At 54.9% G+C, this 57,671-nt stretch carries 44 protein-coding genes and 1 other RNA gene (1 of these 45 running past the window's edge); 11 read left to right on the top strand and 34 right to left on the bottom strand.

The features are described 5' to 3' along the window. The 14 genes from IE105_RS12585 to rnpB all read right to left on the bottom strand — a co-directional run. Positions 1-983: the 5' portion of a D-alanine--D-alanine ligase gene (locus tag IE105_RS12585; protein ID WP_189499021.1), read on the bottom strand. It extends 7 nt beyond the left edge of the window; only the first 983 of its 990 coding nucleotides appear in the window; its start codon is at positions 981-983; the stop codon falls past the left edge of the window. Next, positions 980-1,876, bottom strand: a complete 897-nt coding sequence (murB, locus tag IE105_RS12580) for a UDP-N-acetylmuramate dehydrogenase (RefSeq protein ID WP_189499019.1) — start codon at positions 1,874-1,876, stop codon at positions 980-982. Before murB ends, IE105_RS12585 begins: the two co-directional genes overlap by 4 nt. After that, positions 1,873-3,285 (bottom strand): UDP-N-acetylmuramate--L-alanine ligase, encoded by a 1,413-nt coding sequence (gene murC, locus IE105_RS12575; RefSeq protein WP_189499086.1) that lies wholly within the window; start codon positions 3,283-3,285, stop codon positions 1,873-1,875. Before murC ends, murB begins: the two co-directional genes overlap by 4 nt. Positions 3,286-3,295: 10 nt before the next feature. After that, positions 3,296-4,366 carry an undecaprenyldiphospho-muramoylpentapeptide beta-N-acetylglucosaminyltransferase gene (gene murG / locus IE105_RS12570; protein WP_189499017.1) on the bottom strand — a complete coding sequence of 357 codons (1,071 nt, stop codon included), beginning with the start codon at positions 4,364-4,366 and terminating at the stop codon, positions 3,296-3,298. A gap of 2 nt (positions 4,367-4,368) precedes the next feature. Then, positions 4,369-5,517: an FtsW/RodA/SpoVE family cell cycle protein gene (locus tag IE105_RS12565; protein WP_233354142.1), complete on the bottom strand. Its 1,149-nt coding sequence runs from the start codon at positions 5,515-5,517 to the stop codon at positions 4,369-4,371. After that, a complete protein-coding gene (murD, locus tag IE105_RS12560) occupies positions 5,514-6,968 on the bottom strand; it encodes a UDP-N-acetylmuramoyl-L-alanine--D-glutamate ligase (protein ID WP_189499015.1) in 1,455 nt (484 codons plus the stop codon). Before murD ends, IE105_RS12565 begins: the two co-directional genes overlap by 4 nt. Further along, on the bottom strand, positions 6,965-8,059 hold the full coding sequence (gene mraY / locus IE105_RS12555; protein WP_189499014.1) for a phospho-N-acetylmuramoyl-pentapeptide-transferase: 1,095 nt from the start codon (positions 8,057-8,059) through the stop codon (positions 6,965-6,967). The genes murD and mraY overlap by 4 nt, the downstream gene beginning before the upstream one ends. Positions 8,060-8,062: 3 nt before the next feature. Further along, positions 8,063-9,415 (bottom strand): UDP-N-acetylmuramoyl-tripeptide--D-alanyl-D-alanine ligase, encoded by a 1,353-nt coding sequence (locus IE105_RS12550; RefSeq protein WP_189499012.1) that lies wholly within the window; start codon positions 9,413-9,415, stop codon positions 8,063-8,065. Beyond that, positions 9,412-10,833 carry a UDP-N-acetylmuramoyl-L-alanyl-D-glutamate--2,6-diaminopimelate ligase gene (locus IE105_RS12545; RefSeq protein ID WP_189499010.1) on the bottom strand — a complete coding sequence of 474 codons (1,422 nt, stop codon included), beginning with the start codon at positions 10,831-10,833 and terminating at the stop codon, positions 9,412-9,414. Before IE105_RS12545 ends, IE105_RS12550 begins: the two co-directional genes overlap by 4 nt. Beyond that, complete coding sequence (locus IE105_RS12540; RefSeq protein ID WP_189499008.1) at positions 10,830-12,494, bottom strand: peptidoglycan D,D-transpeptidase FtsI family protein; 1,665 nt, start codon at positions 12,492-12,494, stop codon at positions 10,830-10,832. Before IE105_RS12540 ends, IE105_RS12545 begins: the two co-directional genes overlap by 4 nt. Continuing rightward, positions 12,491-12,811 carry a cell division protein FtsL gene (ftsL, locus tag IE105_RS12535; RefSeq protein WP_189499006.1) on the bottom strand — a complete coding sequence of 107 codons (321 nt, stop codon included), beginning with the start codon at positions 12,809-12,811 and terminating at the stop codon, positions 12,491-12,493. The genes IE105_RS12540 and ftsL overlap by 4 nt, the downstream gene beginning before the upstream one ends. Further along, positions 12,808-13,800 carry a 16S rRNA (cytosine(1402)-N(4))-methyltransferase RsmH gene (rsmH, locus tag IE105_RS12530; RefSeq protein WP_189499004.1) on the bottom strand — a complete coding sequence of 331 codons (993 nt, stop codon included), beginning with the start codon at positions 13,798-13,800 and terminating at the stop codon, positions 12,808-12,810. Before rsmH ends, ftsL begins: the two co-directional genes overlap by 4 nt. Then, a complete protein-coding gene (locus IE105_RS12525) occupies positions 13,797-14,252 on the bottom strand; it encodes a division/cell wall cluster transcriptional repressor MraZ (protein WP_189499002.1) in 456 nt (151 codons plus the stop codon). The genes rsmH and IE105_RS12525 overlap by 4 nt, the downstream gene beginning before the upstream one ends. A 195-nt stretch (positions 14,253-14,447) precedes the next feature. Continuing rightward, positions 14,448-14,833, bottom strand: an RNA gene (gene rnpB, locus IE105_RS12520) — RNase P RNA component class A. Positions 14,834-14,928: 95 nt separating this feature from the next. Between rnpB and IE105_RS12515 the strand changes: the two genes are divergently transcribed. Next, positions 14,929-16,623: an amidohydrolase gene (locus IE105_RS12515; RefSeq protein ID WP_189499001.1), complete on the top strand. Its 1,695-nt coding sequence runs from the start codon at positions 14,929-14,931 to the stop codon at positions 16,621-16,623. Here the strand turns inward: IE105_RS12515 and IE105_RS12510 are convergent. Next, on the bottom strand, positions 16,620-17,957 hold the full coding sequence (locus tag IE105_RS12510; RefSeq protein ID WP_189498999.1) for a CoA transferase: 1,338 nt from the start codon (positions 17,955-17,957) through the stop codon (positions 16,620-16,622). The genes IE105_RS12515 and IE105_RS12510 overlap by 4 nt on opposite strands. After that, a complete protein-coding gene (lon, locus tag IE105_RS12505; RefSeq protein ID WP_189498997.1) occupies positions 17,958-20,348 on the bottom strand; it encodes an endopeptidase La in 2,391 nt (796 codons plus the stop codon). A gap of 219 nt (positions 20,349-20,567) precedes the next feature. On the opposite strand from lon, the gene IE105_RS12500 reads away from it, so the two are divergent. Then, a complete protein-coding gene (locus IE105_RS12500) occupies positions 20,568-21,461 on the top strand; it encodes an ATP-binding cassette domain-containing protein (protein ID WP_189498995.1) in 894 nt (297 codons plus the stop codon). Next, positions 21,451-25,107, top strand: coding sequence for a hypothetical protein (locus IE105_RS12495; RefSeq protein WP_189498993.1), 3,657 nt, complete (start codon positions 21,451-21,453; stop codon positions 25,105-25,107). Before IE105_RS12500 ends, IE105_RS12495 begins: the two co-directional genes overlap by 11 nt. A 45-nt stretch (positions 25,108-25,152) precedes the next feature. Here the strand turns inward: IE105_RS12495 and IE105_RS12490 are convergent, their stop codons facing one another. Both IE105_RS12490 and IE105_RS12485 read right to left on the bottom strand, forming a co-directional pair. After that, on the bottom strand, positions 25,153-26,118 hold the full coding sequence (locus tag IE105_RS12490; RefSeq protein ID WP_189498991.1) for an NAD(P)/FAD-dependent oxidoreductase: 966 nt from the start codon (positions 26,116-26,118) through the stop codon (positions 25,153-25,155). Between the two features lie 108 nt (positions 26,119-26,226). Continuing rightward, complete coding sequence (locus tag IE105_RS12485; RefSeq protein WP_189498989.1) at positions 26,227-27,108, bottom strand: DUF4349 domain-containing protein; 882 nt, start codon at positions 27,106-27,108, stop codon at positions 26,227-26,229. A gap of 209 nt (positions 27,109-27,317) precedes the next feature. Between IE105_RS12485 and gap the strand changes: the two genes are divergently transcribed. Both gap and IE105_RS12475 read left to right on the top strand, forming a co-directional pair. Beyond that, positions 27,318-28,325 carry a type I glyceraldehyde-3-phosphate dehydrogenase gene (gene gap, locus IE105_RS12480; protein ID WP_189498987.1) on the top strand — a complete coding sequence of 336 codons (1,008 nt, stop codon included), beginning with the start codon at positions 27,318-27,320 and terminating at the stop codon, positions 28,323-28,325. A 1-nt stretch (position 28,326) separates the two neighbouring features. Continuing rightward, positions 28,327-31,125 (top strand): phosphoenolpyruvate carboxylase, encoded by a 2,799-nt coding sequence (locus IE105_RS12475; RefSeq protein WP_189498985.1) that lies wholly within the window; start codon positions 28,327-28,329, stop codon positions 31,123-31,125. Here the strand turns inward: IE105_RS12475 and IE105_RS12470 are convergent. Both IE105_RS12470 and IE105_RS12465 read right to left on the bottom strand, forming a co-directional pair. Beyond that, positions 31,122-32,306 carry a DUF8838 domain-containing protein gene (locus IE105_RS12470; RefSeq protein WP_189498983.1) on the bottom strand — a complete coding sequence of 395 codons (1,185 nt, stop codon included), beginning with the start codon at positions 32,304-32,306 and terminating at the stop codon, positions 31,122-31,124. The genes IE105_RS12475 and IE105_RS12470 overlap by 4 nt on opposite strands. Positions 32,307-32,364: 58 nt before the next feature. Beyond that, a complete protein-coding gene (locus IE105_RS12465) occupies positions 32,365-34,428 on the bottom strand; it encodes a DUF3857 domain-containing transglutaminase family protein (RefSeq protein ID WP_189498981.1) in 2,064 nt (687 codons plus the stop codon). 158 nt (positions 34,429-34,586) lie between these two features. On the opposite strand from IE105_RS12465, the gene IE105_RS12460 reads away from it, so the two are divergent. Beyond that, entirely contained in the window at positions 34,587-35,207 is a 621-nt protein-coding gene (locus IE105_RS12460; RefSeq protein WP_189498979.1) for a trimeric intracellular cation channel family protein, read from the top strand. A gap of 2 nt (positions 35,208-35,209) precedes the next feature. Here the strand turns inward: IE105_RS12460 and IE105_RS12455 are convergent, their stop codons facing one another. Beyond that, entirely contained in the window at positions 35,210-35,545 is a 336-nt protein-coding gene (locus IE105_RS12455) for a gamma-glutamylcyclotransferase family protein (RefSeq protein ID WP_189498977.1), read from the bottom strand. 28 nt (positions 35,546-35,573) lie between these two features. Between IE105_RS12455 and IE105_RS12450 the strand changes: the two genes are divergently transcribed. After that, positions 35,574-36,254 carry a glutathione S-transferase family protein gene (locus IE105_RS12450; protein ID WP_189498975.1) on the top strand — a complete coding sequence of 227 codons (681 nt, stop codon included), beginning with the start codon at positions 35,574-35,576 and terminating at the stop codon, positions 36,252-36,254. Positions 36,255-36,403: 149 nt separating this feature from the next. On the opposite strand, the gene IE105_RS12445 is transcribed toward IE105_RS12450, so the two are convergent. Beyond that, a complete protein-coding gene (locus tag IE105_RS12445) occupies positions 36,404-37,081 on the bottom strand; it encodes a hypothetical protein (RefSeq protein WP_189498973.1) in 678 nt (225 codons plus the stop codon). Between the two features lie 204 nt (positions 37,082-37,285). Here IE105_RS12445 and IE105_RS12440 point away from each other — a divergent pair, with 204 nt between their 5' ends. Continuing rightward, positions 37,286-37,672, top strand: a complete 387-nt coding sequence (locus tag IE105_RS12440) for a SpoIIAA family protein (RefSeq protein ID WP_189498971.1) — start codon at positions 37,286-37,288, stop codon at positions 37,670-37,672. Between the two features lie 48 nt (positions 37,673-37,720). Here IE105_RS12440 and yghU read toward each other — a convergent pair whose 3' ends face one another. Both yghU and IE105_RS12430 read right to left on the bottom strand, forming a co-directional pair. Next, complete coding sequence (gene yghU, locus IE105_RS12435) at positions 37,721-38,566, bottom strand: glutathione-dependent disulfide-bond oxidoreductase (protein ID WP_189498970.1); 846 nt, start codon at positions 38,564-38,566, stop codon at positions 37,721-37,723. 155 nt (positions 38,567-38,721) lie between these two features. After that, positions 38,722-39,297, bottom strand: coding sequence for a type 1 glutamine amidotransferase domain-containing protein (locus IE105_RS12430; protein ID WP_189498968.1), 576 nt, complete (start codon positions 39,295-39,297; stop codon positions 38,722-38,724). Positions 39,298-39,530: 233 nt separating this feature from the next. Here IE105_RS12430 and pepN point away from each other — a divergent pair, with 233 nt between their 5' ends. The 3 genes from pepN to IE105_RS12415 all read left to right on the top strand — a co-directional run bounded on the left by pepN (position 39,531) and on the right by IE105_RS12415 (position 45,988). Then, positions 39,531-42,140 carry an aminopeptidase N gene (gene pepN, locus IE105_RS12425; RefSeq protein ID WP_189498966.1) on the top strand — a complete coding sequence of 870 codons (2,610 nt, stop codon included), beginning with the start codon at positions 39,531-39,533 and terminating at the stop codon, positions 42,138-42,140. A gap of 109 nt (positions 42,141-42,249) precedes the next feature. Continuing rightward, positions 42,250-42,984, top strand: coding sequence for an EAL domain-containing protein (locus IE105_RS12420; RefSeq protein ID WP_189498964.1), 735 nt, complete (start codon positions 42,250-42,252; stop codon positions 42,982-42,984). A gap of 391 nt (positions 42,985-43,375) precedes the next feature. After that, a complete protein-coding gene (locus IE105_RS12415) occupies positions 43,376-45,988 on the top strand; it encodes a PAS domain-containing sensor histidine kinase (RefSeq protein WP_189498962.1) in 2,613 nt (870 codons plus the stop codon). On the opposite strand, the gene IE105_RS12410 is transcribed toward IE105_RS12415, so the two are convergent. The 10 genes from IE105_RS12410 to IE105_RS12365 form a co-directional block, all read right to left on the bottom strand. Further along, positions 45,985-47,649, bottom strand: a complete 1,665-nt coding sequence (locus tag IE105_RS12410) for a sensor histidine kinase (RefSeq protein ID WP_189498960.1) — start codon at positions 47,647-47,649, stop codon at positions 45,985-45,987. The two genes, IE105_RS12415 and IE105_RS12410, sit on opposite strands and share 4 nt — an antisense overlap. Further along, positions 47,650-48,321 (bottom strand): response regulator transcription factor, encoded by a 672-nt coding sequence (locus IE105_RS12405; protein ID WP_189498958.1) that lies wholly within the window; start codon positions 48,319-48,321, stop codon positions 47,650-47,652. It abuts the gene before it with no gap. A gap of 171 nt (positions 48,322-48,492) precedes the next feature. Next, positions 48,493-50,022 carry a trypsin-like peptidase domain-containing protein gene (locus tag IE105_RS12400; protein ID WP_189498956.1) on the bottom strand — a complete coding sequence of 510 codons (1,530 nt, stop codon included), beginning with the start codon at positions 50,020-50,022 and terminating at the stop codon, positions 48,493-48,495. A 15-nt stretch (positions 50,023-50,037) separates the two neighbouring features. Continuing rightward, on the bottom strand, positions 50,038-50,658 hold the full coding sequence (locus IE105_RS12395; RefSeq protein ID WP_189498954.1) for a DUF938 domain-containing protein: 621 nt from the start codon (positions 50,656-50,658) through the stop codon (positions 50,038-50,040). Continuing rightward, positions 50,655-52,049, bottom strand: a complete 1,395-nt coding sequence (locus tag IE105_RS12390; RefSeq protein WP_189498952.1) for a sensor histidine kinase — start codon at positions 52,047-52,049, stop codon at positions 50,655-50,657. The genes IE105_RS12395 and IE105_RS12390 overlap by 4 nt, the downstream gene beginning before the upstream one ends. 9 nt (positions 52,050-52,058) lie before the next feature. Next, positions 52,059-52,736: a response regulator transcription factor gene (locus IE105_RS12385; RefSeq protein ID WP_189498950.1), complete on the bottom strand. Its 678-nt coding sequence runs from the start codon at positions 52,734-52,736 to the stop codon at positions 52,059-52,061. Between the two features lie 57 nt (positions 52,737-52,793). Beyond that, on the bottom strand, positions 52,794-53,096 hold the full coding sequence (locus tag IE105_RS12380) for a PepSY domain-containing protein (protein ID WP_189498948.1): 303 nt from the start codon (positions 53,094-53,096) through the stop codon (positions 52,794-52,796). 73 nt (positions 53,097-53,169) lie between these two features. Continuing rightward, positions 53,170-54,126 carry a DnaJ C-terminal domain-containing protein gene (locus IE105_RS12375; protein WP_189498946.1) on the bottom strand — a complete coding sequence of 319 codons (957 nt, stop codon included), beginning with the start codon at positions 54,124-54,126 and terminating at the stop codon, positions 53,170-53,172. A 14-nt stretch (positions 54,127-54,140) separates the two neighbouring features. After that, complete coding sequence (locus tag IE105_RS12370; RefSeq protein WP_189498944.1) at positions 54,141-56,639, bottom strand: glycoside hydrolase/phage tail family protein; 2,499 nt, start codon at positions 56,637-56,639, stop codon at positions 54,141-54,143. 12 nt (positions 56,640-56,651) lie between these two features. After that, positions 56,652-57,566, bottom strand: coding sequence for a hypothetical protein (locus IE105_RS12365; protein WP_189498942.1), 915 nt, complete (start codon positions 57,564-57,566; stop codon positions 56,652-56,654). Between the last annotated feature and the right edge of the window lie 105 nt (positions 57,567-57,671).

The raw sequence follows: 57,671 nt of genomic DNA, 5'->3' as shown, positions 1-57,671 counted from the left end.
GCTAACGCGTCTAACTTTTGTTGGTTTTTTGGCGTTCTTGGCCATGTTGCATCCTCAACCATCCACCGACAGAGTGCCCCAAAGCTCATTCCGTGGCTTTGACATTGTTCGGGCACCAACGACGTCGGAGTCATTCCCGGCTGAGTATTGACCTCAAGCATTACCAATCCATTTACCACATCCATTTCTGATTGGTTTTTATCTGCGCTATTTGACCAGTTCGTATCATTCAGACGGAAGTCAGCCCGGGTAACACCGCTACATCCCAGCGCGCGGTGCGCGATTTCTGCATTGCGTAAAGCGAGTTCCGTCACACCCTCTGGCAAAGGCACATTGACGATATGGCGCGAGCCACCGGCGACATATTTCGCCTCATAATCATACCATTCTCCTTGCGGCACGATTTCAGTCACGCACAAGGCCTTACCACCGATCACGGACACGGTCAGTTCGCGGCCTGGTATGAAGGGCTCGATCACGGGCGCATCGCCCAAACCTTCATCATCTCGCATTGTCGCAAGCAGCGCCGGTGTTTCTTCAGTCACAATATAGACAGAAGCTGAACTGCCTGATCCATTTGGTTTGACCACATACGGCGTTGGCAGGATGCCTCCGGCCCCAATTCTGGCGCGTGTCTCCACCCGGCCCTGTGGCACTGTCACTCCATGCAAAGCAAAGATGTCCTTAGCCCAAGCCTTGTTCATCGCCAGCTTTGAGGCCGCAACGCCCGAATGCGTATAGGGCAGCTGTAACTGCTCTAAGATGCCTTGGACTTCACCGTCTTCGCCCCAGTCGCCGTGCAGACCATTGAACACAACATCCGGCGCAACGCGCTTTAAATCTGCCACAATCGTGTCGGGATGCGCGTCGATTTCAACGACCGTATAACCTTCCCCGCGTAAAGCCGCGGCACAGGCCGCACCACTCACAAGGCTGACCTCGCGCTCTGCAGAAATCCCACCTTTTAGAACTGCGACTTTCATCGGGACCGTCCAATCCGGCGCACTTCCCAATCAAGGGAAATGCCCTGTGTCTCAAAGACCTTCGCCCGCACAGTTTCGCCCAGTGTTTCGAGGTCCGCCGCCGTTGCATTGTCTGCATTGATCATAAAATTACAATGTTGTTCGCTCATTTGCGCGCCACCGACGCGAAAGCCGCGCATCCCGGCAGCATCAATGACTTTCCACGCCGAGTGACCGTCTGGGTTTTTAAAAGTAGACCCGCCCGTTTTGGACCGAATAGGTTGCGAACCTTCGCGTTTACTCGTGATGTCGTCCATCCGAGCTTTGATGGCCGCAGGCTTATCAGCCGTGCCTTCGAATGTCGCCGATGTGAAAATCAGGTCGGGCGACGCCCCGCTTTTGCGATAAGTATAGTGCATATCCTTATTAGACAAAACGACCCGCCGGCCCCGCCGGTCAATGGCCACGACATCGACCAAAACATCTCTCGTCTCTGTCCCGTAACAGCCCGCGTTCATCCGCAGTGCACCGCCAATCGTGCCGGGAACGCCAGCGTAAAATTCAAGCCCAGCGATGCCAGCGGCGGCGGCGGTCTTCGCGACCCGCGCGTCTAAAGCGGCTGCCCCGGCCGTGAGGCGAAGTCCCTCTGTTTCTACTGTTCCAAAAGCGGGCCCCAATCGAATAACAATGCCATCGATCCCGCCATCTCTAACTAGCGTATTCGATGCGACCCCTAAAACTGTGACAGGGATTGCGGGATCGATGGACGATAAAAACAGCGCCAAATCTGCTTCGTCCTTCGGCATGAAAAACACATCCGCCGGACCGCCCACCCGTAACCAGCTATAGGGCGCAAGCGGGACGTTGGCTTTCAAAGAGCCCCGCACACGCGGCATCTGATCAATCAGGCTCATACCGTGTCGAGCGCCGCAGCCAGACCCGCGGCCCAATAGGTAATGTCACCGGCGCCGAGACAAACGATTAAATCGCCCGGAGCAAGATCGTCTTTCAAATCCGCCGCCAGCGAGGCTTTGGTTGTCAGGGACACTTCGCGGTGCCCGTGGCTGCGAAGGCTTTCGACCAATGCAGGCGCGGAAACCCCGTCAATAGGGGCTTCTCCGGCGGCGAAAACATCGGCGATCCGAACGGTGTCGGCATCGTTGAAACAGGTTGAGAAGTCTTCGAAAAGATCGCGCAGTCGTGAATAGCGGTGCGGCTGCATCACCGCATGGACGCGCCCATCACAGACTTGCCGCGCGGCTTGGAGAACAGCGGATATCTCGACCGGGTGATGGCCATAATCATCAATAACCGTGACGCCATTCCAATTGCCGACAGGCGTAAAGCGACGTTTGACGCCCCCAAATTCAGTCAGCGCTTTGCGAACCGCGTCTTCATCCATGCCTAATTCTCGGGCCACAGCAATCGCGGACAGGACATTTTGCGTATTGTGCTTTCCGGCCATCGGCAGGAATAAATCACGCCACCGTGTTTCGCCGCCCTCACCTCTAAATACTACATCAAAGCGCGTTCCCGTTGATTCCAGTTTCAGATCAACCGCGCGCACGTCGGCCTGCGGGTTAAAACCGTAGGTAATGATCCGGCGGTCCGAGACACGGGCAACGAGCGATTGCACTTCAGGGTGATCCGTACACAGAACCGCAAAGCCATAGAACGGCAGGTTTTCGACAAATGTGTCAAAGGCGGCGCGAAGCGTGTCGAATTCACCGTAATGTTCCATATGTTCAGGATCGATATTGGTGACCACAGCGACTGTCGGCAGCAGCTTGAGGAAAGAGCCATCGCTCTCGTCCGCTTCCACCACCATCCATTTCCCCAAGCCCAATTTGGCGTTGGAACCATAAGCGTTGATGATGCCGCCGTTGATGACTGTCGGATCAAGTCCACCACCTTCGAGCAGGGCCGCAATCATCGTTGTCGTTGTCGTCTTACCGTGCGTCCCGCCGACAGCGACGGTCCATTTCAGGCGCATCAATTCCGCCAGCATTTCGGCGCGGCGCACAACTGGAATGGCACGGGCGCGGGCTTCGACTAATTCGGGATTGTCCTGTTTAATGGCGCTGCTCATGACGATGGCGCCTGCGCCAACGACTTGTTCGGCTTTTTGACCCACAAAAATTGTTGCGCCGAGGGCTTTAAGCCGCTCTGTAATCGCGCTCTCGCGCATATCGGACCCTTGCACGGCATAGCCAAGGTTAAGCATGACTTCGGCAATCCCGCTCATGCCGATCCCGCCGATTCCGACAAAATGGATCGGTCCCATATCGAAGGGGACTTTGGTCGCAAGGTTCTTAGGAGACATATCTGTCACATTATTTTCCAGCTGCTGAGACGACGAGCGCGGCCAAGTCGCGCGACGCGTCTGGACGGGCAAGCTTAGACGCATTTCGACCCGCGCGGTCAAGCCAGTCTGTGTCATTCAATATCTCCGTCAACACCTGTGTCAGTCGGTCCACGGTGAAGTCAGATTCAGGCACAATTTTGGCGGCATCGAGGCGTTCCAGCGCCTTTGCGTTGGCGGTTTGATGATCATCCATCGCAATGCCGAGCGGGACAAGGATCGAGGGCTTTCCCATCAGTGCGATTTCAGAGACAGATGACGCGCCCGCGCGCGCAATAATGAGGTCGGCTTTGGCGAGGTGAACTTCGATATCCGAGAAAAACGTGTCCAAAGTTGCCGCAACGCCCGCGTCAGCATATTGTTTTTGCGCTGCGTCGAGATGGGTTTTCGTTGTCTGTTGCGTCACAGTCATCATTTTTCGAATTTCGGCCGGGAGCGCCGCCACAGCTTGAGGCACGACGTCGGAAATGATGTTCGCCCCAAGCGATCCGCCAACAATGACGAGATTTATTCCTGGGCCTGAGACGCTCTTATTTGACGCCTTTAAAATTGCGTCCCGCATTGGATTACCAATAAACTGGTGATTTGAGCCGTCTGGGAGTTTCGCTAAATCCGCAAACCCACTCGCGACCACAGTCGCCTTCTTCGCAAACACGCGGTTCACCCGACCCAGCACGGCGTTCTGCTCATGGATTACGCGCGCAATGCCGAGTCTCTCTGCGGCGCGCAGGGCCGGGAAACTTGGATAGCCACCGAAACCGATGACTACATCCGGTTTCCACGCCCGCATAAAGGCTTTGGATTGCCGCACACCTTGAGCCAATTGCCAGGTCCCGCGGACGGCTTTGATTGGATGGCGTGGGGATATAGAGGCGGCTTTGACCTCAATAATCGGGTCTGCTTTGATCCGTCCGGCATGTTTGCGCCCGCGCGCATCGGTAATCATCGCGCACTCCCAGCCGAGGCGCGTCAGTTCCTCTGACAGTGACTGAGCAGGAAACATATGGCCGCCGGTCCCGCCGGCTGCGAGCAAGGCACGCATAATCAGTTCGTCCGATAAGCGCCGGGGCGGCGGCGCGTGAATGCGAGGATCAGCCCCGCCGTAAAGCAGAGCGATAACATCGATGACCCGCCGTAAGAGATGAACGGCAGGGTCATGCCTTTGCTTGGGGCCATGTTCAGATTGACGAACAAATTGATGATCGCCTGCATACCGATTAATGTGGCGAGGCCCGCTGTTGCCAGTTGGCAGAATTGATCATTGAGTCGCAGCGCATTGGAAAAAGCGCGCACGACAAAAGCCGCAATCAGTACAATCAGCAGAGCACTAATCAAAAACCCGAATTCCTCGACGGAGACGGCAAAGATAAAATCTGTATGCCCGTCCGGTAGCGAATATTTCACGGCGCCCTCACCCGGTCCGCGACCAAAGAACCCCCCACCCGCGATGGCCTCTAAGGCCCGGTCCGTCTGATAGGAATCGGATCGATCTGGCGACAAGAATGTCGAGACCCGCGCCCGCACATGCGGCAGGGCTAAATAGGCCCCAAACGCCCCCAGCATCGTCACGCCCAACATGACAATCAGCCAGCCTAGCGACATGCCAGCAAAGAAAAAGACCGCAGCAAAACATAGAGTCAGCAAGAACGATTGGCCAAAATCCGGTTGCGTGATGAGCAGTAAAATTAAAGCGGCATAGACACCCAGAACAATCAAAACAGCGGGAACATTTGGGTCCCGTTTTGCCGCAGAAAACATCCAAGCGGCAAAGACAATGAAGGCGGGTTTGGCGAATTCCGAGGGTTGCAAGGAGAATGGGCCAAGCTTGACCCACCGCACGGCCCCTTTCACTTCATACCCAATCGTTGGTAGCGCCATCATGACGACAATGGCACCAATCAATGCCAAAACGCCAATACGCCGCGCGCCCGTGGGGTTGAACAGCGACACGGCCACCGCGCCTGAAAATCCCACGATCGCAAAGACGGCGTGGCGAAACAGGAAGAAAAATGGCGATTGAATACCCAAGCGATGCGACGCTGCGGGGGACGCGGCCATGGACAAAACTAATCCCGCACAAAGTAAACACAGAAGCAACATCAAGGTGAGTTGGTCAATCGACCGCCACCATTCCGTCAGAAGAAAGCGCCGCGACCGGGAGGTCAGCGTTGTCGGCATGATGGCCAACTTCATGCGACCGACCCTGTGTGTCGAGGGGCGTTATTCTTAGCGGCCGCGGAGGCGAACATATCAATGAGCTGATTGACTTCATCCCGGAAGACATCTCCGCGAACCTCGAAATTCTTGAACTGGTCAAAACTGGCGCAGGCAGGTGAGAGCAGCACAATGGGATTTTTAATGCCCGATGCCAACGCATCATGAGTCGCGCAAAGCAGCGCCATCTTAAGCGCGCCCGAAACCTTGTTTTCAACCGAGACAATATCCAGCGTTGCCGCAAAATCATGGGCGGCTTCACCGATTAAGTAAGCTTTGCGAATACGATCTTTTAAATCCATCAACGGCTCGATCCCACCGTCTTTGGCCACGCCACCCGCGATCCAGAAAATATTTTCATAACTGCCCAAGGCCTGACGCACCGCTTCGGCATTGGTGGCTTTGCTATCATTGACGAAACGAACGGGCCCAATAGACCCGATGGTTTCCATCCGGTGCGCAAGTCCGGGGAAGCTCAGAATAGCTTCACCGATAAACCGCGCTTCAATGCCGAGGCTGGAGACTGCCGAATAGGCGGCGGCGGCATTCTGAGCATTATGTGCACCTTCCAGTGCTTTCGCCTGTGTTAGGTCACAGACAACCCGGCCATTCCGGCCCGTCCGGTCCACCAGCTGTCCACCCAAAGCGCAGACGCCATGACCAAGCGCGCGTTGCGCAGAAATCGGGACAATCCGACGCCCATTGCGCGCTTTCAAGTCCGTCGTCAGAGCTTTGCCGTATGCATCATCCACACCAATGACGACGGTATCATCCGATGTTTGGTTATTGAAGATAACCTGCTTGGCTTCACCGTAGGCTTCCATTGTGCCGTGACGATCAAGATGGTCGGGACTAAGGTTCAGAAAAACCGCCGCATTGGCACGCAAACTTTGTGTGCGCTCCAGTTGGTAAGATGACAGCTCAATCACATAATGCGTTCCGGCATGCATGCGATCGAGATCCAAAACGCCGCGCCCAATATTGCCACCAATCTGTGCGTCTTTACCCAAGGCTTTAAGAATATGACCGATCAATGCCGTTGTTGTTGATTTCCCATTCGTCCCGGTGATGGCAATGACTTTTGGCCGGTCACCGACTGGGCGCGCGTTAATTTCGCGCGCCATAATTTCTATATCGCAAATGATCGGCACACTGGCGGCGATGGCCGCGAGCGCTGTCCAATGCGGTTTAGGGAGAGAGTGCGGCACACCCGGCGAGAGTACGAATTCATCCACTGTCGACCAGTCAATATTCGTCAGATCGTGGATCGAGACCCCATCCGCCTTCGCGTCATTGCGCGCATCCTCGCGGTCATCCCACGCCCAGACGTCAGCCCCGCCCGCTTGCAGCGATAGCGCAGCAGACACGCCAGTTCGGCCGAGGCCGAATACGGCAACACGCCGTCCTTTAAATGTGGTGGCTTTGATCATCGCAACTTCAACGTAGATAGACCGATGAGGGCCAGAATGATCGCAATGATCCAGAAACGGATGACAATCGTCGGCTCTGCCCATCCCTTTTGTTCAAAATGGTGATGGATCGGGGCCATACGGAACACGCGTTTGCCGGTGAGCTTGAACGACGCGACTTGAACGATCACTGAGACGGCTTCGAGCACAAACAGACCGCCAATGATCGCCAGAACGACCTCGTGTTTAATGGCGACGGCCGTCGTGCCGAGCGCGCCGCCCAAAGCCAAGCTGCCCGTATCGCCCATGAAAATCATGGCCGGTGGCGCATTAAACCAGAGAAAGCCGAGTGACGCGCCGATGATGGCGCCCAAGAAAATCGTAATTTCCGCACTTCCTGGCACATTTGGAACGCCGAGATAGTTTGAGAAAATAGCGTTCCCAACGAGATAGGCAATGAAAGCCAAGGCCATCGCCGCAATCATGACTGGCACGATTGCCAATCCGTCCAACCCGTCGGTCAGGTTGACGGCATTGGCGCTCCCCACAATAACAAGGCAGCCAAACGGGATGAAAAAGACGCCCAAATTGATCCAAAAATCTTTGAAAAATGGAATAGCTAACCCGGTGTCGAACCCACCTTCAGCCGGCATCGCGCCTGACAATAGCCAGACAGCAATCGCCGCAATCGCGACTTCTAAGACCAGACGGATTTTACCTGAGAAACCGCGGTGGCTCTGACGGCTCACTTTCAAGAAATCATCGTAAAACCCAATTGCGCCAAAGCTGACCGTGACGAAAAACACGGTCCACAGAAATGGGCTTTTCAGATCGCCCCAGAGCAAGGTCGAGATCACAACAGGCAGTAGGATCATCAGACCGCCCATGGTCGGTGTTCCAGCCTTGGCGATGATATGGCTTTGCGGGCCGTCCTCACGGATGGGTTGGCCCTTACCTTGTTTGGCGCGCAACCAATCGATCATGCGCGGGCCCAAAATAAAGGCGACAATCATCGCTGTCATCAGCGCCCCGCCAACACGAAATGTGATGTAATTCAATAGGTTGAAGACCTGATAATCTTCGCTCAACGGCGCGAGCCATTCATAGAGCATATGTTAGCCCTCCCCTTTCAGCCGCTTCGCGAGCCGCCCCAGCCCGGTCGCATTTGACCCTTTGATCAGCAGGACATCGCCTGCCTGAATCTCGTCGTCTAAAGCCGCGTCGATCATATCGATTGTATCGGCTTGAATCGCGCGCAAACCCTGTGGCAGCGCCCCACGCAGCGCTCGCATACATTCACCAATCATCAGAACCCGGGCAAAACCCGCGTCCACTAATGGACCTGCGAGCGCGGCATGTTGTTCCAATTCATCCGGCCCAAGTTCATACATATCGCCCAGAATGGCGACCTTACGTCCGGCCACTAAAGACGCTGCAGAAATCGCAGCGCGCATGGACGTTGGGTTGGCGTTATAGCTTTCGTCGATTAGCGTCACTGATTGACCCGCAATCTCGACCTGCGTCACATCTCCGCGACCGTCACTCGCTGTCACATTGCGTAAGGCCCGCGCGGCTTTACGCAGATCCAGCCCCAGCGCATGGGCGACGGCGATACAAGCCGCTGCATTATGGTCCCAGTGACGTCCCGCCACTTGCAACGTTACGTCGATTTGTTGGCCTTCGACGCGAAGGCGAACATTACCGCCCTGCGCGTGATGGTTAGACGCCACAATCGCGACGTCGGACCCTTCAGCCACCCCAAACGTAAGAATGTTCAGTCCGGCTGCCTGCGCGCGTATGCGCGGCGTGTAATCATTATCCGCATTCAGGATCAGCACGCCGTCAGGCATGAGACCGTGACGGATTTCAGCCTTTGCGTCAGCGATCGCTTCGAGACTCTCGAAATTTGCCTGATGCGCGCCTGCAACCGTTGTGATGAGCGCAATATGCGGTGCGACCTGTTTGGACAGATCGGTCAACTCGCCCGTATGGTTCATCCCAGTTTCAAAAACCGCAAACTCGGCTTCTGGCGGCAGCGTTGCCAGTGTGATCGGTACGCCGAGATGGTTATTGAATGAGCGTTGGGATTTATGGGTGGCGCCATATGTTGCGAGCATAACCGCGAGCGCGTCCTTGACGCTGGTCTTACCCACGGACCCTGTCACCGCGATGCGCTTGGCTGAACTTCTGTCGCGTCCCGCCTGTCCTAAGGCTTGGAGTGCCACCTTGGTGTCAGCGACTTTCACGGCCCTTGAAAACCCGTCTTTTTCAGTCAAAGTCCCCGTTGCGCCTGCTGTCATTGCCGCATCAATAAAATCATGCCCATCGCGCGTATCTATCAACGGCACGAACAAGTCGCCCGCTTGCAATGTGCGCGTATCAATCGACAAACCTGTGACACCGAATGCCGCAGTTTCGGTTCCGCCCGTTGCGACGGCAATCTCTTTGGATGACCAAAGAATACTCATGCGAGTAACTCTTGCACGACAGTCACGTCATTAAACGGGATGACCGTGTCGCCGACAATCTGTCCTTGTTCGTGGCCCTTACCCGCGACCACGAGGCAATCACCTGCGTCGAGTCGAGCAATGCCTTCGGCAATCGCAGCGCGACGGTCGCCAATTTCAGTGGCGTCGGGGCACCCTTGCATCACCGCGGCCCGGATCATGTCCGGGACTTCGCTGCGCGGATTATCGTCTGTGACAATAACGTCGTCAGCATGGCGTGCCGCAACGGCCCCCATTTTTGCTCGTTTATCCGGGTCCCGATCACCGCCGCAGCCGAAGACGATGCGAAGTTTGCCTTCGACATGCGGGCGAACGGATCGAAGCAGTTTGCTGAGCCCGTCTTCTGTATGCGCAAAGTCGATAAAGACTGGCGCCCCATTGGCTTTACGACCCGCCATTTCCAAACGCCCGGCCACGCCATATAATTTTTCCATCGCCTTGAGCGCAACATCTTTCGGAACGCCTGTGCTCAGGGCCAGCCCGAGCGCGGTGACCGCGTTCAAGGCCTGAAATTCAGCCGCCAACGGAAGCTCAACCACAGCCCGTTCGCCATCAATGACCAGTGTTACGGTCTGGGATGCGGCGCGGGGCATAATTTCAGCAATGCGAATATCGCGCCCGGCCCAGCCGATAGATCGGCCATAAAAACCCGCCGTTTCACAGGTTGCGAACAAGTCGCGTCCGGCTTGATCATCAACCATGATCACGACTGGGCTGCGTCCGGGCAGGAGGTCCGTAAATAAGCGGGCCTTCGCATCGAAATAAGCCTCTGGGGTTTCGTGATAATCGTAATGGTCTTGCGTCAAATTGGTAAACCCCGCTGCGCTCAGCGCGACTTCGTCCATCCGACGCTGATCAAGTCCATGGGACGAGGCTTCCATCGCCGCGTGAGTCACGCCTTGAGCGTGAAGGTCGTTCAGCGTCTTATGCAAGGCGAGCGCGTCTGGGGTCGTATGGCTCATTGACAGAAGACCGCTCGGACTACGAACACCCAACGTACCAAAACACGCCGCTGCGTGGCCTGCGGATTGCCAAATTTGACGTAAAAATTCGACGGTCGAGCTTTTGCCGTTGGTTCCTGTCACCGCGATAACCGTTGCGGGTTGATTGGGGTAAAGCCGTTTGGCGAGGCGCGCATAATCCAAGCGCGGTTCATCCGACGCCAACAAAGGCACGCCATGCGTATCGGCGTCTCGTGTGCTCAGAATTGCAATTGCGCCATTATTGATGGCCTGTGGAATAAAATCCCGTCCATCCAAAGCCGTGCCCGGTAGCGCCGCAAAAACATGACCCGGCTCAACATGCCGTGAATCACAAGACAGACCCGTCACGACAGCGTCGGATTTTAGGCCTAAATCTTTGAGGGTTAGACTCATCATCGTAGCGCCTCCTTCGGGATTGCGGCCGTTTTCGGCAGGTCGCGCGCACCTGGAAGCATAGGTCCAATCCGTTCGATGATAGCGCCCGCCGTCGGTGCTGCGTTCCAGCCCGCCGTCGCGTAGTTGTAGGTCTCTGGCAACCCCTTGGGTTCGTCGAGAGTCACGATTAAAACATAACGTGGGGCAGAATGTGGAAACGCGGCGATAAAGGATGAAACCAGGCGATTCCGGTCATACCCGCCATGGGAGGGTTTCTCCGCTGTGCCCGTTTTGCCCATCACGCCGAAACCCGGAATATTAGCTTTTTTACCAGTGCCTTCGACAACTGTCAGACGCATCATGTCAGCTAAATCTTGGGAGACCTGCGACGAGAATACGCGGTGCGTCTCGGGGGGGCGTGTCGCATCGCGCTTCAAGACGGTTGGAACAACGTAAACGCCGTCATTCAGTAAGGCCCCCGTCGCCGTCGCAAGCGCGAGCGGGGTGACGGAAATCCCATGCCCATAAGACACAGTCACAGTCGCCATTTCGCCCCAAAATTCCTGAATTTGCGGATAGGCGCTCTCAGATAATTCGTAAGGCACACGCCCCATCAAACCGAGTTCACGTAAATAATGTTGCTGACGCTCTTTGCCAATCCGCTGCGCCAACATGGCTGTGCCGCGATTAGACGATTCTGCGAGCACATAATCGAGGCTCAGCGCCTCCGTCGCCGGATGGTCATCCCGGATAAATTTGTTCAAAACCTTATAGGGTTTGTGCACATCAAACATTTCATCGCGTGTCGTCAATCCATCCTCCAATGCCATCGCCATCGTCAGCGGTTTAAACACTGAACCCAAGTCATAGGTCGACATTGCGGCATGATTTTTACGACTTTCAGGCGATTCTGCGCCATATTTATTGGGATTGAAGTCAGGGACAGACACCATGGAAATGATTTCGCCGCTTTGAATGTCGAGCAAAACTGCAGCCGCAGAGAGCGCAGAAAAATGCTCAACGCTGGCTTTTAGTTCTTCGGCAATCGCGAATTGGGCGCGCCCATCCATAGCCACCGCTAACTCCGGCGCATTTTCCGCCGTCAAACGCTCGTCAAATGACCGCTCAACTCCGGCGGCTCCGATCAAATCAATATTGGTCCAGCCAATCAAATGTGCCCCTAAGGGCGCATTCGGATAGGCGCGTTTGGCTTCGCGCCGAAACCCTAGACCCGGATGGCCCAACTCGAACACGGCTTGACGTTCTTTCGGGGACAGCCCGCGATCAACCCAGACAAATGCGCGATCCGAGGCCAATTGTTCAGCGACCTCGGCAACGTCCAATCCGGGACGGAGCGCGACCAGGGCGTCTGCCGTCTCATCTGGATTCCAAATCCGCGACGGCTCAGCATAAAGAGAATAGCTCGACAGCGTGGTCGCGAGCAGCAAGCCATTGCGGTCGGTGATATCGGCGCGATGCTGGATGACCTCATCGGGGGCAAGACGCAAATGCCCATCCGGCGATAGCAAGGACACTTCCGCCAAACGCACCAAAACAATGGCGATCATCGTCAGAAACAAAACCAAACTAATCCGAATGCGAATACGCCCTTCAGAGACAGCGGCGTGATTAATATCGGCCAGCGCAACAGATTTCGTTTTCGCGAAGGGGGACAGGCTCATGGCGTCTCCTCCAACTCGGTCAGTGTTGCTGTCGTGTCCGTTGTGACAGGCGCAAGCGCAAGTCGATCCCGGGACAGTTGACGCAGACGTTCTGAATTGGACAAGACCGCGGCCTCTGCCGACAGCACCGAAATCGCTAATTCATGCTCTTCAATCTGCGCTTCGAGACGCGAGACTTCATCTCGCGCATCCTGCGCCCGCGTTTTCACGAAGAATAACATCATGGTCAGGCCCAGCCCCAACACGATCAATAAAAACAGACCGAGGCGGCGCGACGTGCGCTCGACCGGGGTGTAGACATAAGGCGCGCCGCTCACGTGAGACGCTCCAGCGTTGGTAATACGAGCTTGGCCGGGTGCCACGCCGTTGGCTCCGGGACTTGCGCCGCCGCGTTCGTTCGAACGGCGACCCGTAATTTCGCTGATCGGGAGCGCGGATTTTCTGATTCTTCTGATTTAGTCGGCTTTACAACTGATCGCCGCGGCAGAGTAAAACTGGCGTCAGGTCCGGTTTTCACGACAGCCGGCGCATAGCGTGATCCGCCCTCGACTTCGCCTGCCCGGTCCCGAAGGAATTGTTTGGCAATGCGATCTTCGAGCGAATGAAAGGTCACAACGACCAGACGGCCACCCGGTTTTAGGAGCCGTTCTGCCGCACAAAGTCCACGATAGAGCTCGCCGAGTTCATCATTGATATAGATGCGAAGCGCTTGAAATATCCGCGTTGCCGGGTGGATTTTTCCACTGCGACCGATGGCGTTTTCGATAATGGTCGCCAACTGCCCTGTCGTATTGATGTCGTCTTCGCCCCGCGCTTCGACAATGCGCTGCGCCGCACGGCGCGAATGGCGTTCTTCGCCGTAAAACTTAAACAATGTCGAAAGCTCGTCCTCATGCAGCGTCATCACAGCGTCGCGCGCCGTTGGGCCAGAGCGGCTCATCCGCATGTCGAGCGGACCATCTTTTTGAAACGAAAAGCCGCGCTCGGCCTGATCAATCTGCATCGATGACACGCCAATATCAAACACAACAACATCTGCCATCGGCAGACCATGTTGATCCATCTCTGAGAAGGGTGTTTCCACCAATTGAAACCGCCCCGGATACGCGTCTGACAGTTGCGTCGCACGGGGCTGCACGCTGGGATCACGATCAAGCCCAATCACGGAACAATCCGCGCTGTTGAGCAACGCTTCACTATAGCCGCCATTGCCGAACGTCGCGTCGACAACCACGTCGCCATCCGTGACCTTTGCTGCGGCCAGCACTTCCGCCAGCATAACGGGGATATGGGGGCGATCACTCATGATGGACGAACAATGCCCATAACGAGAGGGGTGTTTTTAACCCGCTCGCGCATTTCCGCTTTGCGATTTTCATGCGCAGCCGGATTCCAAATCTGAAAGCGATTTCCTAGTCCCACGAAGGTCGCCGCGTCGGTCAGAGCGGCATGGTCCCGAAAAGCCTCTGGCAAAACGAAGCGTCCCGTCTTGTCATAACCAAGTCGGCGCGCTTCACCGAGCAACATAACTTGCTGGGCTTCGGCCTGTTCAGGGGAGAGCGAGCCATCAGACACACGGTCGAAAATTTCGCACTGAATAGACTCCATTAACGCCTTACCCCCACCTTCAAGAAACTCGCCGCGCATACTGGGCCAAACGAAGATGGCCGCATCGTCCCCGACCGTGTCACGAAAAGCCGACGGAACAGATGTCCGGCCCTTCGCGTCAATCGTATTTGTCGATGTCGACAGGAACATGAGACTACCCCGCGCACGACTCGCCGGTCAGGGATGAGGCGAGTCGTGGCATTCCATGGGATATCGTGGGAAATCATGGTCATCAATGCCGCATAGAGGTTTTGTTAGGTATAATCTCCAAACCCTTAACAGTCTGTGAGTCCTGTGGATAAGATTGAGTTCTATAACGGATTCAACGTCCTGATTGGGGGTAAAAGTGTCAGAGGGCCTATAAGCCGGGTTTTGTCCTACGCACCCGTTAAGGTCCGCAGGGGCGGCCATTCATCTGGGGCGGCGCTTACGCGACACCTCATGCAACCGACCCGGACGACATCGACAAAGCCCGATATACGCCGTCCCTATTTGGTCTTGCTCCGGATGGGGTTTACCGTGACGGCCCCGTTTACACGCGGCCCGGTGCGCTCTTACCGCACCCTTTCAGCTTTTCCCGAACAACCCATAAATGGGCGCGCCGGGTAGTCTTCTCTCTGTGGCACTGTCCCTGAGGTCACCCTCGCCGGGCGTTATCCGGCATCCTGCTTTATTGGAGCCCGGACTTTCCTCGGCACTAAAAAAAGTGACGCGGCCGCCCGGCCCTCTGACACGCGCTCTAAATCGTGTTAGCCCCCATCTCGTCAAGGCCCATCTGCTCACGACTGATGTTGTTAGGGCCAATATATTCAGGGGATTATCCGGAATGAAGAAACTTATGTGTGCGGCCGTGATTCTCGCCAGCTGCAATGCAGCCTCGCCCGATGCGACCCCTGAGCTATCAGGTGTCACGCTCTATCAAACCACCGCCATTACCGCCGATCCGAATCAACCCGTCGCAACGGGAGTCGCTGTCTTAAACGGCGGCATCACCGCCGTCGGAGATTTTGACGCCCTAAAAGATCAACTGCGCGGCGCGGTCATCGACACACAATATGCGGACCAAGTTCTCCTCCCCGGCTTAATCGACCCGCATGTGCACATGACGCTCGGCGCAATGATGTATGGCGCAGAGATGGTTCCGCCGTGGGATGTGCCAATGGCGGATGGCGTGGTTAAAGGCCTGACCTCCCGCGAGGCGCTGCTCGCGCGGATCACTGAGATCGAAGCCGCCGCGCCGGATGGGCCGCTTGTTCTCTGGGGTTATCATGACTTGATTCAAGGTGATATTCGCCGCGCCGATCTGGACGCCATTACGACGGACCGCCCGCTTTTACTCTGGCACTGGTCCGGCCACGACTTCTATCTCAATAGTGCCGCCATTGAGATGGTCGGCGCGACACCCGCGCTGGCAGATCAATTTCACGGCATTGAGCTGGATGCGGACGGAGAGCTGACAGGACGGATTTACGAAGACGCCTTGCTCGCGATTTTTGAAAAAATCGCCGCCGTCATCATGCACCCCACCCACATTAAACGCGGCTGGGACCGTTACGAAGCCTTGCTCCAAGATGCCGGTGTTACGACGGTTGCCGAAATGGGCTACGGTATCTTTGGCCGCAATATCGAAGATGCATTCCTCGCCGCGCATCATGACGACACGGACGGTTACACGATCTACCTCGTCCCAGAACACCGGGCGTTTCTACAGGAATTCGGCGAGACGACCGTCGAGGCCATGACGACCATGGCCGCGACCCGCGACGACGTCTTGCCGCAAGTCAAACTTTTCTCCGACGCAGCTTTCTATAGCCAGACCATGAAACTCACCGCGCCCGGTTATATCGGCGGACAGAGCAAAGGCACGACCGGGCTCTTCGTCATCCAGCCAGATGACCTCCCTGACCTGATGGCATCTTATTGGGATGCGGGATTGGACATTCATATTCATTCAAACGGAGACGCCGCGCAGGACAGTACGCTTGCGGCCCTAGAACAGCAGAGCCCCGGCAAAGAAGGACAAAGACTGATCGTCGAACATGCCGCCTTGCTTACGCCCGAACAGATTGCGCGGCTCGCGAAACTGCCCGCAGGCGTCTCGGCGGCCAGCCACTATGTCCGTTATATGGGCGGCACGATGGCGGACGCGATTGGAGCCAAAGCGGACTATCTCTCGCCCATGGGCAGCACCGCGAGCCTTGGCATTCCGACAACACTTCACAGCGATGCGCCGCTTGCACCGCCCTACCCGCTGCTCGCCGCGCAAGCGCATATGTTACGCGATACGGAAACCGGAACGGTGAGCTTGCCGAATGAGCGACTGAACGCGGAACAAGCCTTACGCGCCATTACGCTGGACGCGGCATGGTCGCTTGGACTGGAAACCGAGATCGGCTCGATTGAAGCGGGAAAACGGGCCGACTTCACCATCGTTGATCGCAATCCCCTGAGCACAGCGGCGGACGATTGGGATGACATTCAAGTCCTTGGGCGCATCAAGGACGGCGTCGTTTACCCCTAGTCCCAGCGCGGAGGATCGCTGTGTAGCCGACGGGCGGGCGTGGACCAGCCCATCGGCATGTCGGCTGGAAAACGGATGCGACGCGCCGGGCCCCAATCGGTGTGTTCAATCCCCGCGGACACATCATCGTCCGTGATCGGATCAAATTCAGCGCCGTCATTATCGGCCGGGACGGAGGCTAACAGCGCGGCTGTTCCGGCCAAAGACAGACGTGCGCTCAGCGCCTCGCCTGTCTCCAATCGTACGCGCAACGCCCGCAGCACCGCCGCCGCCATCAGGTAGCCCGTCGCGAAGTCCAGCGCCTGAACGGGGAGCGGCACAGGCGTGTCGCTGTTTTTCCGGGTCATGCCCTTATGGGCGATCCCGCTACTCATTTGCATCAGGCTGTCAAAACCGCGGCGGTCCGACCACGGCCCCGTCCACCCATAGGCATTCAATGCGACATCAATCAGTCCAGGGTTCGTCGCACGCCGTACGTCTGCGCCCAGACCGAGCGCACACAGCGCGTCTTTCCGGTAACCATGAACTAGGACATCAGCCTCTTTCAGAAGCGATAAAAATATCTCGCGATCCAGTGTCGTCTTTAGATCCAAAGTCGCCAAGCGTTTCCCCGGCGTCACTTCAGTTTCGACCAACGCCTCACCCCATCCGGGCGGATCAATCCTCAAAACGTCCGCACCAAACCCGGCTAAGGTACGTGTGCAGACAGGCCCCGCGAGAACGCGCGTCAGGTCAAGAACCTTCAGCCCGGCTAACGGACGTGACTGTGGACCGGGAACCCACGTCGCATGCACGGCTGAATGACGGGTCCATGCGATCAGAGGCTCATTATTAACGGCCTGTCCTTGAGGGTGGGCGCGCCAATCGTCCAAACTCATCAACCGAGCGGCGCAGCCATGTTGCGAAACAACCGCAGTTTCTAACGCTAAGGCCGAGCAGTTTGCCACAGTCGCCTCAACAGTGGCGCGATCGGCTTTGCAATTGAGCGCGCGTAACGCCGCCGTTTTGTGATGGGGTGCATTGGTGTGCAGACGGACAAAGCCATCAGACGTGCGGTAAATGCCTGCGAGGTCATCCCAGACAGGTGGCAAGTCCCAGCCCTGCGGCTGAACCGTCATAGAAAACCAAAGCGAGGCGAGACGTCGATCAATATCAACAGGCGTTTTACGGCCCGAAAGCGCCGCCGCCTCAGCGCAGGCCGCCCCAATTGAGGCGACCGCTAAATCGGAAACAGCAAAGGCGGAGGGCCAAGACCCTTCGCCAATCTCATTAAATCGTGTCGGACCCAGACCCGCAACCGAGAGGGCTGCTGCGATCTGTTCCGTTAGACCCATTTAGTGAGCTTGTGCGCCCGGCTCGATGCCCTGCGGTCCGCCAATCATAAGACCTGAGAGTTGCGCCGCGTCGGCTTCGCTCCAGTCGATAGCCACGGGCGCTTTGGTCAGCGCATGTTTGAGAACATCATCTACTGTGCCGACCGGTATGATAAGCAGTTCGTTTTTCACATTATCCGGAATGTCGGCGAGATCTTTTTCGTTATCTTCCGGAATGAGGACGGTCTTCACGCCACCACGGAGCGCCGCGAGCAGCTTTTCTTTCAGCCCACCGATGGGCAGGACGCGACCACGCAGGGTGACTTCGCCCGTCATCGCAACTTCGGACTTCACCGGGATACCCGTCAAAACGGACACCATCGCCGTGACCATGGCGATCCCGGCGGATGGACCGTCTTTAGGAGTTGCGCCTTCCGGCACATGGACGTGAATATCACGCGAGCGGAATTCACGCGGGTTGATCCCCAGTTCTGGAGCGCGGGCTTGCACATAGCTATTCGCTGCACTGATGGATTCCTTCATGACCTCTTTGAGGTTGCCCGTAATCATCATCTTGCCGCGACCTGACATCGACACCGCTTCAATCGTTAGCAAGTCACCACCGACCGATGTCCACGCCAGACCCGTCACGACGCCGATTTGGTCTTCTGTATCCGTCCGACCAAAGCGGAAGGATTTCACACCCAAATAGTCGCCAATATTGTCCGGCGTGACAGAAACGGATTTTGTTTCGCCCTTAATGATGACGGTCAAAGCTTTGCGGGCCAAGCGCGCGATTTCGCGTTTCAAAGAGCGCACACCGGCTTCACGCGTATAGTACCGGACGATCTCGCGGACGGCCTCATCAGAGACCTCAAACTCTTCGTCTTTCAGGCCATTTTCTTTGACTTGTTCCGGGATCAAGTGACGCCGCGCGATTTCAACCTTTTCGTCTTCTGTATATCCCGGGATACGGATGACTTCCATCCGGTCGAGAAGCGGCTGCGGCATGTTCAAACTATTCGCCGTCGTGATGAACATCACGTCTGACAGGTTATAATCAACGTCCAGATAATGGTCGTTAAACGTATCGTTCTGTTCCGGATCCAGCACCTCAAGCAAAGCCGCAGACGGATCACCCCGATGATCGCTGCCCATTTTGTCGATCTCATCAAACAGGAAGAGCGGGTTGGTATATTTGCTCTTTTTCATCGATTGGATCACGCGACCCGGCATGGAGCCAATATAGGTGCGGCGGTGGCCGCGAATTTCGCTCTCGTCGCGAACGCCGCCAAGCGACACCCGCACAAACTCACGCCCTGTTGCTTTCGCGACAGATTTTCCGAGCGACGTTTTGCCGACGCCGGGAGGACCTACAAGACAGAGGATTGGACCTTTGACCTTATTGGTCCGGGTCTGAACGGCCAAATGTTCGATGATGCGTTCTTTGACCTTGTCGAGGCCATAATGATCCTGATCGAGGATTTCCTGCGCCTTTTTCAAATTCTTCTGCACGCGCTTTTTCTTGCCCCACGGCACGGACAACATCCAATCGATGTAGTTCCGGGACACGTTTGCTTCCGCGCTCATCGGGCTCATTTGACGGAGCTTCTTGATTTCTGATGTGAGTTTCTCGTGCGCTTCTTTCGTCAGCTTGGTCTTCTCGACCTTCTCAGTGAGGTCGGCAATTTCATCCGTTTCATCCCCGCCCAGCTCAGTCTTGATCGCCTTCATCTGTTCATTGAGGTAATATTCACGCTGCGTCTTTTCCATCTGGCGCTTGACGCGGCTGCGGATTTTTTTCTCAACTTTCAGCACAGACGTTTCACCGCCGATGACATCCATGATTTTGGACAGGCGTTCCGCCGGATCCGCTGTTTCCAGCAAGGTCTGTTTTGTGGCGAGGTCTGCCCCCAAGTGAACGGCGACAGTATCTGCCAGTTTTGAGGGGTCCTTCGTCTCAACGACAGAGCACACAACCTCTTCGGCGATCCGGCTATTCACTTTGCCAAAATCACCAAAGGCATCGCGCACTTCTTTGGCCAGCGCTTTTGATTTTGCTTTGTCAAATTCCGTTGGCAATGGCTCAAGGACCGCTTCCATAAAGCCGTCACGTTCAGATAATTTTTCCAACCCTGCGCGGCTCTGACCCTCGACCAAAACGCGCACTGTGCCGTCCGGCAACTTCAACAATTGCATAATTTTCGCCACGCAACCAAACATGAAGAGATCACCCTCGACGGGCTCATCGGTCTCGGAATCACGCTGTGTCAGCAGAAAAATCTGCTTGTCCGCACGCATCACCTCTTCCAGCGCCAGGATCGACTTATCCCGGCCCACAAATAGCGGCACAACCATATGCGGGAAAACGACAATGTCGCGGAGGGGAAGAACGGGCAGCGTCAGCGTCATGTAAATGGGCCTTTAATTATCAGTCTAACGCAAAGTGGGAGAGCCATCAGCCTAGCGCAAGGCCCCGACACAGATGCGAGGTGTATCAGACGCATAGACGATGAGAATTAAGGGAGTATTTGTGAATACGCACTGACGCACGAGCGATTTCACATCATAATATTTGTTGTTATTCGATAAGAACCATGCTTTTGACGCGGTGAATTCAGGAGACACCCCATGTTGGAAATTCGCAATCTCACAAAGATGTTTGGCACCTTTAAGGCTCTGGACGACGTGTCTTTGACCCTCGGTCCCGGCCTGTTCGGGCTGCTAGGTCCAAACGGCGCTGGTAAGTCGACGCTGATGCGGACGCTCGCGACATTGCAAGAACCCACCAGCGGCACTGTGCATTTCAACGGCGTGGATATTACGGAAAAGCCCGACACGGTTCGGACCGTTCTCGGCTACTTACCGCAAGACTTTGGCGTCTACCCGCGCATGAGCGCGCTGCAACTCCTCGACCACATCGCTATCCTGAAAGGGATCGGAAATAAGGGCGAGCGCACGGGTCAAGTTGAAGAACTGCTGAAAATGGTGAACCTTTGGACGCACCGCACAGCCTCGGTCGCAACATTTTCGGGCGGCATGCGACAGCGCTTTGGCGTCGCGCAGGCATTGCTTGGCGACCCACAACTCATCATCGTTGATGAACCGACAGCCGGCCTTGACCCGCTTGAACGTCAGCGTTTCCTAGATATTTTATCGAGGGCGGGCGACGAAAAAATCATCATTCTATCAACGCACATCATCGAAGATGTGCGCGACCTTTGCACCGACATGGGCGTTATGGGCGATGGCAAACTGATCGTGCGCGGCGCGCCAGAAGACTTGGTTTCTGAGGTCGAAGGTAAAGTTTGGACCAAACGCGTCGATGATGATGCCGACGTCGAAACAATGAAACAAACGCTGCCGATCCTGTCCACGCGTCGCCTGCGCGGCAGCACGGTCGTATCGATCCTATCAGACGGGTCGCCGGGGGCCGGGTGGGAGTCGCGCGAGACCCTGCTTGAAGACGCGTATTTTGCACATCTCAATGGCCTTATGAGCGAAGGAATCCGCAATGCTGCGTAGTCTTCTCGCCTTTGAAATAAAACTCCACACGCGCCAGATTGGATTCTGGATTGCGTTGATTATCATGTTTGCGGTTGGCCTGCTTTTCTCCTCCCACGAAGACTTCGCCATCGGCGTCGCAGGTGGAGAGCGTGTTAAGGTCAATGGGGCGATTCCGATTGCCATTACCCTTTCTGCCTTCAGCCTTCTCTCAATCTTCTTTGCGGCTGTTTTTGTCGTTACAGGCGTCATGCGGGACGACACGCACAGCGCGGTCGAAGTCGTCCACGCGACCCCCGTCAAAACCCGCGACATGTTGCTCTCGCGCATGCTCGGAGTGTGGTTTGTGACAGTTCTGAGCCTCTCTGGGCTCGTTCTTGGGACGATTTTAGGTCCCTTTATGCCGTGGGGTGATGACGAAACGTTCAAAACCTTCAACTTTATTCACTACTTGCAGCCCTTTCTGTTGTTTGTTGTCGTCAATGCCTTTCTGGTGTCCGGCATCTACACCGCCATCGCCGTCATTACGCGCAACCGGGCAATTGTTTATGTCAGTGCGGTTGGACTACTGGTTCTCTATCTTATCGGCGGCGTGATCGCGGGTGAACGCCCGGACGAATGGATCGCCGCGCTTGTTGACCCGTTTGGAACGACCTCATTGGCCGTCGAAACGCAATATTGGCCCGCTGCAGAACAAAATGAAAATATGGCCCCGGCCTTTGGCTGGGTTGGTTTGAACCGTTTGGTTTATAGCGTCGTCGGCTTCGTGCTTTTCGCGGCGTCATTTGTCCTATCTTCACGCGGAATCATGAACCGTAAAAGCAAGAAACTGACGAAAGACGAGGCCTTCGAAGCCCCCGTCCGCGTTAGCCCGGTGACGCCGCGCCTCGGGACGACGTTCACACTCCAAACCTTCTGGACTCGGATCAAATTCGAATATTTCTCGACCGTTCGAAGCACAGCGTTCATCATCTTGGTCGGCATTGCTCTGGCCCTGTTTGGCATCACATTGCTGGTCCTGACATTTATGAACGAAGCAACGACCCTTCCGACCAGCCGTTTCATGACGCAGGTCGCGCTTGGCTCACTTCTTTTTCCGATGTTGATCATTATGGTCTTCTTTGGCTCTGACATCATGTGGCGCGACCGGACTGCAAACTTGCACGGTATCTTGGACGCAACACCCGTTCGCGATGTGTCGCTCTTGTTTGCAAAATGGGGCGCGCTGGCGCTCTTGCTGCTGACGCTTGTGGGCGGCTTGCTAATTGCGGGGATGATCGCGCAGTTGATGCTTGGCGCAGGCGTTGTGCCCGTGGTGCCCACCACTTTCCTCGCGATTGGCATTATCAGCTTTTACGTCGGTTTCTTCTTCCAGGGCATGCTCGTCATGTTCTTACAGAACTTCATGCCGAGCCGGATTATCGGCATGCTGGTCAGCGCGGGTGTGCTTGTTGGCCTGATATTCTTCATTCGACAGCTGCCCTTCTACCACCCTTTGATGAATTTCGGTAATGCGGGCGCGGGCGCCTATTCCGAAATGGCCGGCTTCTCGAACCCGAAGAGTTTCGGCTGGGAATTCGCCTATTGGATGGGTCTCATTTTGATCCTCGGCGCGCTCTCCGTCTGGGTGTGGCGTCGCGGCATGCAGGCGGGTCTGATGGACCGTTTAGGCTCAATGAGAAAACGCCTCTCTCTGCCCTCAATCGCCACGGCTGTCTTAGGCACGGCGCTCTTTGTCGGGTTCGGATATGCAGGCCTGCAGAGCTACCAAGACGCGGGATATATGAATTCCGATCAGCGTGAGGCGAACCAAGCAGCCTTCGAAACACTCGTCGCCGATATTTGGGAGTTACCCGAGCCGCGTGTTACGGATGTCTCGGTAAAAGCTGACTTTTACCCGACGTCCCAGACCGCACAATTTGACGGCACTTACACCATCGACAACCCGCATGCGGTTCCGATTGTCCGCACGACGGTCTTCTCTGGTGTTGGCCCTGATAATATCACCCGTCTCGACATCGAAGGCGCACGCATCATCAAAGGCGAAGGTATCGCGGATGAACTCCGTGACGATCATGAGATTTTGATGGTCGAATTCGACCCGCCTTTGCAGCCGGGCGAGAGCCGCACCGTGACGTTCACGACGCAGTTTAAAGCACCGACGCTGACGAATAGTTCGAGTGTCGCGCGCAACGGGACGTTTGTGAACAATACCGATGCTCTGCTCATCTTTGGCAATTTGAACCAAGGCTTCATATCGAATCCGGATACGCGCCGCAAATATGATCTGGGCGAACGGATTCAGTGGCCAGAACGCGATGATATGGTCGCACGCCGTAAACATCTGCTGACATCTTTTTCAGGGTTTGCGGATTATGTCGATTTTGACGCAGAAGTTTGCACCGTCGAGAATCAAATCCCTGTCGCCCCCGGCAAATTTCGGGCCGAGACTATCGCTGATGGTCGTCGCTGCCGGACCTATAAATCGATCAATCCGATCCTTAACTTCTTCTCTTTCCTGACAGCGGAATATGAGGTGCGTAAGGACGTCTGGGCAGATGATAAGGGTCACAGTGTTGATCTGGAAATCTACTTCCACCCGGACCATGATTTCAATATCGACCTGATGTTCGACGCCATGAAAACGGCGATGGACACCTATCACGAAGTCTTCAGCCCCTATCAATACGCGCAATTGCGGATCATGGAATTCCCCTTTGCGAGCTTCGCGCAAGCGTTTGCGGGCACAGTTCCGTTCTCTGAGACCATTGGTTTTGTGCAAGACCCCGGCGATGCGGACGATCCGAAACGAGTTGATTTCGCGACCTATGTGACCATGCATGAAATCGGTCACCAATGGTTTGCGCATCAAGTCATCGGCGCGTTCGCCAAAGGCTCAAACCTACTGTCGGAAGGCCTAACAGAGAATGCGACCATGCTCGCCTATGAACGTCATTACGACTTCGCCAAGGCGCGGCGGATGCATGAGGAGCGTACGACCCAACAATATCTCATGGGTCGGACCGTTGAACGCGATGACGAGCCTGTCCTCGCCGAAGCGGAGGGCCAAGGCTATCTCAACTATAATAAGACCAGTTGGGTATTCTGGGGCATGCGTGGCATCATGGGAAATGAGCCTGTTCAGCGCGCCGTAAAACGGTTCCTAATCGAGCATGGCGCGGACAAAGGCGCCCCATATCCGACCACGTTGGAATTGATTTCGACTTTGAAAGAAGAAATTGATCCGCAATATCACGACCTGATCGATGATTACTGGAACAAGATCACGTTCTGGGATCTGTCATTCCAACAGGATGCTGAAGTCGTAATTGTCGCTGACGGTGACCGCTTTACAGTCACGATCCCCCTCTCCGTGGACAAGAAATATGCGAGCGAGGAGGATGGCAAGGAAACATCTGTGTCAGAGATCGATGACGCCACACTCAACGAGTTTATTCAAATTGGTTTCTATACTGAAGAACCTGATGATGATCTTGGCGCGAAACCGATGAAATTGGAGACCGTGCGCGTAAATCAAACCGACAGCACGATCACCGTGACCCTTGATGAGCGTCCAACCCATATTGTTTTGGACCCCGCCCGACGTTTGATCGAACGGAATATCAATGACAATGTGAAGGCCTTAGACCCACCGTCTGAGAGCTAAGCACAGACTAACGATAGACTGAGCGCCCCCTTTGGGGCGCTCATCTTAACCCAACAGATTGATGGCGTTTGCCGCCGCCCGACCGCTGATATAAGCCCCTTCGACGCGCCCGCCGACGCACCAGTCCCCCGCCAAAACAACGCCCAAGGCCGGATCAATCAGACAATTCTGTCCGACCCCCTCATTGGCGTAGGCGTAGAGCCAGCGGTGCAACGCGATATGCGGCGCTTGATTGAGCGGTCGTCCACAGAGAGCCGATGCAGCGTCTAGCATCATGGTTTGAACCCATTCGCGATCTGCCTCTGCATGGACATCTGACCACTCTGGGGCCGCATGGACAACCAAAGTCGAAATCGTCTCATCTCGGCCCTGTTTGGAACTATTGCGCGCCATCCAACTTATCGGCAGATCACTGACGCGTAGACTATCCCAGCCCGGATCGAACGGATCTAGCCACCCTACCATTAGCGCAAAACACGCGTGCATCCGAACATCGGCAAGAATAACCTGCAATGGCGAGCGCTGTGGTAATATGTCGGAGGCTTGCGGCGCAGGGGCCGTGCAAATGACCCGATCAAACGGTCCGTCCGTCGATTTGTCCTCGAAGCGTAGTGTTAGCTCTCCCGGCTGGCCCGCAATTCGCGCGACACGCCGTCCGAGCTGAATATTCAGGCCGTTCGCCATCGCCTTCGGAAGCGCATTCATGCGCGGCGCACCAACCCATCGTGGTCGCCCGGTATCCGCCATCATTTCGCCGGCGCGGAGGTAAAGCCCACGGCTGTCCCACGGGGCAGTCGCTTCGCCTAGCGTATCGACAAGGGCTTCGAATTCAGGATCAGAGAGGGTGAAATATTGTGCGCCATGATCGAATTCATATGCGCCCGCATAGCGCGTACTCATGCGACCACCGACGCCGCGACTTTTATCAAACAGAACGACATCGTGATCGCCGCTCAAATGGTGAGCCGCCGAAAGACCCGCCATGCCCGTCCCAATAATTGCGATTTTCATGGCGGCGTTCTTTCGGCGAATGGAGTCGAGTCTGTCGGAAGGTGAAGCGGTCATAATCTGACCTTGCATACGACCGGACCACTCGAAGGGTTTATATAAACCCGCCGCTTATGATTTTGACGATTTTTTAGTCAGGCGTCGTTTGAGCCAGACCAAGCTGAAGATGCCCGGCAGAATAACCAACAGGAACCACGGCAGCATCATCGCCAAGAACGTAATCACGCTGGCTAGGCCTTCCGAGACAGTCCCGACGAATTGCTTTAACGCCCGCCCAATCGGCGCCACCGCAGAGTTGGATACGGCCCGACTGCGGGTTTGATAATTGATATTGACGATCGACATGCCGACCCGCTGGCGGAGCGCTTTTAGATTGGATGTGGCGCTTTCAATTTCGGCTTGGACCCGGGCTAACTCCCGCTCAAGCGCAAGCAGGTCCGGCAGCAATGCATCTCTTGTTTCAAGTAAAGCGGTCAGTCGTTCCCGCAAGGTAATCTGTGCCGATAGTCGGGCATCAACATCTAAGATTTGACGGGTCAGGTCTTCGGCGGAGACAGATGACGATGTCATTTTCCCATCGGCTCCTTCAACTGTGTCCATGATCGTCTGCGTATAGCCAACCAACCACGTCGGCTCTGCGCGTAAATATAGCGATGCCGACACGTTGTCGGGATTATATTCTTGCGTAGAGCGCGAGATAATTTGGCAAAGCTTTGGCCCCGCATCGAGACAGATTTGCGCGTGACGGTCAATGGAAGACGGAACGGACCCGACAGGCAAAGCGAAATCGTAATTGTAGCGATAGGCCATATAGGTGGCCTGTTCGACCTCCCCTGCGTCACCCGCAAACTCATCCATTTGAGGCGCTGATGATTTGGACATCATAGGCGCGGGAGCCGCAAAACCTGAAGACGTCTCAAATTCAGCGCTGTCGTCCGCACAGGCCGCCAGAATCACAACAGATGACACCACAAGGCATTTGAAAATGGACATAACGTCTCCCAATCGAATTATCTGTTTTATAAGCCACGAAATCAGGCTTGTCTGCGCCTGGCCAACACAACCCAGACTATTAAAAAACCCTCTTATATACCCCTATATGAACAGGCTCTGAGACGATCCTGATGATGAGGCCTTTCAGAATCGTGCAAGATCAGTTATGACAGCGCTGTCAAAGATAAACCCTCCGAAAGCACACCCCTATGACCACGAGAATTGCCATTAACGGTTTTGGCCGGATCGGTCGTAACGTTTTGCGCGCTTTGCATGAATCAGGTCGCGATGACATGGAAGTCGTCGCCATCAATGATTTGTCCTCAACGGAAAATCTCGCGCATTTGCTGAAATATGACAGCGTGCATGGTCGCTTTCCAGGCACGATCACATCAACAGATACCTCCATCGATATTGGCAACGGTCCGATCCAAGTCACCGCAATCCGGGATCTGTCAGAGCAAAATTGGGCGGATAACAACGTTGACATTGTGATGGAATGCACAGGCATTTTTACCGCGCGCGACGCAGCCGCCAAACATCTTGCCGCTGGCGCGAAACGGGTTCTGATTTCAGCCCCCGGCAAAGACGCCGATAAAACCATCGTTTATGGTGTGAACCATGATGTCCTCACGGCAGACGATCATGTTGTGTCCAACGGGTCATGCACGACCAACGCCCTGGCGCCACTCGCGAAAGTTTTAAATGACGCGTTCGGAATTGAATCCGGTTTCATGACAACGATCCATAGCTACACAGGCGATCAGCCAACGCTGGACGGTGTCCACCGCAAAGATTTCAACCGCGGGCGCGCCGCCGCCCTGTCCATGATCCCAACCAGCACAGGCGCCGCAAAAGCTATCGGTCTGGTCATGCCTGAACTCGAAGGCAAGCTGGATGGCAAAGCGATCCGCGTCCCGACCCCCAATGTGTCCGTTGTCGACCTTGTTGTGAACACGCGCGAGGCCACAGACGTTGACGCCGTGAATGCGGCCTTCCGCAAAGCCGCAGAGGCCATGCCGGGCGTTCTTCAGATCGTGGACGACCTGACCGTTTCCACGGATTTCAACCATGATCCCTATTCGTCGTCTTTAATGACGACAGAAACGATGGTTCCTGCCCCCAATATGGTCCGAATTTTGTCCTGGTATGACAATGAGTGGGGTTTTTCGAACCGGATGCTGGACACGGCCGCCGTGATGGCCAAGTTCCTTTAGAATGACAACTTACAAACGCGAGACCCTTACAGAGCTCAGAGCGCGGCTATCCGCACAACTTAAAGCCCATGCAGATGGATTAAAGTCCGATCCGCAGGCCAATCCTGTCAAACGGTTGGCCTATGATATTTCACGCGAAGTCGAAGACCGCTCCATCGCATTTCGTGATATTGAAGCCTTGGTCAAACAGCTCTCTGATGAAGCGGCCATTGATCGCGCCCGAAGACTGCGTGAGCGCGCCGGCTTGGACCGCATCGACGCCCTACGCGCCTCGATATCAGCCGTTTCTCAAGCGAAAGCGAAAGAGGGCTGGGACGCGTTCAAAGCATGGGCCGAAGCGCCGGCATCAGGCATCGTATTAACCGCGCACCCGACTTTCTCGCTATCCCGCGACATCCGCAATACGTTGGGCGATATTGCGTCGGCAAAAGAAACGCCGACGGCCAGCGTAGACGCGCTGAAAACATTTCCCTACCTGCCAAAACGTGCGCCGACTCTGCTCGAAGAACATGAGGATACGCAGGCTACGCTTACGCGCATTCAGGCGGCACTCGACACACTCAACCAAATCGTGCTGCGTGTCGCGAAAGCGAAATTCCCAAACCAATGGACTGCCCTCACCCCGCACCTCGCGGACGCTTATAGCTGGGTCGGCTACGACATCGATGGCCGCACAGATATTAGCTGGGGCGACGCGCTACGGCTTCGCCTCTCTGAGAAACGCGACCAAATCGCGCGCTATCTCGAACAGGCCGAGACTCTCACCGCCAATGGCGCAAACCTCTCCGCCTTAGCAGAACGGTTGCAGGACGGATTAATTTCAGCCCGACGCGATCTGACTTTGTTTGAAACCAATCTGAATGCCCCGGAAAACCTTGTTGCAGCGGCGAATAACCTCACCCGGCAATCGGATCGACGACTTCTATCGACTGAAGGTTTAAGCACGATACTCGATCAAGCCTGCGAGACTGCAAGTGATGATCTCGCGCTCGATATTCTGACTTTAAAAGCCCGTATGAAAGCCTTTGGCCTCGGCACGGCTCGTATCCACTTCCGCGTGAATGCCCGGCACATTAATGCGGCCATGCGCGCCGCGTTTGGGTTGAAAGACAATACGTCGGATCAACGCACCTTACTGCGCCGCGCCACAGAAATGACCCTGGCCACAACCGCGCGTCCCGTCAATTTCGCGAGCCTCGCCTTAGAACGCTCGACCGCGCATGAGAAAATGATCCTTAGCGCGCAAATTTACAAATATATCGATTCTGAAACGCCCATCCGTCTGTTGATCGCAGAGACGGAAGACAGCCTTGTTCCCCTTGGCGCGCTCTATTTGGCCAAGCTTTACGGGCTTGAGGACCATATCGACATTTCGCCTTTGTTTGAGACATCCGATGCCCTCAATAATGGGGGTCGGATCATCGGTAAAATGCTCGAGAACCCGGCCTATCGCGATTATGTCAAAGCGCGCGGCGTGTTTGCGGTTCAGACGGGTTTCTCTGACGCAGGTCGCTTTATGGGGCAACTTCCAGCAACTTTGGCGATTGAGCGCGTGCAAAGCCAACTCGCCAGCGAGTTAGCCAAGGCAGATATGTCCGACGTGACCGCCATCGTATTCAATACACATGGCGAAGGCCTCGGCCGGGGTGGCCACCCCGGAACAGTCGGCCAACGCGTCGATTATGCGATGAGCCCCTATGCCATCCGTCAGTTTGAAAAACGCGATATTTCTTTGCGCCACGAAACCAGCTTTCAAGGCGGAGACGGCTTTCTTTGGTTCCAATCACAAGCGCTCTCTGACGCGACCGTGCTCAGCCTTATCGACGCGCGGTTTGCGGACCGCACAGAGGCCGAAAACGATCCATTCTATACGGAGCGTGATTTTTCTTGGGATCTCTACCGGACCATTCAGAACGCACAGGAAAAGCTCTATGATGATCCGGATTATGTCACCATTTTGGGTGGGTTCGGTCAGAACCTGTTGATCCCGACGGGCTCACGGGCTGTGAAACGCGCCAAGTCGGCCAGCGGCGCCGACACGTTTGATCCGCGCCAGCTGCGCGCCATTCCACATAATGCTATTTTGCAGCAGTTCGGCTGCCCCGCGAACCTGTTTTACGGGGTCGGTCGTGCCGCCTCGATAGATCCGGAAAAATTCGATAATTTGCTGGAAAACTCGGCCCGCGCGCAATCAATTTTCCAATTGGTCGCCACGACGATGTGCCGAACCAACCTGTCGATCCTGACCAGCTATGGCCGTTTATTTGATCCGGGTTTCTGGATTGCCCGGGCGCTATCGGGCGAAGAGCCTATGTTGGCGGACCGCTCTGCCATCGTTGCTGATACGTTGATGACGAGCCCATGGCGCTCACAAATCATGGATTTGACGAACCGATTGCGGCTCGACGTTTTGGACACGCGACGTCGGTTTGAGTGTCAGTCATCATCCGGAGAGGTTCTGGAATTGCTGCATGCGCTACGATTAGCCGTTGTCATGAAGATGATGATTTTGGCGACGGAACTGCCCGTTGTGTCTGACTCTGAAACATCGCGCCTTTCTGTGCTGCAACGTCTGCAAACATTCCAAATTGATGGTATCATTGATGATCTGGAAAGCCGCTATCCCGCCAGCAAACCCTCGCTGGATTGGACACGTCAATTAACCGAGCAAACAGACTTGCCCGACAGTTCAGGTTTCCCGCACATTGCAGATGAAATCATTAAACCGCTCAGCCGGGCGCGCGATTTAGCGCGGCAGATAACGGTGGCCGTGACCCATCATTATGATGCGTTTGGCTAACAGCAACTCGCGCCTTGCGATGGATCCGTCGTTCGCTTCGGCGCGCCCTGCTTTGTTTCTTGTGGATCACGGCGGCGCACTCCGCAATCGTCAGTTGGCCACGCGATCCGATCGACCACTGGGACAGAAGGCTCAAGACAGTAAAATTGATCCGCATAGGGTTCGCGCTGCATAAGCGCGAAGGTCTTGGCGCAGACCGCTGAGCGTTCCCCGCGGCGGAACACATGGCCATCATCGTCCTGCACATGACGCCACGGGCCTTTGTAGATCACAGCTTGGTTCTTCTCCAGACACTCCCCCTGCTTGCCTTTATACGCCAAATAGGTCGCAGACCGGAACTCGATGCCTTCGACAATCTGCCACGGTTCTGCGTCCCATTTATCGAGCGTGACGCCGTGAAATCCCGCCTCTTCCAGCGCTTCGCCAAAATGATCTTCGCGCAACGCGCCACTGATACAGCCCGACCAAAGCCGCGCGTCGTTTTTCATCGCGTCCGGACTGTCTTCGTCCGAAACAATATCGGACACGGCGATGCGGCCGCCCACTTTTAACACACGGAACATCTCCGCAAAAAGCTGCTTCTTCTTTGAGTCGGAAACAAGATTGAGCACGCAATTAGAGACGATCACATCGACACTATTGTCCGGGATCATAGGCAACTCTGTTTTCAAGCGCCCTATTTCAGCGTCCATCGCGGCAACGCCGTTCGCATCCGTGACCGGATTATCCGCGAGCCAAAGATTAAGTTGGTCCAAATCAAGCTTCAGATCTTCAATATGACCGCGTCGAAACTCGACATTGGCGTAGCCCACGCGGTCAGCAATAAGGGGAGCATTGTCCTTGGCCAGAGCCAACATGTCATCGGTCATATCAACCCCGATGACGCGACCCGCGGCGCCGACAATTTGCGACGCGATGAAACAGATTTTTCCTCCGCCAGACCCAAGGTCTAAAACCGTATCGCCAGGGCGAACATAACGGCTGGGGTCGCCGCACCCATAGTCGCGGTCGAGAACGTCTTGCGGGATAATTTTCAAATATTGCGGGTCATAATCGATAGGACAGCACAGGGCCGCTTCAACGGCCTGCGCGCCCGCGCTATAACGGTCCTTAACATCATCCCTTACGCTTGTTTTTGGGACGGGGGCGTGCGTGGCCTCAACATTCTGAATATCGTCCATATCACCAATCCCTCTGACACATTTTATAGAGCAGACTTAAGGCTCAGCCAGCATGATATCAATCGACTGATACGGCGCGCTCACGTCGATTTGACCGGCGAATAAGAGAGACGATTGCGATGGGGAATCCAATCAGGACCAGCCATCCGAGCCAGAGGGCCGATGCGGACATGGACGTCGCACTGACGCCCCCCTCCTCGTCAAACGACAGATTGATCGTCGAATAGCTCCAGTCCTGAAGCTTATCGATTTTCGCCATGTCGTCTTCAAAGTCTTTGGCTTTGATATGATCCAGCTTGCTTTGCCAGCGGTAATCTTCGCGAAACAGAGCGTTTTCATAAGTTTCATCATAGGAAAAACGGAAGGAGTCTGTTTCTACTGTGCGAGTACGCGCGTCGAAATCATAATCATCATTGACTACATATTCCCGAATTTGGTGAATATGCCTAGGGTGCTCCAACGCAAAAGGGGCCACGCGGGTGCCACCCTCAAAATTCGGGGTCGCCGCCAGTAATTGAAAGGCGCGGGTGTTTAATGACCGACGGTCATCGGACGTATAACCCGGAAGACGAAAGCGCATCTTCAGCTCTGTCCACGCCTCTGCATCATTGGACGTCCACGCCAAGTCGCCCTCTTTTTCTAACGTCGGATATATGTCCGCAAGATAGCGAACAAAGCTCTCATGCACACCCTCTTCCCCTTCGCGCACAATCCAAGCCAATGTAACATCTGCGTCTTCGCCATATTCCCGATAGGTCAAATCATAGAGAATTGTTCCGGGTTCCGCGATCAGGTCGAACCGTTCTGTAATCAGTTCCCGCACGTCGTAATCTGATTGCGGAAGGCGAGTTACGACGGATCCGTCCACGCTCATCCGCAACCCAAATTCAATGTCGCCTTTTTCCATCGTGTCGAGCGTCCCGAGTTGTGGATTGCGGGTGGCATCCATCGGATAGAGCGCGTCATTTACGTCGGCGACTACCATAATGTGATCAAAGGCATAAGGGTTGGCGAGCCCTTTGAATTCGCCCCCCCGTTCATCAAGATTAACCAATACGGGGTCTGCGGACACGTCCAATCCATCCAAGAGCGTCAGCAATAAAAAGGTCACATCCTTGCAATCCCCAAAGCGGCGACGCAGCACGCGCGCGGGTGGACGCGGAACAAACCCGCCTTCGCCAATTTCTAATCCGACATAGCGAATATGAGTCTGCACCCAATCGAGCGCCGCCTTGGCACGGGCTTTAGGCTCGGCATGGTCCGCCGCTATGTCTGCCACGATATTCCGCACAGCCTCACGGTCTGCATCAGACACATCGTAATAAGGTTTGAACAGCTCTCCGACTTCAGACCAGCTACCGAAGTTAGACGCCTCAAATGTGGGGCGCGTGTAGGTCCAATCCGGCGTATCGCGATCATAGTCGGGCGCTTTCGGGTCGGGCGCGTCCCATAAAAAAACCGTCCAACCATTTTCAACGGACCGCTGCGGGTCGACAGGGTCATTAAAGGTCTGCGTTTCAATCGGGACACCCGGACCAAAGGAAATGCGGTAAACGCTCCGCTTAATCTCAGTCGTCGTGGCAAATGTCTCGCGGGACAAATATCCCATCCCAATCGCAGGGTTTCGCCCAGCCTTTGTATACGCAATTTCAAGACGGTCGCCGACACGAAGATCAAGGATCGGCAGCGTGAACGTCATCGTTCCATTAAAGATCATCTGACGACGATCCGTTTCCGTTCGAAAGACCATCGCTTCCGCCAAATCCATCGCATCGATCGATTGACCGTCCCGCATAATTTGGACCGTATGCAGTGACACGGTCTGGTAAGCCGGATCGAAATCAAGACTGATTGTTCCTTCGTCCTCGACGGCCGCCGGGGTCAGAAGGTCCACGACATAGCGGGTTGAGTATTCGTCGGTCGTGAGGCTGAATCGATTCTGATAATCGACTAAGGGAAAGATTTTTTGTCGGTCCGCATCGTCCGCGGGGTCAAAGTCAGGAATATCAAACGGCATCGTCCAATCTGGGCGCGGTTCCACGCGAACATAATCCGCCACATCTTGCGCACGGACAGGATGTGCCAAAATAACGGCCATCACCGTCACCCACCAGAATTTCATAGACTTCATCTCTATTCGTCCCAAAGACTGCTGACCTCATTAAATCGGCTAATCGACATTGGGCATCTATGCAATGTTAGGTCGTGTAAAACGAAAAACGAATAGACTTTCCTCTTACAAGGCTTGCCAGAGCGCCAACAAATTGTCAGGGGCGGCGCATGAATTTGGATGCAATCAACCTCGGCTTCGCTCTCGGCCTTCTCGACCAAATCGGCGTGCTCGTCTTTGCCGTCTCAGGCGGCATTGTTGCTGTGCGCGCCAAAATGGATCCGCTCGGCGTGCTCGTCCTGTCTTTCCTCCCGGCTCTAGGCGGCGGCACTTTGCGGGATTTAATCCTCGACGCACCGGTGTTTTGGCTTTCAGACTCGCGTTACCTTTTAATGGTGATGTTTGGGGCCATCTTGGCGTGGATATTTGGCACACGCGTCGAAGATTTTAAGCCGATCCGATGGGCCGATGCCGTCGGCTTGGCTTTATTTGCTGTGGCCGGGACGGCTAAAGCGATTGGCTTGGGTCATTCCATCACCATTGCCGTCATTATGGGCGGCGTGACTGCGTCTGCGGGGGGATTACTGCGCGACGTCGTGGCCGGACGGGAGCCGATGCTGCTCAAACAAGATATTTACGCCACGGCCGCACTGCTCGGCGGATTGGGCTACGCGCTCTCAGACCGGGCTGGACTATCCTTCGAACTCTCGACCCTGATCGGGTTCAGCCTCGCGTTCACACTGCGAGCCTGCGCGATCCGATTTGGGTGGTCTTTGCCGCAAGCGAAGTAAATTTAACGCACGGCTACGTAGAGCCAGGCCGTTTTCCCACTCGCCAACGTCACCTCTACGCGTTCATAATCATCGACTTCATAGGCGTCAGTTTTGGCGAGCTGTGCCGCCGTCAGCGCGAAAACTGTCCCTGTAACGCGGTCCTCTATATTTCCCGTTTCGCTGACAATCGGATGAAAGCGCTCGCCACTGAGCGCTAAAACATCGGGATCAGTAATCTCAATGAGTGTTTGGGTGAAACCAACCAGCGCGTCGAATTGGCCGACCAGTGTCTCGCCAAATGTATCAATCTGAACGGCGGGCGTTTGGAGCGTTCCGTATGAAAAAAGGTATTCCATTGTGCCGCGCTAGCCTATGCTCGCGCGCATGACAAAGACAACGCCCTCTCCGAGCCCCATTCAGCACGCAACGCTTTATCATTACCCGCTCTCCCGCTCCGTCCGGATCAGGATGCTCCTGATTGAGCTCGATATCCCCCACGATCTGATCCGTGTCGATTTGATGAAAGGCGAAGGGATGGCGCCTAAATTTCTATCGCTAAACCCAAACCATGCTGTTCCGGTCCTGCATTTGAAATATACCGATGGACGCGAGCAGACATTATTCGAGAGTGGCGCGATGATCCTGCACCTCGCAGATCTCTACCCTGACGCCCGGCTGAGCCCGCCTCCGTCAGATCCGGTCGCACGCGGCGACTATTTACAAATGGTCGCCTTTAATGCGGCCCATCTCGATACGATCCTTTGGAACATTCGCTTAAATCGCGACCTCTTTCCAAAACAGATGCGAAGCGAAACGATTGTGGCGTTCAACATGGCGAAATTGCAAAATGAAATCGTCCCGCAATTAAACGCCAGATTGTTCGATCAAGATTGGATTTGCGGCCCTCAATTCTCCGCAGCAGACTGTATCATGGCGCAAAATATTGGCTGGATGCGATCCTACGGTGTCGCAAAGGACGGTCCGGTCCAGGATTACGCCAAACGCCTGAAAGCCCGTCCGAGCTGGCAGGCTGCCTATGCCGATGCTCACGAATTTGAGCGCTAAGCGACTTTAAGGTTTGCGACAGAACCCTCGCAGCGATCATTGGCGTGAATAGCGCTTAGAAAACACCTCGAAACCTGCGAATTCGAACTCGGCAAAAAAAGCCCCGGCTTATCCCCGGGGCCTTTCAAAGAGGGGGCGTCTTTGGGGATTTAAAATCTGCGCGTAATGCCGAGCGTCACGACAGGAAAATATTTATAGTCTTCCGCATCTTGTTCAATCGACTCGATTTCCTCGATGAGTTCATTCAGCAAGACCGGATCAGAGCTGAGCAAGCCATTCGCAGACGTCAGGCTTACATCGGCCGACCCAACAAACATGACACCGGCGCGCGCATTTAATGACCATCCACCAATACTGTTCGCGAAATTATCGAACGCCACGCCAACATAAGGCGCAACATCTTTGAATTCGGCTTTCCCAATTAATGAGCCGACATCTGCCGGTGTGAAGCTTGTTCCTCCAATTGTGACATTTGACGCAGGCGTCGCAATTAAGTCGGCTTCTTTTTTCCCGACGTAGGCACCGCCTGAAATATAGAACGGTCCGCCGAATGGCGCGACGTCGGCGACCGCACCAAAGTTGGAGAGTGTGAAATCACCATCATACTGAATACCATCACTTTCAACGTCGCCAGAAAATTCCGCGAAATTATAACTACCGCGAACAAGTAATCGACTGGACGGAAGCGGATTAGCTTTGACCTCAGCTGCCACACCCGTTGTGCCGCCCGTCACGCCGATACCAACGCCCGGCGTGGACAGACATCCGGTCCCCAGCACCGCGCAGCAGGTCGTCAATGCGAGAAAACGTAATTTTGATTTAGTCATGGGATACTCCGCCAAGAATTCGAAAGTCGCCCAATAGAGTCAAAAGGGAAGCGATGTTTGCAATGGCCCACCGGACAGCGACGGGATGACTTAGGCCGACAACCCTTAAAAATTCGGAATCATCATGTTCAAGTTCCATGGATTTCTCGGAACAAATTCATATTCGTCACGTTGCATTTGTAACCACAGGAGAAAACCGCCTTTATGAATGACTTAAACACCGCTAATCTTACCGCTAAATTTGAAGCCCCGATTGTCTGGCTGTCCGTGAATGGACCTGTCGACCGGGAAGAAACCATCCAAACGATAGAATGGTTTGAAACACTCGGCGAAAGCCAAGACAGCTACCAACTTTATCTCGAAATTCCGAAGATGCACTTCCCCGACCTTGGGTCCGTGAGAAAAACGTTCCTGTCCCTCGCAGACATTATGCGCGGTCTTGAAGCCTGCGAGAAATGCGCCGTTGTCACCGACAGCCCGTTCCTGCGCTCGACTGCGAAAATCGAAGGCACCGCCATGCCGCAGATGGAAGTCGATAGTTTCGGCATTGTCGATCTGGCCCGTGCCGAAGATTGGCTCGAAGCCGCATAGATAACCGATAGAATCGAAAAACCCGGCCAAGGCCGGGTTTTTTATGCGTTACTCTTTGTCGAAATCACTCGCATTATGTCTTTCCGGCAGTCCTTTATCATCCCACGTCCGGTTCACGAGTTGTCCGCGCTGAAACGCTGGCCGCGCGCCCAATTGCTTGGCCCAACGCATGACATGCGTATAATCTTTCACCTGCAAGAACTCCTCAGAACTATAGAGAATTCCGCGCGCTAAAGCGCCGTACCACGGGTAGATCGCCAAATCAGCGATGGTCAGATCGGGACCAGCAATGAATTCATGTTTGGCCAATTGTTTGTCCAGAACATCCATCTGACGCTTCACTTCCATCGCGAAGCGGTCAATGGCATATTCAATCTTCATCGGCGCATAAGCGTAAAAGTGGCCAAACCCGCCGCCAAGATAAGGCGCGCTGCCCATTTGCCAGAAAAGCCATGATAGGCACTCGGCGCGAGCCGCCCGCTCGGTCGGAAAGAACATACCGAACTTCTCCGCCAGATAAGTCAAGATCGCGCCAGACTCGAATACGCGCACATGCGGGTCCTCTGAATGATCCATAAGGGCCGGGATTTTACTGTTTGGGTTCGCTTCAACAAAGCCGGATGAGAATTGGTCACCCTCGCCAATATTGATAAGCCATGCGTCATACTCTGCGCCGGAGTGACCGGCGGCCAGCAGCTCTTCGAGCATAATCGTGACTTTAACGCCATTGGGTGTGCCGAGTGAATAAAGCTGCATCGGGTGCTCGCCAACGGAGCGGTCCTTGTCATGGGTAGCCCCGCTAATCGGGCGATTTATATTGGCGAAACGACCGCCGCTTTCCTTGTCCCATGTCCAAATTTTGGCGGGTGTATAATCTGATAGTGTTTGTGTCATGGCGGGCTCCTACGGCATCAAAGTCTCACATCCTAATCACAGAGACTTGAAGCAAGAAAAAAGCCGCCCCATCACGAGGATGAGGGCAGCTCAATGACAAATGGTTTCAAACTGATTGAAGGGCTGACCTGTTCGTCGTTCAATATTTTGAGAATTTATGCGGCGCGTTTAAATTCGCGCGAGAAGGTCCGTTCGTGACGACCCTCGTTAATCTCTTCGACCAGCTTGCGATTAAACGCTGGAATGTCTGAGGGTTTACGGCTGGTGACAAAACCATTGTCTGTCACTGTTTCACCGTCCGTCCAGCGCCCCCCCGCATTACGGATATCGGTTTTAAGGGATGGGAATGAAGTCAGCTCCCGGCCCTGAATCAAATCGGCTTCGATCAAGAGCCACGGACCGTGGCAGATTGCGCCGATCGTCTTACCTTGTTCTGCAAAGTCTCGGACCAATTGCACCGCATCATCTTGTTGGCGCAGCGTATCGGGGTTTTTTAAACCACCGGGAATTATCAGACCCTCGTAATCGGCAACATTGATCTCAGCGAAAGTGAGTTCGGGCGTATACTCGCGTTGCTCTTCACTATCGGCCTTAATCGGCTCTTTCTTCATTGAGGCCACGTGGACCGTTGCGCCTTGATTGCGCATATATTCCAACGGTTCAAAAAATTCTTCCTGCTGAAAACCGTCAGCGGCAATGATGAGTAGTTTCTTTTGATTCAAATTTGTCATGGTACTCCTCAGTACTAAGAGTAACCGCGGCGTCTCTCTCCTTCGAAATAGACGCTATTGTCGTCGCGATGAGCGCATAAATGCGCTCGCCTTGCCTACTCAATGAGTGGGTCGGGTTGATCGTTCCAAAAAACTTCGGCTTTTCAACATTGTATCGCAATCCTGCCTGTGAGCACCGCATTTCGATTGCGCCTATCATTGCCAGTGCGCTCACGAGGACGCATATCTAACTTATGAAAACTGATGCAGCCCCCATGCCGACCCGATTGTCGGACTATGTCCCTTATAATTTCGAAATTGCCGAAGCGCGCTTCGATTTTCGGCTAGATCCGAAATCAACGACAGTCCGGTCTTTACTGACGATGAAACGGATCGCGCCCGGACCTTTGGAACTAGACGGCGAAGACATCAAACTCGTCAGTGTTGAGATTGATGGACGTCTGCTCAAGCGCAGCGAATATCGGCTGACGCAAACGCAGCTGATTGTGGCTGAAACACCCGACGAATTTACATTGAACATAGAGACGGTCTGCGACCCCAGCGCCAATACGACGCTCATGGGGCTCTATGTCTCCGGGGGACGCTTTTTCACACAATGCGAGGCCGAAGGATTCCGTCGCATTACCTATTTTCCAGACCGCCCGGATGTCATGAGTGTTTATACGATCCTAATTGATGCGGACAAATCCACCTATCCAACGCTACTATCCAATGGCAATAAAATCGACGGTGGAGAGATTGATGGCGGGCGTCACTTTGCTGTCTGGCATGACCCTTTCCGCAAGCCCTGCTACCTTTTTGCGCTCGTTGCCGGACAGTTTGATCGCTTGGACGATAGTTTTACGACCATGAGCGGACGTCACATCCCGCTAGAAATTTATGTCGATCCAGGTGACGCGCCTAAAGCCGCCTATGCGATGGACAGTCTGAAACGGTCAATGGCGTGGGACGAACGCGCCTTTGGCCGGGAATATGATCTTGATATTTTCATGATCGTCGCGGTGCGCGATTTCAATTTCGGGGCCATGGAAAATAAAGGGTTGAACATTTTCAACTCTTCACTCCTGCTCGCCGATGCGCAGACGGCAACAGATATGAATTTTGAGCGGATCGAATCCGTCGTCGCGCACGAATATTTCCACAATTGGACCGGCAATCGCATCACCTGCCGGGACTGGTTCCAACTCTGCTTAAAGGAAGGCTTTACAGTCTTCCGCGATCAAGAGTTTTCGGCCGACCAACGCGGCGCAGCGGTGCAACGGATCAAAGACGTCCGCGCTTTGCGGGCACGTCAATTTGCCGAAGACAACGGACCGCTCGCCCATCCTGTGCGCCCAACCGAATATGTCAAAATCGACAATTTCTACACAGCGACGATTTATGAAAAAGGCGCAGAATTGATCCGCATGCTCAAAGCCTGGTTAGGCGACGACATGTTCCGCAAAGGTAGTGACCTCTACTTTGCGCGCCTCGACGGTACGGCGGCGACCATCGAACAATTCTTGGATTGCCACGCCGACGCGTCTGGTGAAGACATGTCTCAATTTATTCAATGGTATCAACAGGCCGGAACACCGCGTCTTACGGTTCGTCGCCATCAGACACCAACGACTCCGGTCATCAGCCAGACAGTTTCCTTCTATCAAGAAACCCTGCCCACACCGGGACAGCCCAATAAGAAACCGATGTTACTACCGATCCGTTGGCAGGCAATTGGGGATGACGGTCCGTTGATGGAACCACAACTCACGGTCATGACAACCGATGAAACCACCATATCCTACCCGCGTTTCGACGTGCCGCATTCCCTTTCTGTGCTGCAGCGATTTTCCGCGCCCGTGATATTGAATTCAGACGCGACGACGGAAGATCTCATTCGCTTGATGGGCCAAGATCCAGACGCCTTTAATCGATGGGAAGCGGGTCAAACCTTGGCCCGCCGCCTACTGGCAGATTTCGCGAAAGCGCTAGAAGCGGGCAGAATGCCGAAAATGGATACGGCACTGCGCGATTATACAAATGCCCTAGCCGTCACCTTGCGCGACCCACAATTTGACGATGCGTTCAAAGCGCTCGTGTTGACGCCGCCATCCGCGATGGAAGTGTTGATGGTCGCGGCCCCTGTCGATCCTATTGCCGTGCACGAAGCTGGCAATTGGTTGTCCCGCGCAATCGCCGATACGCTCCGCGATGACCTTGTCGCCACTTACACAGTGAAAAATGATGACGGACCGTTTTCGCCTGACGCGAAAGCCGCCGGGCGACGCGCGCTCAAAGGGCGCTGCCTCTCACTTTTGGCGGCGCGGTTTGATCCGCTCGCCGCCTCTTTGGCGACTAACCAACTCGACGGCGCGACCAATATGACGGACGAAATTGGCGCGCTCGTCACCCTGTCACGCCTTGGCGGGCAACGCGTTGAAAGCTCCATGACTCAATTCTTTGAGAAATGGAAAGATCAACCACTGGTGATTGATAAATGGTATTCGGTGCAATCAATGCGTCACCATGCCGACGGCATCCAAGCGATCATACGCCTCGCCGAAATGCCGAGCTATGAACGTAACAACCCTAACCGTGTGCGCGCGCTCGTGGGTGGGTTTGCGTTTGGCAACACGAAGCTGTTCCACAAAATAGATGGCTCGGGTTATCGCTTTTTCGCGGATCAAGTTCTCGACATGGATACACGAAACCCCTCTGTCGCAGCCCGCTTGCTCGGGTCATTCGAGATTTGGCGGAAACTGGACCCGACACGACAAGCGCTCGTTCGGGCTGAGCTCGACCGCATCATTGCGGCAAAACCCAGCAAAAACGTTCTAGAAATTGCGCAACGGACCCGCGCATAATTAGAAACTGTTGGGCAGACGTTAAAGGGGGGCGCGGTTAGGCTGTGGCTAACCGTTCCTTTAAGCCCCGTTCACACGATCTTAGCGTGTCTGTGCGACCTCTTCGCAGATGCCAGAATTATCCAATGTCCTCACCGCTGCAGGCTTCCGCGAGCATGTGTCAGAGCAACGCTACCGCGTTATGCGTCAGCCGATTATCGATTTAACGTCGGGCGAAATCCACCATTACGAATGGCTTGTTCGATTTAAAGGGCAAGGCACGGAAGGCGTCATCCGGCCCGCTGAAATTTCAGGCGTCATCCGGGACCTTGATCTCTCTATGCTCGCACAGGCGATCCTGATTTTAAATGAATACCCTAACGATCCTGGCATCGCGATTAATCTCTCGGGGGCCTCCGTTGACCGAGAAAACTTCAAACCCTCTGTCCTGGCCTGCCTGACAGCATTGACCGCGTCCCCGACGAAGCTCGTCATTGAGTTGACAGAGAGTTGGGACATGGACCGAATTGAACTTGCGGAAAGCTTGCTGACCGAGCTCAAAACACGGGGCCACCCGGTCTGTTTGGATGATGTCGGTGCCGGTGCGGCCTCTATACGCTATCTGCGCGCCCTGCCCGCAAACTGGTTGAAAATCGACGGCGCTTTCGTGGCCGCCGCCTATAATAACAAACGAGACCGTGCGATCTTAATGGCACTGTTGACCTTACGGGAACCCTTGGACGTCCGCTTTATTGCTGAGGGCATAGAAACCATTGAATTGCTCGATTTTGTCCGCCGTCTCGGCATTGATGCTGGCCAAGGCTATGCGCTCGGCAAGCCTGAACCCGAAACTCGGATAAAATAACAGGTAATTACGACCCAAACCCCAAACTTTACCAAACTATTAACCTTAATTTGGTTCGACAGAGCAATTGCTGCCGGATACCTATTCACGGTGATTCGATAGGGGAGGCTAACTGCATCCGACGATGGCGGCCAACCGCACATATCCTGAGGGTTATAGACCCCCGCCTACGGCTCCGACGTCCGGCCAAGCCCATTCGCATGCGCCACAGCCTTATGCGGGTCCTGTCGAATTTGTGCCTCAATCGCCGCAACCTACGACTGCGTATACCGCAAGACCGTACGTCGCGGGAACCGTCCACCCTCCCATGCCGGGACAGCCTTATAATGCTCCGCCGCACGCGGCCCCACCCCCAAACCAAGCGCAGCCGAAACCAGATCAAAACAGCATCATGAAAGCTCGGCGATCCCGGACGATGTCGCGCACCCACACGGGCGGCGGTACGAAAGTCGCATCAGGCGAAGATAGTTTTTCCGAAAGCATTGGTGGCGGACAAGCGGTCCGAAGACTTTTGCTGGCGGCCCTCGCCTTTATCATTCTTGTCGCCATCTTGTTCACAACGATGACCGTGAGCGATTATAGCCGCTTCACAAACCAGACGAAATCGGCGATTTCGTCCGACCTCGAAGTACGGGCTCAATCTGTCTCACGCGCGATTGATGCCCAGACATCTCTCATTAATTTAGCCCTATCCGTATCCCGGGACCCTGCTGTGATCGCGCCTCTAACGCGTCAATCAGACTCAGTTAGAGGCGTTGCCGTACTCAATGCACAAGGGCAAATTCTCGCAGAGACAGACCGGTCCGGCGCCGCATTATCCCAAATCGACCTGAGTGGCATCAACGAGGGACAAACACGAATTGCATCACTGATCCAGCCTGAGTCCGGCCAAACAACTCCTGTCATCGTGCAACGGGCAGGAAACTTCTATGTCCTCGCCGCTCTTCATCCCGGAACGCTGGCTGGCACGGATCAACGCAACGGCGCTTTGGTATTATCCAATGGCCGTTTGATCGATGCGCCGCCTCATATCGGCAAAGTCGGCGCGTATAGCTATTTCGAATTAAGCCCCGCACGGATGACGGCTATCGCCCAACTGGGCGGGACAGAAATCACCCAATCGACGAATGCAGGTGAGTCTGTATGGCTCGGGGCAAGCCCAATCCCGAAGTCAGGCGGGTCAATGCTTTTGCTGGATCAGCATGATCGCTCTATGCCGAGCTTCTTGCCGCAAAACTTACTCATGCTCGGTTTGCTGCTGGCTGGACTGGTCTGGTTAGGGTGGATGCTGACCAATCAATTAGTCGCGCAAATGCGAGCCCTAAAAGCCAGTAGCACGGATGATGAAATATCACGTCAACGCTATCAAGCGGCTGTCGAAGGCTCGGGCGGCGGCGTTTGGGAAATCGATTTGTCCGTAAACATGGCCTATGTCAGCGCCTCGCTTGCTAAAATGCTAGGCCTTGGCGATCAAGAAGCGCTTGTCACGCTCCCTCAATTTCTCGGGCTTTTCGAAGGGGCCGACCGGGACAAGCTCTACAACACCATTCGACGCGCGCATGTCAGCGGTGGTTTCGATATGGAACTCTCGCTGGAAAAACTGCCTTTAATCGTGGCTTGCCGCGGTGTGCCATCAACGCGCGGGCATGATCAAGCAAAAGTCATCATTGGCATGGCCATTGATGTCACCGAAGCGCGCAGCACGCAACGTCGCCTTAAAGCCGCCGAAGCGCGTCTTTTTGATGCCTTACGGTCCATGAACGATAGTTTCGTCATCTGGGATCAAATGGACCGGCTCGTCCTTTGGAACCGCAAGTTCGAAGAGTTTTTTGGTTTCGAAGCCGGCAACCTTCAACCCGGCATGGAATATGCGATCGTTGATCATTACGCGAGACAAGTTATTGAAAGCGATCGGGAACTGGACAACCATACGGGGCGTGAAATTCAATTGAATGATGGCCGTTGGCTTCGTTACATTGAAACGCAAACCGTTGATGGCGGCCGCGTTTCCATGGGCACAGATGTCACGGGCATTCGCGCCCGCGAAGTCGAATTAGAAGCGAACAGAGACCGTTTGCAATCGACCATCAACATTCTACGCGAGTCACAAACCCGGATTGTAGAGCTCGCCGAAAATTATGAGCAAGAAAAAATCCGGGCCGAGGAAGCCAACCAATCTAAATCGGAATTTTTAGCCAATATGAGTCACGAGCTTCGGACTCCGCTCAATGCGATCAATGGTTTCTCTGACATTATGAAAAAGGAAATGTTCGGTCCGCTTGGCGATCCCCGTTACCGTGAATATATTTCGGACATTCTCTTTTCGGGCCAACATCTTCTCAGCCTGATCAATGATATTCTCGACATGTCGAAAATTGAAGCCGGGAAAATGTCATTGAACTCGGAACAGATGTCGATCGCCGACATGATTACACAGGTTCTTAGGATCGTACGCGGCCGTGCCGATGAGAACCGTCTCAAACTTGTTCATGATGACATTGAAGCGCATGATATCGAAGCTGACCCGAGGGCCGTGAAACAGGTCCTTCTTAACCTTGCGACCAATGCGATTAAGTTCACGCCTGAAGGCGGGACTGTCACGCTTAAGGTCGAGTCAAAAGTGTCCGGGATCATCATCCATGTCTGCGATACAGGCATCGGAATTTCCCAAGACGATATTAGTCGCCTGGCCCAGCCGTTCGAACAAATTGATAGTCAGCATTCCCGTAAACATGAAGGCACAGGTCTTGGCTTGGCGCTCTCTAAATCACTCGTGGAACTGCATGGCGGCAACTTTAGTATCTCGTCTGAACTGGGTGTAGGCACGACCGTCACCTTTACTCTGCCCAACAAACCGATCGTTAAAGTCGTTGAGGCTGAGAAGACAGAAGTTGGCGACGAAATCACACGCCTCGCGCAAGACATTGCCAATGTTCTCGGCCAGAGTGATCAACAAGATAACAATAACGCGACAAAAAACACCCGGTCAGATCACGCCGCTTAAGCGGACCCGCCTTTGCGGCCGTCTGACGGGCTATCGTCAGTTTTTACGCTTTTGGCCCGCGGGAAAACCAGCTCAACTTTCAATCCGGGGCGTCCATCATGATCATCGTGTCCAGCCAAGACAGCGTCTGATCCAAGCCCATCATCTAAAATAAGCTCGGCTTGGTGAAGATCTGCAATCGCATCAACCAAGGCCAGACCAAGACCAGAGCCGGGCAAGGTTCGGCTCTTGTCTAAACGTACGAACCGCTCTCTGACACGCTCCCGATCAAAAACGGGAATACCGGGGCCGTCATCCACGACAAAAATCCGAACCCGGCCGCGCTGTCCTTTTTGCGCTGACAAATGAATGCGGGACCCGCCGCCGCCCCCCGCATATTTAATCGCATTTTCAACGAGATTAGAGACCGCCTGAGATAGTAAACCACGGTCGGCCATAATCGTGAGACCACTCTCTATGTCGTAAGTGAAGGACAGGCCTGCATCTTCACAGGCAGGCTCATACAGTTCTGCCAAGTCGTCCAAAATAGGTTTTGGGTCGAGCGGCTTGAGAAGTTCACGGCGTTCACCGGCCTCGAGTCTTGCAATCCGCAGAACGGAATCAAACGTGCTCAGCAATTCATCTGCGTCCCCCGCAGCTGCATAGAGAACATCCCCCTCCGGACTATCCCCTGCCTCAACAGCGGCCGTTTCAAGACGAGTCCTCAGCCGAGTCAACGGTGTTCGAAGATCATGTGCCACAGAATCGCCTGCGTAGCGCATCGCCTGCATCAGGCGATCAATATGGTCGAGCATACCGTTCAGATGTTCCGCCAAACGGTCCATCTCATCTTCAGAATAGGTTCTTGGCGCTCGGCGGTCCAAATGCCCGGCTTGGACATCCGTGGCGAGTTTATTGAGGATATCGACGCGACGCGCAAAACGACGCGCCACAAAGATTGATGATAGAATACCGAGAAACAGAGCGATGAAAGATGAGGTTGTCATCGCGCTCCGCATGCGTTCGCCTGTCCGCATGATGGTTTCGATATCACGGCCTACAAACAAAATGCCGACACGCACCTCATCTTCATAGATGACTAAGCCCAGAACTTGGACACGGCGCTCCTCTGTCCGGTCAGTCTCAATGTCGGACACAGTCGCAATCGCGCGTTCACGAATTAAACCGCGCGACACAAATCCCGCGAGCGACGGGGCATCCATGCCCAGCGCGGCGATTTCCTCGGTGACGAGTTTTCCTGACTTACGGCCTTTAAACACGAACATAGAATATGTGTCGTCTGACAGGTCGCGCAGTGTCACCACCCTTTCAACAGTCTCACGGGCCCCTTGATCAAAGTAAGGCTGCGCGAGCGGTGAGGTTTCTGGCGTATCGATTGGTAGAGCGCCAATCCGCTTTGCTTCTTGAAAAACGCGATCTCCGCCTTTTTCGAACAGGGACTGCAGTTCAATCAAGTCACTTCGTAATCCATCATCAATCCGGCGTATTTCTGCCGAAACGATCCGGTCATAAACAATCAGCTGAGCAACCAGCAGCGAGCCCCCAAAAAGAAGTGCTCCGACTAGGGATAGTCGGAACACTGTGTTTTTGAGAAGCCGGCCCAGCGTCTCAGCGAGATCGCCGAGAGGCTGAGCATCCGCGGATTTGGACGAAGACCCCAACTAGGGTTGCAAGCGGTAGCCAGCACCGCGCACAGTGTGCAGCAATGGGGTGCCAAACTCTTTATCAATCTTGCCGCGTAGGCGTGAGATGTGAACGTCAATGACATTGGTCTGGGGGTCAAAGTGATAATCCCAAACTTTTTCAAGCAACATGGTGCGGGTTACAACGCGTCCGGCATTGCGCATCAAACATTCTAAGAGGCGGAACTCGCGCGGTTGCAAGAGAACTTTCTGGCCGCCCCGGTGCACCGTCCGCGCTAATAAATCCATTTCGAGATCACCGACTTTCAGCTTCGTCACAGCCGCTGTCGGGTCGGATCGTCGGCCGATGGCTTCGACGCGGGCCAGGAGCTCCATAAACGAATAAGGCTTGGCGAGATAATCATCGCCGCCAGCGCGCAGACCTTCGACCTTATGATCTGTTTCTCCAAGCGCTGATAATATCAGCACAGGTGTCGCATCACCCCCTTCGCGAAGGTCCATCAAAACTTGCAAGCCATCCCGTTTGGGCAACATACGATCCAGAATAAGGGCATCATAATCGGCGGCTTGCGCCATTTCTAAGGCTGTATCCCCATCTGTCGCAAGGTCCACCACATGCCCAGCCTCGGAGAGGCCTTTCTTGACATATTCAGCGGCGACTTCGTCGTCCTCGACTACTAATATTCTCATTGACCTACTCCGTGATCTTCACTCGTAATGCTTTGTCCATGTGGGTAACGCAAGAGAAAGCAGAAAGATAACGACCATTCGGTAAGGTTTGAAAAGTAGCGTCTAAGGCACGGTAAAGACTGGGTATATTACCACTATTACGACGGACATTTGGCATGTCCGCCGCGGATTTTAAGTTGGTAGATCAAGTATTTTCTCGCCACCGTCCTTTGGGCGAAGCTTGATTTTCATGCTCGATTTCTTGTCGAGCTTCGCATTCAGAACCATGGACCGCCATTTATCAACTTCGGCAATAGGCATGCCGTCGGCTTCCAGCAGAACTTGCCCAATCTTGAAGCCCGCCATTTCTGCTTCCGATCCCGGATCGACACTTTCGACATAGACGCCGACTTGATCAGATCGCATCCCGATGGCTGTACGGAACTCAGCCGAAATATCGAGGACATGAACGCCCGTATTGATACTGATGCGCGCATGCGGTTCGCTTTTCGGGGCGGGCGGTGGCAAACCCCGGCTTAATGCGGCGTCGCGTTCGACATCGGCTTTTTCAGGCCGTTCTCCGATAGAGACTTTGATTTCATATGTCTTCTCTAGCCGCTCATAGATAATATTCGCGACATCACCCGGTGCAAGTAATCCAATGGCGCGAGTTGCCTCGACGGAGTTTCGGACAGGATAATCATTGATACGCAGGATGATGTCATCAATCTCCAACCCATACGTCTGAGCGGGGCTTCCCGGCACCAAATTATTGACTAGAGCGCCAGATTTGAGAATGCCCGGACGTCCATCCATTTCAAAGACAGCGTCTCGTAAGCCCGCTCCCAGATAACCGCGTCGGACCCGACCCTCAGACCGAAGTGCCGTGACGACGGATGCCGCTGTTTCGTGCGGAATAACGAAGGCGATCCCGACGGACGCGCCAGTGGGTGAGTAAATGGCTGAGTTCACGCCGACGACGTCGCCATTTAGATTAAACAACGGCCCCCCCGAGTTCCCCCGGTTAATGGTCGCATCTGTTTGGATATAATCGACATAGGAGCCACTATCGACGCGTTTCCGGCCTATCGCAGAAATGACGCCGAGCGACGTTGATTGGCCAATCCCGAACGGATTCCCAATCGCGACAACCCAATCACCAATCCGCGACCGCGTTCCTTGGTGGAACTGTACATAGGGAACTGTTTCATTCGTATCGAACGTCAAGAGGGCCAGATCGGTTTCTTCGTCCGTACCTAGCGTTCGCGCGGGATACCGGCGCCCGTCATTAAATTCGATCTCAATCGTCTCACCGCCTTCAATGACGTGGTAATTTGTGACCACTTCACGCTGCGGACTAATCACAAAGCCCGAGCCCTGCCCTTCTGAGAGCATTTCACCATTTGATGTCGTGACGATAATATTGACCGTTGATTGGCTGACCCGTTCCACAAGGTTAGCAATGGACGGCAGGGCCGCAATCGGCGTCATCATCATATTTTGTTGTGGCTGAGCCTGCGGGTTTTGCGAAAGGGCCCGTTGGGGCGCAGGGTCTTGGACCTGCGGGACTGCCGCACCATTGCGTAACGGTGTATAGGGTTGTGCCTGATCCGGACGTCGAATGTCGATCGCTGGCGTGGTCTGCGCCAATACGGGCGCTGCGAACACTGTTAAAGCTAAGCCAGCCATGAGCAATCTTGCAGCTTTGAGGGGGGCGCGCATTGCAGGCTCCAATGTTCAGTGCTTGGATAGCCTCACAATGTGATTGTTGCGAGGCATGTCAAAGCGTTCACTTTGCTTAAACCCCTCATTTTCAAAGATATGCTTAACATCTGCAAACTCTCTTACACCCCAACGCATATCGCGACGTTTGAGCGACGCATCAAAATCGATATTCGAGGCCGCGCTGCGCTCACCAAACAGGAATGGACCGTAGAGAAAAACCGTGTCTGTGAGCTGTGCAGCCCCTCTCGCCAGTCCGACTGCGGCCTCTATTGGCGCAATATGGATCATATTGGCGGAATAAATCGCGTCAAAAGAACCAAGCGGCGCCGCCCAGTCCGGCACCGTCAGGTCCAGAGCGAGCGGCTCAGGCCAATTATCTTGTTTCCACGCAGATTGGCTCGCGCGCGAGTTCGCGTCCGGATCACTATACTGCCAGATAACGTCAGGACAGACAGTCCCCAATGCCGCGCCGTGCTCACCTGTGCCTGATCCAACTTCAAGAATGCGCGCCTTATTTGAGAGATGCTCCGCCAGCCACGCTGCAATGAGGTGCTTGTTACGACCAGCACTCGGCGAAAACAGCCGATTCCCGTCACGACCACTGTCTTCAAGCGCGATTGGTTTTTCAGTCATCGGGTATCCTGTACGGCACGCGGCAGGGATAACTCAGCCCTGAGACCGCCGAGGGATGACCCGGTTAGGACCAGCGACCCCCCATAAGCTTCCGCGAGATCATTGACGATGGCCAGACCAAGCCCAGACCCCGGAGTCGCTTCGTCCAATCGCGCGCCGCGTTTAAGCGCCGTTTCAATCTCCGTTTCCGGAATACCAGGACCATCATCCTCAATCACGACTCGGACCAAGGCGTCGTCAGCCGTCCGGCTTACATCGACCTGTGAGCGCGTCCATTTCGCGGCATTATCCATTAGGTTGCCAATCATATCTTCCAAGTCGCGCTTATCGCCTCGAAACCGCAAACCTGCTTCCCCATCGACATCAATAATAAGGTCCTTATCCCGATGAATTCGTGGCAACGTCCGAGCAAGCGCACTGATGACGTCGTCCATATCGCAAGACAGGCCAATTGCCTGACCGCGCGCGGCAGCGCGAGCGCGGCGCAGGTGATGGTCCACTTGGGCCGACATGGCGTCTGTTTGTCGTTTGACGACGCTGGCATCAACCAACGCGCTCAAACCCGCCTCATTCTGCAAAACAGCAATGGGCGTTTTCAACCCGTGGGCCAAGTTGCCAACATGGGTCTGTGCCCGTTCCACGACATTGCGATTATGCGCAATCAACGAATTTAGCTCATCCGCAACGCCCGCGATTTCTGCGGGGTACCGCCCTTCAAGACTAATAGACCGTCCTTCGCGCACATCGGCAACGCGTTCAGCCAATGCAAACAGAGGTCGCAGCCCAAGACGTACTTGCGCATAAATGGCCGCCAGAAGCCCCGCGGTCAGAAGGCCCATCAGGAACAATGCCGACCCTGCAAATTGTTGTATAGAGCGCGTCGCGGGACGGCGATCCGCTGCCGCCATCGCCACAACAGGGGACGTCATACCGGGCAAGAGAACTTCCCGGCCCACAATTCGTAAAGGTTCGTCGACATTCGGACCCGCGCCAGAAAATCTCACGGCTTCGCCTGTCGCCTGCGTCAGTTTTATTCGGTCCACCCCATTGATACGGAGTGTCTCGCCATAAAGCGACCGAGAGGCGAGCAACGGAATTATGTCATTAGTTTCGTCAACTGTCCCGATCAACCAATATCGACCTGATAAGGCCCGTTGATACCGGGGATCGAGTGGTTCTCGCGTCAGGGCGAGACCGTCATTTTCCGTGACTTCGACGGAGGCGATGAGCGCGGTGACGGCGGATTCAAGCGGATCATCGAATGATGTGTAGACCGTATTCCGGTAGAACCAAGTCAATAAGATAAGCGCGGTGATCAGGGCCGGCACGGTCCAGAGAAGCGCCGCCCGAACGAGCCGCGAGACGAGAGAGGGATTAGGGCCGGTGGCCAAAGAGGTCGCCTAAGACGTTTGCGGCGCGTCTGGATCGACCAGCCGGTAGCCGAGGCCGCGAACGGTCTCAATCCGGTCCGTGCCAATCTTCTTTCGTAGCCGCCCGATAAAGACCTCAATCGTATTGCTGTCCCGATCAAAATCCTGATCGTAAATATGCTCGACCATTTCAGTCCGAGAAATAACGCGCCCTTTGTGGGTTGCCATATAGGCGAGCAGACGGAATTCATGGCTTGTCAGTTTGATGCCCATACCGTTGACAAAGGCGCGAGCCGCCCGGTTATCCACGACCAAATCGCCAATCTCGATAACGTCCGTCGTATGACCTGCAGCGCGTCGCAGCAACGCCCGCAACCGGGCCATAAGTTCTTCCGTGTGAAACGGCTTGGTTAGATAATCGTCAGCACCGGCATCAAACCCAGCGACTTTTTCACTCCACTGGTCGCGCGCTGTCAAAATCAGGACCGGCATTTTGCGCTCATCCGCGCGCCATTTTTGCAAGATCGACACACCGTCAATTTGCGGCAAACCCAGATCAAGGATGACCCCGTCATAGGGCTCTGTATCACCTAGAAAATGACCTTCGACCCCGTCCGTCGCCACATCGACCGCGTAGCCTTGCTCTTTGAGCATTTGCTTGAGTTGTCGGGACAGGTCTGGATCATCTTCAACGACGAGAATGCGCATAGGGGGTCTCCGCGGGGGTATCAGAGCAATTGACCCCATTCAGGGCCAACAAGAGAGTTATCGAATACGGCCAGTTGCCGCGTCAACGATTATATCAACGACACGGCCATCGCGAGCGATAATCCGGACGCGATAGGCATCAGACGTCCGGCGAATGTCAACCACTTCGCCGCCCGGCACACGCGCAAGCGCTATTGCTTTCGCTTCACGCGCACTGATTTCGCGCTGAACTAGCTGCCAAGACTGCGCGTTCAACGGTGACGCTGTGTTCACCGCCTCCCCTTGCGGGATCGCGGCGGACGCAGGCGCGCTCATCAGAGCGACCAACACAGCGGCGGATATAAGGGTTTTACGGGTCATGATATGCCTCTGTAGGGCCCCACCTCTGAACGAAGACTGAATAGTGCGTTTAGATACAGTTGAGCCATCACGGTCAAATTAAGCCCTTCCGTAAGCTCTCACCGTTTTCGTCTGGAAGACGCGAGATAATATCGTCAGATTTCGTCAACTCTGCATCGGTCAAAGTAATGACAAGTTCGACAATCAAATTGCCTCGTTTCTTATCCTTACCTTTCACACCCTTACCCTTAAGGCGCATTTTCTTCCCTGTGTTAGAGCCGGGAGAGACCTTAAAGCTAACCGCCCCCGTGGGCATATCAAGACGGATGGTTGCGCCACTCAACGCTTCTTTCAAACTGATTGGAAGCTGTAGGTGAAGATCATCGCCGCGCCGCAAGAGGGTCCGGTGTTCGCGGACAGACACTTTAACCAACGCATCACCGTCTTGGCCACCATATAGGCCGGGCTGTCCTTTGCCCCGCACACGCAAGGTTTGACCGTCCCGGACACCCTCCGGAAAATGCACTTTAGTTCCGGAAGGAAGCTGCCGCGTTCCGCCGGTCAGCGATTCCGGGAGCGACAACACGACGGAATATTGTACATCTGCTCCTTTGGATGGTCGGTTCATGCCGCCCCGCGCGCCGCCAGCAAAAGGCCCTGTGTTCATACCAAAGAGCGAACCGAACAAGTCGGACATATCGTCCTGTCCGGCGCCACCGCGCCCTCGTCCACCAAAGCCTTCAAAGCCGCCAAAGCCTGTTTCATAGCCCGGGCCGCCGCCGCGCGAGCCAAACCCTCCGGCGCCTGCATAAGGATTGCGTTGCTGACCCTGGTCGTCGATTGCTCCGCTGTCATACTGACGGCGTAAATCTTCGTTCGACAAGAGATTATAAGCTGCGGTGACTTCCTTGAAGCGATCCCCAGACTTGTCGTCGTCCGGGTTGACGTCCGGGTGCAGTTTCTTCGCGAGCTTACGGTAAGCCGAACGGATTTCTTTATCCGTTGCTGACTTGCTTACACCCAGAAGATCATATGGATTTTTTGTTGCCATAAGACACTACTTAGTCACCCATCAGTGACATTCAACGCCGCAGGGTAAATACTCTCGCGTCCGACCTGCGAAAATTGATAAACCTCCGCTCTGTCAAAGGGCTGAATGGCAATAGATGTGTCTGTGGTTTCTATCGTTTCTTCGGACTCCCCACGATAAAGCTTGAGCCGGTACCGAAGATGGGACGCATCTTCTGTCCACTCTGTGAAAGCCGGATCGCGCCCGATCCATGTCAGAACGGTCCCATCCCACTTTAGATGGCACGGCGCTAACGGGATTCCGTTTAAATCATTCCACACCAGCACCGCCGACCGCGCGGTACGGTCCGCAGTATTTCCCGTTAGAGTAACGCCCTCGCCTCGCCATTCATCAGAGATCGGTAATGTGACCACGCCAGCCGCGAGCCACAGCAGGCGCGCGCCGCTGGCCAAACTCTCAGCAATAAACGTGTCACTCCCCTCTAGACCGCGTAACAAGTGAGACAGACGATATGTCTGCGGTTCGATAAGCATGACATCACGTGCCGCAAAAATCTCCCACCCCAACGGTGTTTCGACGGCAAATCGATTGCCCCGCGCGAGAAACTCCCCGTCGCCGAGCGCGCTGAGCGTTAACCCCGGCAACAGAACATCAACTTCCGAAACGATATCGCGAAACTCGGGTCGTCCGGCCGGAAAGTCCGTCATCGTTACGCCGAGACGAACGGGAGTTTCAAGCGTAGCCTCGGAGGCAGAGACTTGCACTAGCACGGAAGAGAACGGTTCGAGCATGGCGCCCGCGCTCACCCCATCCCGCCCCGGCAGATCAAATGCGAACAATTGCGGCGCACCCGCGTATGAAATATGGGCTGGCTCGATCGGCGTCGTTCCGGAGACCCAGGCTGGTCCACTAGGCACATCACGACGCGCCGTGACGGATACAGTTGCGCCAATCTCTAATGTCTCAATAGACCAGACGGTGTTTTCAATCCGAACCCGATCCCCAATTTTTAGCCGAAGCCCTGTTTCTAAAGGCAAATTGATACTGAGCGTTTCTTCGCCCGCATGCGCGACCTCTAATTCTCTTTGTGCAACATAACGGGCGAAACCTTCGTCCAGAACAGCCGGCACCCCTAAATCCGCAACCGCAACGGACTCCGCCGATTGGTCACGCGCCGACGCGGTGCCAAGCTGATAGTCACGTCCCGCGTCGATATAGGTCAGGCGAACATCACGGATACGCGTTTCCGCGTCGCCTCGCGCGCGAAGAACGGGTCCATGCACAAGATCAGCGGCCAAGAGGGTTAAGCTCTCCGGGCCGCCAATTGCAAAGACCACATTTCCACTGTGTTCTGTGAGTTCGACAGCGAAAAGCTGCATTAACGGAGCGAGCGCGGCGCGCGCACTCATCGGACGATCAACTACATACCCCGGCAAAACGCCGGAGATACCAGACACATCAAGGGCCATCAGTCCGCTATCGTGGGCCAACTCTTCAATCACATCCGCGACAGGCATCAAGCCGGCTCGCCCATTAAGCCAATGGCCTCGCGCCCAGCTATCGCCATCTGACCAAACAGCCTTTCGCGCGGGGAAATCCGGATAAGGCCGTGCATCCCATGCCCAAACGGAGGCCCGCGCGAGGTCAAGAAAGCCAGGCTCATTTGTTGCGTCATAATGACTGAGGAACGCTTCGATATAACGCCGCTGAATCAGATCATCGCGGGTCCCGTCCGAATGATAGGGCAGCGCCGCATCGATAGATTTGGCATCATTGAACACATTGGGCTGGTTTGCGCCCTTATCGACGGCGGGGCAGCCGATTTCGAGCAACCAGATGGGTTTGGATCGCGGTACCCACGCACTCTGCCCCGCAGCGAAGCCATTGCGCCGCTCAATATGGGGATGGCTCCACCAATGGCGCATATCCTTATATCGGTAGATCGGGTCATCAATTGGCGAGCGGGTCTGCGCATTTCGGTCGCTTTCGCTGGCATAGTACCAGTCATACCCCTCGCCGCCTTCGACATTGCGCGACAGATAGTCAAAATCATGCGCGCGACGCCCTGAATCACCGTCAAGATGATCCCCGTCACGCCAGTCAGACAAAGGAAAATAGGCATCAATCCCAACGGCATCGATATTATTGTCGGCCCAAAGCGGATCAAGGTGATAGCGAACATCCCCACCGTCCCGCAGACCGAAATAATCAGACCAGTCAGCGGCATAGGTGATTTTTGTGCTGGGTCCGACAATGGCGCGGGTTGCGGCCGCTAAGCTTTGCATCTGCGCGACCGCCGGAAAGCTCTCTCCGAACCGATACGCCATCAGCGCCTTGAGTTCTGAGCCAATGACAATAGCGTCAACACCGCCCGCCTGTTGCGCAAGGCCTGCATGATGCAAGATGTGGTGCCGAAAGCGGAAGTCATCCCCGCCCCCAAAGAAGGCAGACACATCCGAGACCGAGGTTGCCGTTATTCGTCCACGCCAAGGAAAGCCGGGCGTATCCACCAGTAAAAATGGATGCAACGTCACGGCGAAGCCACGTTATTTCAGCTCCCGAATGCAATCAATCACGCTTTCATCCGAGGGCGTGCCGCCATAATTCGGCCGCCCTTCACTATTCGCGCTTACAATGTAGGCACTATGGCGGTCTTGCCCTGCGACCCGCCATTCAACGTCTGGTAAACGCCTTTCACGTCGTTCCGCTCCGGGTTGGATAAGGCAGTCTCCCGCGTCCAACGAAGTCCCAAACCACGCACAAATAATATTGACGTGGTGACAATGAGGGAGTTCGGCCTGCAATTGATCGAGCGAGGTCAGCAAGTCTGCTTGCCCGGAAAAGCTATTCATATTTGACGGAACCGTCACGCCTATGCTGGGAGTTTCTTCGACAATCGTCGGCGAAAGAGCGAACTCACCCGTCCCGGGGAGAAGGTTTACGGATTGGATCAGATCCTCCATGCGGCCACCGCGTTTCACGCCGCGCACGACTTCCGCGTTAATAATTGGAAGGCGCGCACCATACTCATCCAATGGGAAGTCCTCAAAGACGATATAGGCTGTCCCGCGAAATGCGGGCACAGCACCCGGCTCTGTCGCCGCAATAACCGAGTCAGGCCCTTGCGTATCGGACCCCGTGTGGATGCGCACGGTTAAGCCCGCGCATTGCAGGATTTCGCCATTCGCCCAAACCCGGTCCACACCCAATATTTCACCTTCACACAAACCAACGGCGAAGCTGATAGTGTAGGAATAGGTTCGCTCTGTCGGGCCGCCGCCTTTGCCGCCAACGCTTTTATCACTGACTTTCTCGCGCACCTGACTGGCCCAAATAACCTGTCCTGCTAAACGGACGCGGCCAAAAACGCGCGGCATCGCGGCTCCGTCGCGTGAGGTTTGCAGATGGAAGCTCTCTAACTGCGGACCTTCGAAAACGCGTTTGTCCAGTGCGCGGGTCATTTGTCTGACGTCAGCGCTCATGGCACAGATTTGAGCCTGGGCTAAGAGAGACTTTGCTCACCTCCATCCTTATGGAGTGAAGCATGAGACAGACTAAAACAACGT

It is taken from the genome of Algimonas arctica, from assembly GCF_014652695.1.
Classification (GTDB): Bacteria; Pseudomonadota; Alphaproteobacteria; order Caulobacterales; family Maricaulaceae; genus Litorimonas; species Litorimonas arctica.
Note: the sequence above shows the minus strand (reverse complement) of the source record. Positions and strands in the feature narration are given on the sequence as shown.

What these genes read in the sequence shown, in the direction of transcription:
- IE105_RS12490 (WP_189498991.1), bottom strand. Translation starts at nt 26,118, where the DNA reads ATGAAAATCGCAATTATTGGGACGGGCATGGCGGGTCTTTCGGCGGCT.
- IE105_RS12485 (WP_189498989.1), bottom strand. Translation starts at nt 27,108, where the DNA reads ATGTCCATTTTCAAATGCCTTGTGGTGTCATCTGTTGTGATTCTGGCG.
- IE105_RS12365 (WP_189498942.1), bottom strand. Translation starts at nt 57,566, where the DNA reads ATGACCCGCGCACTGGACAAACGCGTTTTCGAAGGTCCGCAGTTAGAG.
- mraY (WP_189499014.1), bottom strand. Translation starts at nt 8,059, where the DNA reads ATGCTCTATGAATGGCTCGCGCCGTTGAGCGAAGATTATCAGGTCTTC.
- IE105_RS12470 (WP_189498983.1), bottom strand. Translation starts at nt 32,306, where the DNA reads ATGGACGATATTCAGAATGTTGAGGCCACGCACGCCCCCGTCCCAAAA.
- IE105_RS12545 (WP_189499010.1), bottom strand. Translation starts at nt 10,833, where the DNA reads ATGATGAGTCTAACCCTCAAAGATTTAGGCCTAAAATCCGACGCTGTC.
- IE105_RS12385 (WP_189498950.1), bottom strand. Translation starts at nt 52,736, where the DNA reads ATGCGCATTCTCGTCGTTGAAGATGATCCAGACCTGTCCCGACAACTC.
- murG (WP_189499017.1), bottom strand. Translation starts at nt 4,366, where the DNA reads ATGCGTGCCTTGCTCGCAGCCGGCGGGACCGGCGGCCATATGTTTCCT.
- IE105_RS12525 (WP_189499002.1), bottom strand. Translation starts at nt 14,252, where the DNA reads ATGTTCCTGTCGACATCGACAAATACGATTGACGCGAAGGGCCGGACA.
- murB (WP_189499019.1), bottom strand. Translation starts at nt 1,876, where the DNA reads ATGAGCCTGATTGATCAGATGCCGCGTGTGCGGGGCTCTTTGAAAGCC.
- IE105_RS12395 (WP_189498954.1), bottom strand. Translation starts at nt 50,658, where the DNA reads ATGACTGAAAAACCAATCGCGCTTGAAGACAGTGGTCGTGACGGGAAT.
- murC (WP_189499086.1), bottom strand. Translation starts at nt 3,285, where the DNA reads ATGTCTCCTAAGAACCTTGCGACCAAAGTCCCCTTCGATATGGGACCG.
- IE105_RS12400 (WP_189498956.1), bottom strand. Translation starts at nt 50,022, where the DNA reads ATGCGCGCCCCCCTCAAAGCTGCAAGATTGCTCATGGCTGGCTTAGCT.
- IE105_RS12440 (WP_189498971.1), top strand. Translation starts at nt 37,286, where the DNA reads ATGAATGACTTAAACACCGCTAATCTTACCGCTAAATTTGAAGCCCCG.
- IE105_RS12510 (WP_189498999.1), bottom strand. Translation starts at nt 17,957, where the DNA reads ATGGGTCTAACGGAACAGATCGCAGCAGCCCTCTCGGTTGCGGGTCTG.
- lon (WP_189498997.1), bottom strand. Translation starts at nt 20,348, where the DNA reads ATGACGCTGACGCTGCCCGTTCTTCCCCTCCGCGACATTGTCGTTTTC.
- rsmH (WP_189499004.1), bottom strand. Translation starts at nt 13,800, where the DNA reads ATGAGTGATCGCCCCCATATCCCCGTTATGCTGGCGGAAGTGCTGGCC.
- pepN (WP_189498966.1), top strand. Translation starts at nt 39,531, where the DNA reads ATGAAAACTGATGCAGCCCCCATGCCGACCCGATTGTCGGACTATGTC.
- IE105_RS12540 (WP_189499008.1), bottom strand. Translation starts at nt 12,494, where the DNA reads ATGAGCCTGTCCCCCTTCGCGAAAACGAAATCTGTTGCGCTGGCCGAT.
- IE105_RS12455 (WP_189498977.1), bottom strand. Translation starts at nt 35,545, where the DNA reads ATGGAATACCTTTTTTCATACGGAACGCTCCAAACGCCCGCCGTTCAG.
- yghU (WP_189498970.1), bottom strand. Translation starts at nt 38,566, where the DNA reads ATGACACAAACACTATCAGATTATACACCCGCCAAAATTTGGACATGG.
- IE105_RS12420 (WP_189498964.1), top strand. Translation starts at nt 42,250, where the DNA reads ATGCCAGAATTATCCAATGTCCTCACCGCTGCAGGCTTCCGCGAGCAT.
- IE105_RS12450 (WP_189498975.1), top strand. Translation starts at nt 35,574, where the DNA reads ATGACAAAGACAACGCCCTCTCCGAGCCCCATTCAGCACGCAACGCTT.
- IE105_RS12550 (WP_189499012.1), bottom strand. Translation starts at nt 9,415, where the DNA reads ATGAGTATTCTTTGGTCATCCAAAGAGATTGCCGTCGCAACGGGCGGA.
- IE105_RS12515 (WP_189499001.1), top strand. Translation starts at nt 14,929, where the DNA reads ATGAAGAAACTTATGTGTGCGGCCGTGATTCTCGCCAGCTGCAATGCA.
- IE105_RS12465 (WP_189498981.1), bottom strand. Translation starts at nt 34,428, where the DNA reads ATGAAATTCTGGTGGGTGACGGTGATGGCCGTTATTTTGGCACATCCT.
- IE105_RS12380 (WP_189498948.1), bottom strand. Translation starts at nt 53,096, where the DNA reads ATGACCCGTAAAACCCTTATATCCGCCGCTGTGTTGGTCGCTCTGATG.
- IE105_RS12500 (WP_189498995.1), top strand. Translation starts at nt 20,568, where the DNA reads ATGTTGGAAATTCGCAATCTCACAAAGATGTTTGGCACCTTTAAGGCT.
- IE105_RS12405 (WP_189498958.1), bottom strand. Translation starts at nt 48,321, where the DNA reads ATGAGAATATTAGTAGTCGAGGACGACGAAGTCGCCGCTGAATATGTC.
- IE105_RS12565 (WP_233354142.1), bottom strand. Translation starts at nt 5,517, where the DNA reads ATGAAGTTGGCCATCATGCCGACAACGCTGACCTCCCGGTCGCGGCGC.
- gap (WP_189498987.1), top strand. Translation starts at nt 27,318, where the DNA reads ATGACCACGAGAATTGCCATTAACGGTTTTGGCCGGATCGGTCGTAAC.
- IE105_RS12495 (WP_189498993.1), top strand. Translation starts at nt 21,451, where the DNA reads ATGCTGCGTAGTCTTCTCGCCTTTGAAATAAAACTCCACACGCGCCAG.
- IE105_RS12475 (WP_189498985.1), top strand. Translation starts at nt 28,327, where the DNA reads ATGACAACTTACAAACGCGAGACCCTTACAGAGCTCAGAGCGCGGCTA.
- IE105_RS12415 (WP_189498962.1), top strand. Translation starts at nt 43,376, where the DNA reads ATGAAAGCTCGGCGATCCCGGACGATGTCGCGCACCCACACGGGCGGC.
- murD (WP_189499015.1), bottom strand. Translation starts at nt 6,968, where the DNA reads ATGATCAAAGCCACCACATTTAAAGGACGGCGTGTTGCCGTATTCGGC.
- IE105_RS12445 (WP_189498973.1), bottom strand. Translation starts at nt 37,081, where the DNA reads ATGACTAAATCAAAATTACGTTTTCTCGCATTGACGACCTGCTGCGCG.
- IE105_RS12430 (WP_189498968.1), bottom strand. Translation starts at nt 39,297, where the DNA reads ATGACAAATTTGAATCAAAAGAAACTACTCATCATTGCCGCTGACGGT.
- IE105_RS12460 (WP_189498979.1), top strand. Translation starts at nt 34,587, where the DNA reads ATGAATTTGGATGCAATCAACCTCGGCTTCGCTCTCGGCCTTCTCGAC.
- IE105_RS12375 (WP_189498946.1), bottom strand. Translation starts at nt 54,126, where the DNA reads ATGGCAACAAAAAATCCATATGATCTTCTGGGTGTAAGCAAGTCAGCA.